Origin of the sequence: uncultured Rothia sp. (genome assembly GCF_963544205.1) — a bacterium.
Lineage (GTDB): Bacteria > Actinomycetota > Actinomycetes > Actinomycetales > Micrococcaceae > Rothia.
Map to the genome: position 1 here is coordinate 1 of NZ_CAUUDY010000010.1, position 57,408 is coordinate 57,408.

At 60.7% G+C, this 57,408-nt stretch carries 49 protein-coding genes and 2 tRNA genes; 36 read left to right on the top strand and 15 right to left on the bottom strand.

Annotation, left to right across the window (positions count from 1 at the left end):
• The first annotated feature begins 278 nt into the window (after window positions 1-278).
• The 3 genes from RWZ58_RS06110 to RWZ58_RS06120 all read left to right on the top strand — a co-directional run bounded on the left by RWZ58_RS06110 (window position 279) and on the right by RWZ58_RS06120 (window position 1,881).
• The gene (locus RWZ58_RS06110) at window positions 279-731 is read left to right on the top strand and encodes a hypothetical protein (RefSeq protein WP_314658018.1); all 453 of its coding nucleotides are present in this window, start codon (window positions 279-281) and stop codon (window positions 729-731) included.
• A gap of 82 nt (window positions 732-813) precedes the next feature.
• Window positions 814-1,254, top strand: a complete 441-nt coding sequence (locus RWZ58_RS06115; protein ID WP_298698948.1) for a hypothetical protein — start codon at window positions 814-816, stop codon at window positions 1,252-1,254.
• A gap of 171 nt (window positions 1,255-1,425) precedes the next feature.
• The gene (locus RWZ58_RS06120) at window positions 1,426-1,881 is read left to right on the top strand and encodes a hypothetical protein (protein WP_314658020.1); all 456 of its coding nucleotides are present in this window, start codon (window positions 1,426-1,428) and stop codon (window positions 1,879-1,881) included.
• 143 nt (window positions 1,882-2,024) lie between these two features.
• Here the strand turns inward: RWZ58_RS06120 and RWZ58_RS06125 are convergent.
• Window positions 2,025-2,112: transfer RNA gene (locus RWZ58_RS06125), tRNA-Ser, on the bottom strand.
• Between the two features lie 125 nt (window positions 2,113-2,237).
• Between RWZ58_RS06125 and RWZ58_RS06130 the strand changes: the two genes are divergently transcribed.
• From RWZ58_RS06130 to RWZ58_RS06140, 3 genes are all read left to right on the top strand, one after another.
• Window positions 2,238-3,248 (top strand): NAD(P)H-quinone oxidoreductase, encoded by a 1,011-nt coding sequence (locus tag RWZ58_RS06130; protein WP_049353994.1) that lies wholly within the window; start codon window positions 2,238-2,240, stop codon window positions 3,246-3,248.
• Between the two features lie 208 nt (window positions 3,249-3,456).
• The gene (locus tag RWZ58_RS06135) at window positions 3,457-3,996 is read left to right on the top strand and encodes a dehydrogenase (RefSeq protein ID WP_314658021.1); all 540 of its coding nucleotides are present in this window, start codon (window positions 3,457-3,459) and stop codon (window positions 3,994-3,996) included.
• Between the two features lie 311 nt (window positions 3,997-4,307).
• Window positions 4,308-5,183, top strand: a complete 876-nt coding sequence (locus RWZ58_RS06140) for a CoA ester lyase (RefSeq protein ID WP_314658022.1) — start codon at window positions 4,308-4,310, stop codon at window positions 5,181-5,183.
• Between the two features lie 112 nt (window positions 5,184-5,295).
• Here RWZ58_RS06140 and RWZ58_RS06145 read toward each other — a convergent pair whose 3' ends face one another.
• Entirely contained in the window at window positions 5,296-5,562 is a 267-nt protein-coding gene (locus RWZ58_RS06145; RefSeq protein WP_314658023.1) for a hypothetical protein, read from the bottom strand.
• A 106-nt stretch (window positions 5,563-5,668) separates the two neighbouring features.
• A tRNA-Thr gene (locus RWZ58_RS06150) sits at window positions 5,669-5,743 on the bottom strand.
• A gap of 290 nt (window positions 5,744-6,033) precedes the next feature.
• Between RWZ58_RS06150 and RWZ58_RS06155 the strand changes: the two genes are divergently transcribed.
• Window positions 6,034-6,804, top strand: a complete 771-nt coding sequence (locus RWZ58_RS06155) for a thioredoxin domain-containing protein (RefSeq protein WP_314658024.1) — start codon at window positions 6,034-6,036, stop codon at window positions 6,802-6,804.
• Window positions 6,804-7,592: a fused MFS/spermidine synthase gene (locus tag RWZ58_RS06160; protein ID WP_314658025.1), complete on the top strand. Its 789-nt coding sequence runs from the start codon at window positions 6,804-6,806 to the stop codon at window positions 7,590-7,592. The genes RWZ58_RS06155 and RWZ58_RS06160 overlap by 1 nt, the downstream gene beginning before the upstream one ends.
• 106 nt (window positions 7,593-7,698) lie before the next feature.
• On the opposite strand, the gene RWZ58_RS06165 is transcribed toward RWZ58_RS06160, so the two are convergent.
• Together RWZ58_RS06165 and RWZ58_RS06170 are read right to left on the bottom strand one after the other, a co-directional pair.
• Window positions 7,699-8,673: an EamA family transporter gene (locus tag RWZ58_RS06165; protein WP_314658026.1), complete on the bottom strand. Its 975-nt coding sequence runs from the start codon at window positions 8,671-8,673 to the stop codon at window positions 7,699-7,701.
• 161 nt (window positions 8,674-8,834) lie between these two features.
• The gene (locus tag RWZ58_RS06170; RefSeq protein ID WP_314658027.1) at window positions 8,835-9,896 is read right to left on the bottom strand and encodes an EamA family transporter; all 1,062 of its coding nucleotides are present in this window, start codon (window positions 9,894-9,896) and stop codon (window positions 8,835-8,837) included.
• Window positions 9,897-10,167: 271 nt separating this feature from the next.
• Here RWZ58_RS06170 and RWZ58_RS06175 point away from each other — a divergent pair, with 271 nt between their 5' ends.
• Window positions 10,168-11,049 carry a di- and tripeptidase gene (locus tag RWZ58_RS06175; RefSeq protein ID WP_314658028.1) on the top strand — a complete coding sequence of 294 codons (882 nt, stop codon included), beginning with the start codon at window positions 10,168-10,170 and terminating at the stop codon, window positions 11,047-11,049.
• Window positions 11,050-11,151: 102 nt separating this feature from the next.
• On the opposite strand, the gene purB is transcribed toward RWZ58_RS06175, so the two are convergent.
• Complete coding sequence (gene purB, locus RWZ58_RS06180; protein WP_294642218.1) at window positions 11,152-12,585, bottom strand: adenylosuccinate lyase; 1,434 nt, start codon at window positions 12,583-12,585, stop codon at window positions 11,152-11,154.
• Between the two features lie 291 nt (window positions 12,586-12,876).
• Here purB and RWZ58_RS06185 point away from each other — a divergent pair, with 291 nt between their 5' ends.
• The 6 genes from RWZ58_RS06185 (at window position 12,877) to RWZ58_RS06210 (ending at window position 21,280) form a co-directional block, all read left to right on the top strand.
• Complete coding sequence (locus tag RWZ58_RS06185) at window positions 12,877-13,470, top strand: ABC transporter substrate-binding protein (protein ID WP_314658029.1); 594 nt, start codon at window positions 12,877-12,879, stop codon at window positions 13,468-13,470.
• A gap of 19 nt (window positions 13,471-13,489) precedes the next feature.
• Window positions 13,490-15,793 carry an extensin gene (locus RWZ58_RS06190; protein WP_314658030.1) on the top strand — a complete coding sequence of 768 codons (2,304 nt, stop codon included), beginning with the start codon at window positions 13,490-13,492 and terminating at the stop codon, window positions 15,791-15,793.
• 232 nt (window positions 15,794-16,025) lie between these two features.
• Complete coding sequence (locus tag RWZ58_RS06195) at window positions 16,026-17,153, top strand: histidinol-phosphate transaminase (RefSeq protein WP_314658031.1); 1,128 nt, start codon at window positions 16,026-16,028, stop codon at window positions 17,151-17,153.
• A gap of 402 nt (window positions 17,154-17,555) precedes the next feature.
• Window positions 17,556-18,722, top strand: a complete 1,167-nt coding sequence (locus RWZ58_RS06200) for a thiamine pyrophosphate-dependent enzyme (protein ID WP_314658032.1) — start codon at window positions 17,556-17,558, stop codon at window positions 18,720-18,722.
• Between the two features lie 2 nt (window positions 18,723-18,724).
• Window positions 18,725-19,711 carry a transketolase C-terminal domain-containing protein gene (locus RWZ58_RS06205; protein ID WP_314658033.1) on the top strand — a complete coding sequence of 329 codons (987 nt, stop codon included), beginning with the start codon at window positions 18,725-18,727 and terminating at the stop codon, window positions 19,709-19,711.
• 99 nt (window positions 19,712-19,810) lie between these two features.
• Window positions 19,811-21,280, top strand: a complete 1,470-nt coding sequence (locus RWZ58_RS06210; RefSeq protein ID WP_314658034.1) for a dihydrolipoamide acetyltransferase family protein — start codon at window positions 19,811-19,813, stop codon at window positions 21,278-21,280.
• A gap of 159 nt (window positions 21,281-21,439) precedes the next feature.
• Here RWZ58_RS06210 and RWZ58_RS06215 read toward each other — a convergent pair whose 3' ends face one another.
• Together RWZ58_RS06215 and RWZ58_RS06220 are read right to left on the bottom strand one after the other, a co-directional pair.
• Complete coding sequence (locus tag RWZ58_RS06215; protein ID WP_314658035.1) at window positions 21,440-22,543, bottom strand: hypothetical protein; 1,104 nt, start codon at window positions 22,541-22,543, stop codon at window positions 21,440-21,442.
• Between the two features lie 33 nt (window positions 22,544-22,576).
• Complete coding sequence (locus RWZ58_RS06220; RefSeq protein WP_314658036.1) at window positions 22,577-23,239, bottom strand: sugar O-acetyltransferase; 663 nt, start codon at window positions 23,237-23,239, stop codon at window positions 22,577-22,579.
• A 296-nt stretch (window positions 23,240-23,535) separates the two neighbouring features.
• Between RWZ58_RS06220 and RWZ58_RS06225 the strand changes: the two genes are divergently transcribed.
• From RWZ58_RS06225 to RWZ58_RS06240, 4 genes are all read left to right on the top strand, one after another.
• Window positions 23,536-25,314: a long-chain-fatty-acid--CoA ligase gene (locus RWZ58_RS06225; protein ID WP_314658037.1), complete on the top strand. Its 1,779-nt coding sequence runs from the start codon at window positions 23,536-23,538 to the stop codon at window positions 25,312-25,314.
• A 317-nt stretch (window positions 25,315-25,631) separates the two neighbouring features.
• Window positions 25,632-26,516 (top strand): MetQ/NlpA family ABC transporter substrate-binding protein, encoded by an 885-nt coding sequence (locus RWZ58_RS06230; RefSeq protein ID WP_314658038.1) that lies wholly within the window; start codon window positions 25,632-25,634, stop codon window positions 26,514-26,516.
• 145 nt (window positions 26,517-26,661) lie between these two features.
• Window positions 26,662-27,717, top strand: coding sequence for a methionine ABC transporter ATP-binding protein (locus tag RWZ58_RS06235; RefSeq protein WP_070846715.1), 1,056 nt, complete (start codon window positions 26,662-26,664; stop codon window positions 27,715-27,717).
• Window positions 27,718-28,413, top strand: coding sequence for a methionine ABC transporter permease (locus tag RWZ58_RS06240; protein WP_070832128.1), 696 nt, complete (start codon window positions 27,718-27,720; stop codon window positions 28,411-28,413).
• A 108-nt stretch (window positions 28,414-28,521) separates the two neighbouring features.
• Here the strand turns inward: RWZ58_RS06240 and RWZ58_RS06245 are convergent, their stop codons facing one another.
• From RWZ58_RS06245 to RWZ58_RS06255, 3 genes are all read right to left on the bottom strand, one after another.
• Window positions 28,522-29,286 (bottom strand): HAD family phosphatase, encoded by a 765-nt coding sequence (locus tag RWZ58_RS06245; protein WP_303950564.1) that lies wholly within the window; start codon window positions 29,284-29,286, stop codon window positions 28,522-28,524.
• Between the two features lie 186 nt (window positions 29,287-29,472).
• The gene (locus RWZ58_RS06250; protein ID WP_314658039.1) at window positions 29,473-30,894 is read right to left on the bottom strand and encodes an ABC transporter permease; all 1,422 of its coding nucleotides are present in this window, start codon (window positions 30,892-30,894) and stop codon (window positions 29,473-29,475) included.
• The gene (locus RWZ58_RS06255; RefSeq protein ID WP_314658040.1) at window positions 30,894-31,880 is read right to left on the bottom strand and encodes an ABC transporter ATP-binding protein; all 987 of its coding nucleotides are present in this window, start codon (window positions 31,878-31,880) and stop codon (window positions 30,894-30,896) included. Before RWZ58_RS06255 ends, RWZ58_RS06250 begins: the two co-directional genes overlap by 1 nt.
• A 283-nt stretch (window positions 31,881-32,163) precedes the next feature.
• On the opposite strand from RWZ58_RS06255, the gene RWZ58_RS06260 reads away from it, so the two are divergent.
• The 8 genes from RWZ58_RS06260 to RWZ58_RS06295 all read left to right on the top strand — a co-directional run bounded on the left by RWZ58_RS06260 (window position 32,164) and on the right by RWZ58_RS06295 (window position 43,152).
• Window positions 32,164-33,453: a histidine phosphatase family protein gene (locus RWZ58_RS06260; RefSeq protein ID WP_049340887.1), complete on the top strand. Its 1,290-nt coding sequence runs from the start codon at window positions 32,164-32,166 to the stop codon at window positions 33,451-33,453.
• Window positions 33,443-33,907, top strand: coding sequence for a VanZ family protein (locus RWZ58_RS06265; protein WP_049346126.1), 465 nt, complete (start codon window positions 33,443-33,445; stop codon window positions 33,905-33,907). The genes RWZ58_RS06260 and RWZ58_RS06265 overlap by 11 nt, the downstream gene beginning before the upstream one ends.
• A gap of 431 nt (window positions 33,908-34,338) precedes the next feature.
• On the top strand, window positions 34,339-35,130 hold the full coding sequence (locus tag RWZ58_RS06270) for a DeoR/GlpR family DNA-binding transcription regulator (RefSeq protein ID WP_049353963.1): 792 nt from the start codon (window positions 34,339-34,341) through the stop codon (window positions 35,128-35,130).
• Complete coding sequence (locus RWZ58_RS06275) at window positions 35,130-36,080, top strand: 1-phosphofructokinase family hexose kinase (protein ID WP_005508167.1); 951 nt, start codon at window positions 35,130-35,132, stop codon at window positions 36,078-36,080. Before RWZ58_RS06270 ends, RWZ58_RS06275 begins: the two co-directional genes overlap by 1 nt.
• Window positions 36,081-36,275: 195 nt before the next feature.
• Window positions 36,276-38,285, top strand: coding sequence for a fructose-specific PTS transporter subunit EIIC (locus RWZ58_RS06280; protein ID WP_314658041.1), 2,010 nt, complete (start codon window positions 36,276-36,278; stop codon window positions 38,283-38,285).
• Window positions 38,286-38,384: 99 nt separating this feature from the next.
• Complete coding sequence (ptsP, locus tag RWZ58_RS06285) at window positions 38,385-40,079, top strand: phosphoenolpyruvate--protein phosphotransferase (RefSeq protein ID WP_049357321.1); 1,695 nt, start codon at window positions 38,385-38,387, stop codon at window positions 40,077-40,079.
• Between the two features lie 234 nt (window positions 40,080-40,313).
• The gene (locus RWZ58_RS06290; RefSeq protein ID WP_005504506.1) at window positions 40,314-40,592 is read left to right on the top strand and encodes an HPr family phosphocarrier protein; all 279 of its coding nucleotides are present in this window, start codon (window positions 40,314-40,316) and stop codon (window positions 40,590-40,592) included.
• A gap of 415 nt (window positions 40,593-41,007) precedes the next feature.
• Entirely contained in the window at window positions 41,008-43,152 is a 2,145-nt protein-coding gene (locus RWZ58_RS06295; protein WP_314658042.1) for a threonine/serine exporter family protein, read from the top strand.
• 139 nt (window positions 43,153-43,291) lie between these two features.
• Here RWZ58_RS06295 and RWZ58_RS06300 read toward each other — a convergent pair whose 3' ends face one another.
• The gene (locus RWZ58_RS06300) at window positions 43,292-43,963 is read right to left on the bottom strand and encodes a uracil-DNA glycosylase (RefSeq protein WP_070832103.1); all 672 of its coding nucleotides are present in this window, start codon (window positions 43,961-43,963) and stop codon (window positions 43,292-43,294) included.
• 153 nt (window positions 43,964-44,116) lie between these two features.
• Here RWZ58_RS06300 and RWZ58_RS06305 point away from each other — a divergent pair, with 153 nt between their 5' ends.
• The 4 genes from RWZ58_RS06305 (at window position 44,117) to rlmC (ending at window position 49,006) form a co-directional block, all read left to right on the top strand.
• Window positions 44,117-44,410: a DUF3263 domain-containing protein gene (locus RWZ58_RS06305; RefSeq protein WP_070832100.1), complete on the top strand. Its 294-nt coding sequence runs from the start codon at window positions 44,117-44,119 to the stop codon at window positions 44,408-44,410.
• 272 nt (window positions 44,411-44,682) lie between these two features.
• Window positions 44,683-45,255 (top strand): LytR C-terminal domain-containing protein, encoded by a 573-nt coding sequence (locus RWZ58_RS06310; RefSeq protein ID WP_314658043.1) that lies wholly within the window; start codon window positions 44,683-44,685, stop codon window positions 45,253-45,255.
• Between the two features lie 350 nt (window positions 45,256-45,605).
• Window positions 45,606-47,228: a chaperonin GroEL gene (gene groL, locus RWZ58_RS06315; RefSeq protein WP_070633686.1), complete on the top strand. Its 1,623-nt coding sequence runs from the start codon at window positions 45,606-45,608 to the stop codon at window positions 47,226-47,228.
• Between the two features lie 644 nt (window positions 47,229-47,872).
• The gene (gene rlmC, locus RWZ58_RS06320; protein WP_314658044.1) at window positions 47,873-49,006 is read left to right on the top strand and encodes a 23S rRNA (uracil(747)-C(5))-methyltransferase RlmC; all 1,134 of its coding nucleotides are present in this window, start codon (window positions 47,873-47,875) and stop codon (window positions 49,004-49,006) included.
• A 100-nt stretch (window positions 49,007-49,106) separates the two neighbouring features.
• Here the strand turns inward: rlmC and RWZ58_RS06325 are convergent, their stop codons facing one another.
• Complete coding sequence (locus RWZ58_RS06325) at window positions 49,107-49,619, bottom strand: mycothiol transferase (RefSeq protein WP_314658045.1); 513 nt, start codon at window positions 49,617-49,619, stop codon at window positions 49,107-49,109.
• Window positions 49,620-49,799: 180 nt separating this feature from the next.
• Here RWZ58_RS06325 and RWZ58_RS06330 point away from each other — a divergent pair, with 180 nt between their 5' ends.
• The 4 genes from RWZ58_RS06330 (at window position 49,800) to RWZ58_RS06345 (ending at window position 54,137) form a co-directional block, all read left to right on the top strand.
• Window positions 49,800-51,209, top strand: a complete 1,410-nt coding sequence (locus tag RWZ58_RS06330; RefSeq protein WP_314658046.1) for an FAD-dependent oxidoreductase — start codon at window positions 49,800-49,802, stop codon at window positions 51,207-51,209.
• 304 nt (window positions 51,210-51,513) lie between these two features.
• Complete coding sequence (locus tag RWZ58_RS06335) at window positions 51,514-52,206, top strand: isochorismatase family protein (protein ID WP_314658047.1); 693 nt, start codon at window positions 51,514-51,516, stop codon at window positions 52,204-52,206.
• Window positions 52,203-52,970 carry an SDR family oxidoreductase gene (locus tag RWZ58_RS06340; RefSeq protein WP_314658048.1) on the top strand — a complete coding sequence of 256 codons (768 nt, stop codon included), beginning with the start codon at window positions 52,203-52,205 and terminating at the stop codon, window positions 52,968-52,970. Before RWZ58_RS06335 ends, RWZ58_RS06340 begins: the two co-directional genes overlap by 4 nt.
• Window positions 52,971-53,033: 63 nt before the next feature.
• Window positions 53,034-54,137, top strand: coding sequence for an isochorismate synthase (locus RWZ58_RS06345; RefSeq protein WP_314658049.1), 1,104 nt, complete (start codon window positions 53,034-53,036; stop codon window positions 54,135-54,137).
• Between the two features lie 133 nt (window positions 54,138-54,270).
• On the opposite strand, the gene RWZ58_RS06350 is transcribed toward RWZ58_RS06345, so the two are convergent.
• Window positions 54,271-55,257 (bottom strand): 4'-phosphopantetheinyl transferase superfamily protein, encoded by a 987-nt coding sequence (locus RWZ58_RS06350; protein WP_314658050.1) that lies wholly within the window; start codon window positions 55,255-55,257, stop codon window positions 54,271-54,273.
• 170 nt (window positions 55,258-55,427) lie between these two features.
• Here RWZ58_RS06350 and RWZ58_RS06355 point away from each other — a divergent pair, with 170 nt between their 5' ends.
• Entirely contained in the window at window positions 55,428-56,831 is a 1,404-nt protein-coding gene (locus tag RWZ58_RS06355; RefSeq protein WP_314658051.1) for an RNase H family protein, read from the top strand.
• 235 nt (window positions 56,832-57,066) lie between these two features.
• On the opposite strand, the gene RWZ58_RS06360 is transcribed toward RWZ58_RS06355, so the two are convergent.
• Entirely contained in the window at window positions 57,067-57,357 is a 291-nt protein-coding gene (locus RWZ58_RS06360; protein ID WP_005504526.1) for a WXG100 family type VII secretion target, read from the bottom strand.
• Between the last annotated feature and the right edge of the window lie 51 nt (window positions 57,358-57,408).

A 57,408-nucleotide genomic window follows, 5' to 3' on the forward strand; every position in this document is an offset into this window, starting at 1 on the left:
GGTCAGACGATAGCCACATCCCTTCTCAAACATTTGCGCTGCCTGCTCCCGAAGCGAACGATCATGTCTTAATCCCAGATTTATAGACATGAAAAGCCTCCCGTTTCCTGGACTTTATTTTTGATGTCCAAGAAACGGGAGGCAGTTCAATGGTGAGGTGCGGGGCTTTGCTGTATGTATGCCGTGTGTTTCCTGGATTGAGCCCGACATGCTTGTTTCCCTGATGGGGAGAGTCTAGGGTGAAGTTAACACCCCTCGCGTGTGGAATGTGAAAGGTCGTGGATGCGATGTCGCAGCTGCCCCAAAACAATGAAGCCTTCGATTACAACCCCGAATACGCCAAGCTATACCAGGAAGATAACAACGAGCAGTCTAACCCGGATACTTCTGACGAACAGCTACTACCCGCCAATGAGTCTCCGGGTGATTTTTCAGATCAAGCGGCGGGTAAAAGGGCAGCGAACTTCTCCCTACTTTTTGGCTTCCTCAGCCCGCTGTCTTTCGTTCTAGGGTGCTGGTCTCTTGTCCGAGGTCTTGAAGAAAGTGCTCCGCAGATAGCTCTCCTTGCCCCAATCCTGAACATCCTGGGTATCTGGCAGGGGTTCGTGGCACGCCGGTACGGTACGCGTGCCAGCGGTGGCCTGATTCTCAACGGGCTGGGGCTATGCATTTTCATTGGTATCGCCGCCCTCATCCTGCTGATTGTGAACGCCTTGTCAGGCATCAACTAACGACGCCGGCTCGATAGTGAGCCCAGATGCTCTCCCGAGTCGATAGACACGTAACACCCGGTATTGAAAGGTTGTGGATGCGATGTCGCAGCTACCCCAAAACAATGAAGCCTTCGATAACACCCCTGAATACGCCAAGATCTACCAGGCGAACAACAGCGTGCAACCCAGTGCTGACGATAGGGACGAATGGCAGCAACCTGCGAGCGAGCAACCTTCCGACGCGCAGAGGACACAAGCCGGTGAAAAGGCCGCTAACTCCTCCCTGATGTTCGGCTTCCTCGGACTGATGGCTCTCTTCCTAGGAATTGGTTGCCTTGCCAATGGCCTTGCAGCTGGTATAGTCATAGCCTTTGTTGCGTCATTCCTGAGCATCTTAGGTATCTGGAAAGCGTTCGGGGCAAGAGAGTACGGTGTCCCCGCCACCGGAGGTCTAATCCTCGGCATAGCAGGGATCATCATTGACCTTGCTATCATCGCCCTCATCTTATTGATTCTGCAGGCTTTGTCAGGCATCAACTAACGACGCCTCCGGCAACCCGAATTGGTGTACGCAAGAGCCCCGCTCCTCGCGTTGAGGAACGGGGTTTTGCTATATATGCCGTATATCTCGTGGATTGGTCCTGGCAGGCTTGTTCCCGCGGTGGGGAAGGTTTAGGGTGGGTTTAGCATCTGTGTCGGTACGTGAAAGGTTGTGGATGCGATGTCGCAGTTACCCCAAAATAATGAAGCCTTCGATAACAACCCCGAATACGCCAAGCTCCACCGGGGAAATAACAACGGGCAGCCCAACCATGGCGCCCCGGGTAACCAGCCACTACCTACGCGTCAGTTTTACCCGAGCTACCCGAGGAATATCGTCGGACCCACAGGCATCCTGGAAGAGGGACGCAAGTTGGCTCAACGGTCACTAACCTTTGGCATCATCAGCATGGTGCTTATCCTCGTAACGTTCTGGGTGCCCTACAGCCTTCTCGGATCTTTTATTCTGAGCATCCTGGGAATCATGTCTGCGCGAGATGCGGAACGTCGCGGTGCACCGGCAAAAGCGGGGCGTATCCTCTGCTGGATTGGTGTGATTCTGCCCATCGCCCTGTCAGTCCTGGCGGCTATTACCCTGCTGGTGCTTGTTTTCACCTTGAAGGGATAGCGTCGTAACCGGCTTAGGAAGTTTGGAGTGCCGAGAGCCGAATTTGTGGTCTTTCGTATTTGATATGCAAAGAGCCCCGTTCCTCATGTTGAGGAACGGGGCTCTTTGCACTCCACACATGAGGCGGAGCAGAAGCTATAACGCGGATGGTAAGGGATTTGAACCCTTGAGACGGGGTTACCGCCTACTGGTTTTCAAGACCAGCTCCTTCGGCCGCTCGGACAACCATCCATGCACTCCAGAGACCGGCATTTTATGGCAATACCGTGCCGCAGGGCACTAAGAGATTATCGCACGTTGTATGCTTTCTGTAAATCGCGCACCGACGATGGTGCTTCCAGCAATGAGGAGGACTCATGAGAGCAATTATCGAGAATAGTCACGGTGGACCTGAGGCTCTGACAATCACCAAAGTACCCGCCCCCGTGCCCCGCTCCCATGAAGTTCTCATCCGTGTTCACGCCGCCGGAATCAACCGCGCCGACGCTCTGCAGCGCCGCGGATTCTACCCGCCGCCCGCCGGTGCGAGCGCTATCTACGGCCTCGAAGTAGCCGGCGTTATCGAGGCGGTCGGTGAGGGTGCCTCTGTGGAGAACCGTGGCACTTCCGTTATGGCGCTGCTCGCCGGAGGCGGCTACGCCGACTACGTGACCGTGCCGGTCGACCACGTGCTACCCGTGCCGGAACAGTTGAGCTTTGTCGAGGCCGCTGCCATTCCCGAGGTCGCGGCAACTGTCTACTCGAACCTGGTGCTCACCTGCGGTATGAGTATGAACCCCGCCGAAAACCTCAAGGAAGACGGCGAACCCGCGGTGGTCCTCGTACACGGTGGTACCGGCGGTATTGGTGTGCACGCCATCCAGTTGGCGCTCGCCGCCGGTACTCGCGTGTTTGCGACCGTCAGCACCGAGGAAAAAGCCGAATATGTGCGCTCACTAGGTGCGGAACCCATTATCTATACCGAACATTCGTTCCGTGAAGTCCTGCTGGCTGAAACTGGCGGACGCGGCGCCGACTACATCCTCGATGTCGTGGGTGGAAAGTACCTGGACGACAACCTGCACACTCTCGCCGACGGTGGCCACCTGTGCATTATTGGTCTGATGGGAGGCGCCAAGGCAGAAGCGAACCTGGGCTACATGCTCTCCCGTCGCCTGTCGGTGCACGCCACGAGCCTACGCACCCGCTCCGACCGGCAGAAGGCTGAGATTCTGCGCGGTGTGCGCGAGAACGTGCTACCGCTGATTGAATCCGGCAGGATCGGTGTGGGGCTCGACCGTGTCTTCGATATGGAGGAGGCAGCTGCCGCCCACGAGTACTTCGACTCGGGTCAGCATCGCGGCAAGATTGTGCTGCGCATGCTGTAGGGGTGGTGCCCCCGCGTTACTGCGCTGGAGCGGTGCGCGGGGTGACCTCTATGTGCAATATATGCTGAACTATCTGCTGACATCTCGTCACTAAAAGAGATTTAGGGTAACCTAAGTATAGGGAGGTTTGCGGGTCGCCGCAGAGCCCAACACGGGCAGCCTCCACTGACCAACAAACACGGCACACACACCACGCAGAGGAGGGCATATGGGGCTCAAAAGCTACCTGCAATCGCGCCGCGACGACGCCGAACTAGGTAAAGGTATCTGGCGCCGATCCCACGACCGGTTCATCCGCGGCATTGACCGCTTCCACCAGGTCCTCGAACGCCTGGCGGCAACCGACTCGTCCGCCCCTATGATTGAGCTCATCGTGCCGGACGCAAACACGCTCGCAGACCTGATTCCGCGCGTGCGCGCAGTCGCTATGGAGGCGCACCGCCTCGCCCCCAGCGACGGCGATATTCCCGCCTCCCCGTTCGGCACCTACTCGGATTTGAACCGTGCCCTCTCCAAGGCGGGTAACGCGGTGGCTCTCTGCGCTGAGGCGCTCGCCATGGCACGTTGCTTCGGCGAATGCGCTACTGGATGCGACCGCCAGGTGAGCGTACACCGCCGCGTTGAGGCCGTGGTGCAGCACATTGAGGATGCAGAGCGTCTGATTCAGCGTGCCCAGAAGGAAGCCGCCGGCGAGCTGACCTTTGATGACGGAATCCCCGTGGGACGCACCGAACTCGTCGAAGCCTAACACCAATCGCGTGACCCGCCCGCAGCACCCAAACCGGACGTTGCGGGCAGGCTCATTTAAACCGCCCACCGTGCCGCGTCCGCCAGATGAACACGGCCAATCTGAACGGTGCCGAGAGGGCGGGTTAGTTTGATGTGCACCTCAACAGGCGATACGCTTAAAGAAGGGGTGTAGGACACTTCTTATGCGGTTCCGTCACAATGGAGGTGACGACACAATGCGATGGTACGCGCGGAAGAACCGCAGGCTTTTTCCTGCCCCTCTACGGCACAACCTAATGCACCAATAATTCACGGAAGAAGTCACACACCATGTTTGAATTCCACCGCAACGAGCGCGCACGCCAGCTGCGCCCCAGCCTCTCTCGTTCCTGGCTCCTCGTGCGCGCCAACTCCACTGAAGAAGTTTTTGAAGAGGCCTTCGAATCTGAGGCTGACTCCATCATCATCGACCTTGAAGACGGCTGCCCGCCCGAAGAGAAGGACGCAGCCCGCGAACAGGTCGTCCGCATGCTCAACTCCGGCGTGGTCGCATGGGTGCGAATCAACGCCATCACCACCGAACACTGGTGGAAGGACGTCAAGGCCCTCAAGAACGTGAAGGGCCTGCGAGGCGTCATGCTCGCCACCGCAGAGCACGCCACCGACATCGACCGCACCGCAGCCGAGCTGCCCGCCGGTACCCCCATCATCGCGCTGATTGAGTCTGCACTCGGCGTGCACCACTCCGTCGAAATTGCCCGCGCAATCGGCACCTTCCGCCTCGCATTCGGCGCAGGCGACTACCGCCGCGACACCGGCTCCTCCGCAACCCCCATGGCGCTCGCCTACGTGCGTTCGCAGCTGGTCATCGCCTCCACCCTGGGTGGTCTGCCCGGCCCCATCGACGGCCCGACCCTCGGCGCGTACGGCGGCGACCTCTCCAAGGCGTGCGGCTTCGCAAACGACCACGGCATGACCGGTAAGATTACCCTGGACATCCGCCAGACCGAGACCATCAACGCGGCATTCTCTCCGAGCGAGGTTGAAATCGAAGAAGCACACCAGATGCTCGACGTGCCCCTCGACGGCCCCCGCGACGGCTCCTACCTGCCGCGTTACCTGCGTGCAAAGAAGGTCAAGGAACTCGCCAAGGTCTACGGACTGTGGGGCAAGACCGACAGCGACTTCCAGCGCGCATCCAAGTAAGGCGCTGGTCTAAAGTACACGCGTAAAAAGCCGCGCATCCGAACCCCGAACGGGGAACCGGATGCGCGGCTTTTGTATGCTCTAAAACCTCTGGCGCGCTACAACTTAGATGCTAGTTGCGGGGTGACTTACCGCCCGTCAACGCATGAGCACACACATACGAAGTTACCAAAGAAATCACAATCGGCACCAAGAACGAGGTGTCATCCTCATACACGGAACGGTAGAAGAACCACACCGCCAGGGAAATCACCAACGCCAGCACGTACACCAGCGCAAAACGCATCGTGGCGCTCATCGGACGGGAAGAACCCGCAGCGGCACGACCACCCTGCGCACGATTCTGCAAACGCTGAGTATTTGAGGAGTGAGAAGACACGAGAATCTCCTAAAAATCGACGGTGACATCTCTCAAGACAATGACATCTCTCAGATGCTAAAAACCGCCGCAACACACCGGAAACCGGCACGCGTTACGGCGGATGTGGAGCCCCCAGTGGGATTCGAACCCACGACCTTTTCTTTACGAGGGAAATGCTCTACCCCTGAGCTATAGAGGCACATATGCTGTCATCCGTAGCCGCCCGAAAGCAGTCGACGAACAGTGCATACCCCGCAATAGTACCAAAAAGGCGGGGGAGAGGCTAATTACTTTCAGCACCGAGACCACAGGCGCAAGTGGGCGCCAGGGATCCTATGGCGTGCACTGCATTCACCCCACAAACCCGCCCGCAGATAGGGAATGTTCAGGGCAGAGGCATACAATAAACCCTGTAACCACGGCGGCTGACAGCACCTCACAGTGCACATCAACCACAAACCAGCCCGCCACCCGTAGAGAGGAACCACCATGACTTCACCCCTCAACCGCCGCACCCTGCTGCTGGGCGTAGTACCCGCCGCCGCACTGGGCCTGAGCGCATGCGGTTCCAGCTCCTCCCAGCCCTCCGCATCGGCATCTGCAAGCGGTTCGGCGAGCGCATCCGCAAGCACCGCCGCTACCTCGGCAAGCGCCTCCGCGAGCGCTTCGGCATCCGCTGACCCCTCGGCTTCGGCTACTGCTTCGGCAACCGCCGATGACGGCTACGTCGGTTACCGCCTCAACCGCGAAGTACCCGGCGCAGGCACTGCAACCCTGTACACCGACTACCAGTGCCCCTACTGCGCCAAGGCAGAACCCAAGTTTGAAGAAGCCGCCAAGAAGCTCGACGGCGTGCTGAACGTGACCGTGCGCCACATGCCGCTGAACATGCACGCCAACGCCGTGCCCGCCGCACTTGCCGTAGAGGCCGCCGAGGCGCAGGGCAAGCATCTTGAAATGGCGAACAAGCTCTTCGCTACCCAGAACGACTGGAAGAACATCAAGGAACGCGATAAGCTGCGCACCCTCTACAACGACTACGCCAAGGAACTGGGCCTGAACGTCGAAGAATTCGATAAGGTCCTGCTCGCCTCCGACACCGTCAAGCCCATTCAGCGCGACTACGAGCACGCCGTGAAGATCGGTGTGAAGGGCACCCCCACCTTCGTCGTGAACGACAAGGTCGTTGAGGGCCTGGATTCGTCCTCCTCGGTGGATGATCTGGTCAGCACCTTCAAGCGTGAAGCCGGCGTGAAGTAGTGGCGCACATTCAGCTCTCCGGCGGTCAGCGCGCCGAAATCCACCCCGACGGGTTCAGCGACCACGGCTACGTCCTCGAAATCGGTGGCGCCGAGCAGTCCCACGTGGATGTGCAGAACCCCGACTACGTGTTCTACGAGTACCTGCGCCGCATCGCGAACACGGTGGATGCGCTCGCACCCGCCGGCGAACCCGTCACCGCCGCGCACCTGGGCGCCGGTGCGCTCACCCTCGTGCGCTATATTCAAGCGACCCGCCCCGGCTCCCGCCAGGTTGCCGTGGATATTGAGCCCGAGCTCATGGGCTTCGTGACGGACCGCCTGCCGCTACCCGCCGGAACCGACTGCCGGTTGGTGGTAGGGGATGCCCGCGAACAGCTGGCGAACCTGCCCGAACGGCTGGGCGTGGACGGCTTCGATGCGATCATCCTCGACATCTTCACCGGCATGGACGCACCCGCCCACCTGGCAAACCGCGACTTCTACCGCGAACTCAAGGATGCCCTGAGCGAGCGCGGCATGGTCGCCATCAACGTGGGTGACGACGCGGGCCTGCCCTTCTTCCAGCTGCAGGCAACCGCCATGCTGGAAGTCTTCGACCACGTGTGGTGCCTGTGCGAAAGCTCCATGCTCAGCGGGCAGAATGAGGGCAACCTCGTGCTGGTTGGTACCGCCCGCGAGCTGGATGAGGACACCCAGGACTGGCTGTACGCGATGGGCCCGCATCCGGCGGAGGTGCTCACCACCGATGAGCTGCGCGACCTGCTGGAAGAGCTGGCTGAGAGCTAAATCTGACATGCAAAATCGTTGAGGCGGGTACCGACCGGGTACCCGCCTCAACGGTTTTCTGTATGGGTTTTCTGCCGGTCTGGATGCGCCGGCGGAATTTTGGTTTTTACTCGGGTAGCGGCATGGGAACGGGGTCCTTGCCGTTATCCTTCTGCTTGGGGGAACCGCCCTTCGTGGTGGTCAGCGTAATACCCACACTCGCGGTCATCAGCAGGAAAATCGCCACCCAACGAATCGGGCCGGTCTCCTGATTCAGTAGCGCCCAACCGGCAATCGCCGCAATGGCGGGCTCCAAACTCATCAGCACACTAAATACGCGTTCCGGCAGGTTGCGCAGAGCCATCAGCTCCGCGCTATAGGGAATCACCGAAGCGAACAAGGCAGTACCAAAAATCATGAGGAGTAGCATCGGATCCTGCGCCGCATTCCAAATCGGCTGAGGCGCCGGAACAACCGCCGCCACCGGGGCGATAAACGCAGCACCAACGAGCATCGCCACCGCCAGGCCGCTCGCACCCGGAACCAAGGCACCCACCTTTGCGCTAGAGCGGATATACAACGCCCAGAACACGCCAGCAATCAGGGCGAACGTCAGACCCAGGTAATCGGTATCCTTACCGACCGCCGCCTCATAACCGAGCACCAACATGCCCGCCAGGGCGCAGAGCACCCACACCGCGTCACGGAGCCTGCGGGTCAGCATAGACGCCAAAGCCAGCGGGCCCAAGAACTCCACCGCCACCGCCAAACCAATAGGGATGCGGTCAATAGCGCAATAGAAGAAGCCGTTCATCAGACCGAAAGTCATACCGAAAATAACGACGGCACGCCACTGCTCCTTCGACCAAGACAGCGCACCCGGTGGCATGTCGCCGCCGCGGCGGGCACGCCAACGGGCAGCCAACCACACGGCGCCACCGACCACGATAGAGGCAATGGCCAGGCGGCTGACGCTAATAACCAGCGCACCAAACAGCGGGAAAAGAGTGACCGCGAAGGCGGCACCGAACTGCAATGAGGAGCAAGACATCAGCACAAACATGATGCCCAGCGCTGGGCGTTGGTGGGTGGTATGCGACAAGGTTCTCCTCCCAGTGCCTCATGATGAGGCGGTGTTTCGTGATGTGCTTGCGTGTTGTGCTACGCGGCCACAAAGAAAAAGCACCCCGGGCAACACGAGATACTATCCTACTCGTGACCCGGGGATGCTAGAAACAGTTGACGCGGCTAAAGCTCAGTCGTCTAGAGGCCTTTCGCCTCACGGTCAGCCTTAATCTGCTGAGCCGACGGGAGCGTAATGGAGCTGGTCGCCATCTGCGCAATATCCACGCCGTGGGCATCCACCGCACCGGGCAGGTAACGATCGGGATCCTCCATAGTGCCCTCCTCCTGTGCCTTCTTCTGCGCACGGGCGTGAGAAATTGAAATGCCGATACTCGCAGCCACCAGCAGAGCAATAGCAGCCCAACGAACCAGGCCGGTCGCCTCACCAAGCACCACAATACCCACAGCCGCCGCAATCGCAGGCTCCAGGGACAACACCACGCTATAAATATGCGCGGGCAGCAGGCGCAGGGAAGAAACCTCACCCAGCGCCGGCAGGGCAGAAGCCAACAGACCCATCAGGCAGCCAATAGCCAGCAGGTTCACATCCTGAGTGACCTTCAACAGGTTATTGCCGCTCAGAATAAACGGGAACGGCAGAACCAGCAGGGTCGAAACAGCGTTACCCATAACCATGCCACCCATACCCGGGATCAGCGCGCCCACCTTCTCCGTCGCCAGGATGTAGGCGGCACGAGAAATAGCGGTCAGCACCGCAAAGAACACACCCACCAGGGCGAAATCCTCCGGCTTAGCCTGCGACTCAGCAGTCAGAATCGCCATGCCCGTAAAGGACAGCGCAATCCACACCAGGTCCAGCTTGCGGCGCGACATAACCGTCGCCAGCACCAGCGGACCCATAAACTCAATGGCCACCGCAATCGCCAGCGGAACCTGCTCAATCGCCACATAGAAGAACGCATTCGCACCCGTCAGCGCAATACCCATGACAATGACCGTCAGCCACTGTTGGCGGGTCCACGAACGAATCTGCGGGCGGAAAAACGCCCACATCAAAATGGTGGAGGTCAGCAGGCGCAGAGTGACCACGCCCCAGGGGCCCAAATCGCCCATGAGCTGCTTGGCAAGAGCCGCACCGAACTGCGCCGAAATAATCGCGCCGGTCGCGTACGCAACACCCAGCCCCTGAGTCGTCAGGGGAGAACGCGCAGCATCGGGCGTATGGGTGGAAGAAGTCATAGCAATCCTTATAGTCCAGAAGAGGTATTAGCCGCTATCTGTCATCAGGCGCGACCCGGAATCGTCGTGAAACAGGTCACGCACTATGCAAACAATGAATAGTGTGTAATCTAGGACAATTTTACGCGCTTTAAAAATGGGCGCAAATAATGACCAAAACACCCTAACCAACCGCACACCACCCGCACGCCCTCGGAGAAATTTCACTCCCAAACCCCACCACAACCCCCATATTCAGGAAATATTCACCCAGCCGTGATTTACTGAGAGCATGCTTGACCCGAAGAAGTCTCTATTCGATGAAGACGGCAACCCCCGTCCCGCGCTAACCACCACCCTCGACAACGTACTGCGCATGCAACGACCGCTCGCGCTGTCCATCGTCAAAAAACTCCGTGAAGCGCACCCCGACGAAACCCCCGAACAAATCCACAAGCGCCTCGACCGCACCTACCTGCGCGACATCACCGCCATCGGCGGCGTCACCGGCGCATCCGCATTCGTACCCGGCGTAGGCACCGTCACCTCCATGAGCCTGTCCGCGCTCGCAGTCGGCGGCTACCTCGAACGCACCGCCCTCTACGCCCAGGCAGTCGCAGAACTGCACGGCGTGCACGTACACGACGCCGAAACCGCCCGCTCCATGGTCATGGCAATCATGCTCGGTGACGAAGGCTCCCAGCTCATGAACACCGTGCTCCTGCAGACCGGTAAGGCAAGCGGCGTCTCCAACAAGTGGGGCATGCTGCTCGGCAACTCCTCCGGCGGCAAGATGTTCAGCGTCGAGCGCACCATCCGCAATATGTTCATCCGCCGATTCCTGACCCGCCAGACCGGTGCACTGCTCGGCCGCGCCCTGCCCTTCGGCGTCGGCGCAGTCGTGGGCGGCGGCGCGAATCTGAGCCTCGGCAAGGACGTTGTTCGTAACACCCGCCGTGCCTTCGGCGACGCACCCGCCTACTTCCCCGCAGAGCTCATGATTACCCCGCGCGCACCGCGCGTACAGGGCGGCGAAGGTCCGGAAAGCTCCTCCGGCGTGGCTGGCGCCCTCCTCAAGGGCGTCAAGGACGCAGGAAAGGCGGCAGGCAAGGTCTTCACCCGTGGCAAGGGCAACGACACCGAAACCGGCCACCGCCGCATGCTCGGCCGCTAAACCCGCTGGCTGGCAAACAGAGCAAAGACCCAACACACTAAAGACCCCGGCTCCCCAAACACAGGGAACCGGGGTCTTTAGTTTTTAATCCTTTGCTACGGACTAAGCGTTCTTCGCGTGATCGAGCAGCTGAGCCGCAATACCGTTATAGGTGTGCGGAGTCAGAGCCGACAGACGCGCCTCAGCCTCGGGGGAGAGACCCAGAGTAGCCACGAACTCCTTCAGACGAGCTGCATCCACGCGGTGACCGCGAGTCAGCTCCTTCAGACGCTCGTACGGGTTCTCCATGCCGGGAACACCCGCGATAGCCTCAGCGCGCATCACCATCTGAATTGCCTCAGCCAGGACCTCCCAGTTGGAATCCAGATCAGCGGAAATCACGTCGGTCGCGATATCCAGACGCTGCAAGCCCTTCACCACGTTAGAGATAGCCAGAACCGAGTGACCAAACGCCACACCAATATTGCGCTGCGCCGACGAGTCAGTCAGGTCACGCTGCCAACGAGAAGTCACCAGAGTCGAACCCAGCGAATCCAGCAGAGCGTTGGACAGCTCCAGGTTAGCCTCCGCATTCTCAAAACGAATCGGGTTCACCTTGTGCGGCATAGTCGACGAACCGGTCGCACCAGCCACCGGAATCTGACGGAAGAAACCAATCGAAATGTAGCTCCACACATCGGTGCAGAGGTTGTGCAGCACGCGGTTGAAGTGCGCGATATCCGAGTACAGCTCGGCCTGCCAGTCGTGCGACTCAATCTGAGTGGTCAGCGGGTTCCAAGTCAGACCCAGGTGCTCCACAAAACCACGAGAAATCTTCTGCCAATCAGCGCTCGGCACCGAGGCGTAGTGCGCGGCGTAAGTACCGGTCGCACCATTAATCTTGCCGAGGAACTCGGTCGCCTTCACGTGCTTGACCTGGCGCTTCAGGCGATAGGCGAGCACGCCCATCTCCTTGCCCAGGGTGGAGGGGGTCGCCGGCTGGCCGTGAGTGCGGCACAGCATCGGCACGTCGCGGCCGTCCTCAGCCAGCTTCAGCAGAACATCAATCAGCTCCTCCGCAGCGGGGATCCACACGTTCTCAACGGCGTCCTTGATACCCAGCGCGTAGGAGAGGTTGTTAATGTCTTCAGAAGTGCAGCCGAAGTGAACCAGCGGCACCAGGTGACTCAGGCCCAGGCCCTCCAGGCGGCGACCAATGTAGTACTCGACCGCCTTCACGTCGTGAACGGTGACAGCCTCAATCTCAGCCAGCTCCGCCACAGAATCAGCGTTGAAATCGGTAACGATGGCGCGCAGGCCCTTCTTCTGCTCCTCGCTCAGCGGGGACAGACCCGGCAGCACCTCGTGCTCGCACAGGTAAATGAACCACTCAACCTCAACGTGGATGCGGTCGCGGTTCAGAGCCGCCTCAGAGAGGTAGTTGGTCAGGGGCGCGGTCACGGATGCGTAGCGTCCGTCCAGGGGGCCCAGCGCAAGTTCGCCGGTGCCCAGGTCAATACGGCCAGAAGGCAAGAAGGTGTTATTGGTGTGAGACATAGCTCTATTTTTGCATGAATTCGCTGAAAAAAAGAGGCGGGAAGAGCATGTGGACGTGACGGGCGGCTTGGTTAGTTACAGAAATATGACAAAACGAGGGGACGCGGAGGGGGAATTTTTTGGGTTTTGAGGACGCAAAACGTGCGAATTTTTCGAAACAAGCCTGAGTTATCCACAGGTTGGCGCACTCCACCTGCACGGTCACCGCGGCAGATTTAGCCTAAAACAAACCCAAACACAGGACAGAAATAGGCGCACAAACAACCAGCCCAACCACCGAAAGGACGCTCCGTGACCACGATCGTCGACACCGCACCACCACCCGTACCCCAGCTGCCCCGAATCGAACCGACCGATATCCTCCGCGCAGCAGGACACATGGGCATCGGCACCGCCGCCGGCCACGCCCTCGCCGAGCAACTCATGGCAGCCGCCGCGCTCGCCCGCGCCAAAGGCGCAGAACTCTCCCACCGGATGCGCACCGAAGCCCAAGAAATCCGCACCGCACACCAACGCGCCAACGAACTCAACGGCGACCACTGGGCATCCGAAGCCGGACGCGCCTACCGGCGACAACTTGAAGAACACCGCGAAAAAATCCGCAACCAAGCCGAACAAGCCGAAAGCGCCGCCGCCATGATTGCCGCCGCCGGCGAAGAACTCGCCAACGACCTCACCACCAAAGCGCAGGCAATCGAAGCCGCCGCCTCCGCCGTAGATAACCTACTCGGCAAGCTCGCAGACGGTGCCGCCGACATCCTCGAAAAACTCAACCCCGGCGAAATTATCGCCAAATCAGGCGTGCAAAAAGCCCAGTCAGCGCTCGATTCGCTCATGCACGTGAACCTGCCCGACGGGCTGAGCTCCCTCATCCGAACCCAATAATCTCACCCTAGGAGACACCATGATTACCGGACCCACCGTTGCGCCCATCGGTGACCTCGCCGACTCCGCAGGGCCCACCGCAGGCACCATCAGCGTTGAGCTCGAAGAAATGCCCGCCATTGCCGACGGCCTCGATGTCGTCAGCCGCACCTGCGCCGACCGCACCATGCCCATTCTCGGCATCGCCACTGAAACTCGTCTCTTCCTCGGAATCAACGGACGCGCCCAGCAGGCTGCCGCCCTCTGCACCGGCCTCGCCACAGACCTCGGTATGAGTGCCGCAAAGTTCGGCGCAACCGCAGCCGCCGTCCGTGTAGCTCACAGCTCCTACCTGCAGGTTGAAAACACCGTCGCAGGCTGGTTCGAATCCATGGGCATCGCAAAGGACGGCAAACTACCCGACGGACGCAGCACCCGAGACCACTTCCGCGGACTCATTGCTGGAGAACCCGGCGAAGCTAACTACCTCTTGAAGCTCACCATTCCCGAGCTTGGGTACTTCTCGGCCTATTGGGTATTGCCTCATTCACCTGTAGTGGCAGCCATTATCTTCGGCTTCACTGCCTACATGGATGCCAAATGGAATCCCGAAATTGCTCGTCAGCGAGCATTTGACCGCCTTGCAAGCATGTTTGGCATTCCGCGCGGACTTCTTGCTCGAAAAGCCATAAGACTTGGCGTGTTCAAACTTGCTGGAGGCAGCCTCATCAAGGCTACCGGGTATAAAGCTCATAACGTACGTACTACCTCAGCTGATGAGTACGGCATAGCGGCGCATCGTGGCGAGAAAAGCCAGCTCTCTGTGGGCGCCAGCTCGGATCGCCTGCAGGCGGCTGCTAAGGCACAGGATCAGGAATTTGAGCGTTCTCAGCAGGACCCGACTAAGGGTGAACGCGGTGCCGTACTTGTCACCGTTATGTACGAAGCAGGACACGAAGGCGACCCTGCCTATGCCCTATATGTGGTGAGTATCCCGGGTACCAACTTTGCGTCCTGGGGCGGTTCTCCCATGGACCCGGCAGGTGCCGTGCGTGAAACCTTGGGTACAGATACTACGAGGAACTCTGCCTACCAGATGGTTTTGCAGGCTCTACGTGATGCTGGAGCACCTCAGGGCGCTCGTGTGTACATGGAGGGTTTCAGCCAGGGTGCCATGATTGCCTACAACATGGCTAATAGTCTCGAGGTTGCCAAGGAAATTAACATCGTGGGCATCTATGCTCAAGGTACTCCGCTACGAGGCTTGCCTGCCAAACGCCGTGGCTTCGCCGTGGACTATGTAGAAGGCGAAGGTGATATTGTTCCGGATAGTGCACTGAGGGATGAGGGAGGCTGGCGTCCTGACGACCGTGATACAGCAATCACCGTCCAGAACCCCGTACATGATGGTGGAAAATACCGAGAAGCCCTAGAACGCGAGGGGCATAGTAACGCGGTGTTTGGTGGCATGCGTGCGGCAATGGACGGCAAAGAGTATGTGCTGGGAGAGCAGAAGGTTACCTCGGGCTCCGCCATGCCAGACGGGTACAGCTCGGTTGAACGAAAGGGCGTAACGACCGAACGCCTAGGATTCTACCTTGCCCAAGCCTACAAATCGGGGGTCAAGATTGACGAGAAGGGCATAGATGAAGCGATTATTCAAGGAACGGACGGTAAGGTTAGGGGCCTTCAGGACGCCAAAGATAAGGGGGAAAAAATCAAACAAGGGGCTAAAGACGCATGGGAGGCAGGCAAGCCACGCCTCCCTCACTCCGAACCGAAGCCTGCATGGCCCGAAATGCCAGTGCCGCAGATGCCCAAGGTGCCCCTCCTGCAGGGATACAACCCGCAGCATCTGCCGCCCGCCATCAATATGCCGAGCGACCTGAGCCGCCCCGAGCCTGCCCCCATCAAGATGCCCGGGGACCTGAGTCGTCCGGAGCCTGGGCCCATCAAGATGCCCGATCGAATCGAGGCAGAGGGGCAGCTACCCCCTGCAGGTCTGATTCCGCCGGACATTCTGCCCAAACCTGCAGATCTGCATACGCACATCGAAAAGGCTGTTACTCAGCCATTCATCGAGCAATTGCAGCTCCCTAGTGTGGGTTCTGCTCTCAAGAATCCTCCAATCTTCCAATCCGGACAGGGCGGAGATTACGACGGCGGTGAGTCGCTCATCCCCACTCTGCCGGACCTGAAACCTGCGCCCATGCTCCCGCCCAAGAGCATTGACCCGGGATTCCTCGCACCAACTCCGCCCGAGAATATCGATCCCGGGTTCCGCGCACCAGGCCCTCCCGAGGACCTGACTCCCCTCGAGGAGCGTGAACCCCTGATGGTCTAAAAGCCCAATCTCAAGAACCAATCTTGACGGCTCGGTGGAGGGTGGAGGGGACGAGTAGAGTAGAGAAGAGAAGAGGGGCGCCGCCGGTCCAATACCCGGCGGCGCCCCTCCATCTATGCGTACAGCGCTCGCGGCTAGTCTCTGCTACCTGCACAGGTACAGCTTGCTCGCGACCTGCTCTCCAGGTGAGAAGCGTTAGCCTCCGAGCCGCCCGCAGGCACATACTGGAAGCATGAGCCAGTCAGCTGAACACGCCAACATCCCGGTCCGCCCCGTCTTCAACACCCTGCCCAGCTACGCGGCAGGCAAGCCGCCCGCACCCGTTGAAGGCCTCACCCAGTACAAGCTCTCCTCCAACGAGAACCCGCTGGGCCCCGTACCCGAGGTTGCGCGCGTCCTCGCAGAATTTGCGACCGCGCACCGCTACCCCGACCCGCTCTCCACCGCCCTGCGACAGAAGCTCTCCGCACGACTGGGTGTGGACGCTGACGACATCGTCACCGGTGCCGGTAGTCTCGGCGCGCTCAACCAGATTCTCAAAACCTTCGCCGGCGTAAACGCCGACGGCGTTCAGGACGAAGTCATCTACGCCTGGCGTTCCTTCGAGGCGTACCCGATCCTTGTCGGCATCATGGGCGCTCGCAGCGTGCAGGTGCCGAACCTGCCCGACGGCTCGCACGACCTGGACGCCATGGCCGCCGCCATCACCGAGCGCACCCGCCTGATTCTGGTCTGCACCCCCAACAACCCGACCGGCCCCGCCGTCACCGAGACCCAGATTCGTGCGTTCCTGGCGAAGGTGCCCTCCCACATTCCCGTGGTGATTGATGAGGCGTACTTCGAATTCTGCGCTGCCTCCACCGTGCAGGAGGGTGAAGAGCCTCCGCTGAACGGCCTGGATATCTACTGTGACTACGAGAACGTCATCATTCTGCGCACCTTCTCCAAGGCGCAGGGCCTGGCGGGTCTACGCGTGGGCTACTCGATTTCGCATCCGCAGATTACGCAGCACCTGCGCGTGGCGGCGACCCCGTTCGCGGTGACGGCGCTGGCGGAGGCGGCGGCTATCGCCTCCATCGAGCATGAGGATGCGGTGATGGAGCGCGTGAGCCACCTGGTCTCTGAGCGTGAGCGTGTGACCGCCCGCCTGCGCGAGCTGGGCTACGAGTTCCCGAGCACTTACGCAAACTTTGTGTGGCTACCCCTGGGGGAGCGCACGGGTGAGTTCGTGCAGCTGATGGCTGAGCATGCACTGTCGGTGCGTGCGTTTGGTACCGAGGGTGTTCGCGTGAGTATTGGCGAGGTGGAGGCGAACGACCGTTTCCTCTCCCTCTGCGAGGTCTTCGCGAAGGGCCTCTAGGGTCTCTCATAGAGGAGTGCGGGTACCCACCCGGCTCTAATTGAACAATGTACTATTTTCCCTAGTCGAGGTTCGTTTGGGCTCTTCAAATGGTTCTCGCGTGAGAAAAATGGCGGCTCGAAAAAGCGCTTAATGGCTAAACTAAACCTCCCATATATTCCTGTAAAAGAATATACGGGAGGTTTAATTTAATGATGTTCAAATAGTGAATGACAGGGCACAATACACTGCGTTATCAGCGTAACTGCCGCGAGATAAAGCCGAAAAGAGTAGACTGGTAACTATATATGCCCAGACCCTCACAGGCCTACCGGAACACCTCAAACCCTGCACCATCAGGTGAACGTTGAGACTAAAACCCAAGCCGCTGAGGGCCAAGCCCTCGTCATGTGTGGAGGTTAGATGCACGAGAACGACAAGTACCCGGGAGTGCCCGAACGCATCCAGCTCATGGATGAAAACGGCACCGTACACGAACACCCCACCTACAGCCGGTACATCGAAGACGTCAACGCAGACACCCTGCGCGAGGCATACCGCCTCATGTACACCACCCGCCGATTCGACGACGAGGCAACCGCCCTGCAGCGCCAGGGCCAGCTCGCCCTCTGGGTGCCCAGCCGAGGCCAGGAAGCCGCACAGATCGGCTCCGCACTCGCATACGCACCCAACGACTACATCTTCCCCTCCTACCGTGAGCACGCCGTCGCCCTGGCGCGCGGCGTGGACTTCCGCGACCTGATTACGATTTTCCGCGGCTCCACCACCCACGGCTGGGACATGAAGGCGCACAACTTCCACACCTACACCAAGGTGCTTGCCGCTCAGACTCTGCACGCCGTCGGCTACGCCATGGGCCTGAACTTCGACGCCGACATCGAAGCTGAAACCGGCACCCGCCCCACCGGCCAGGGTCAGGCAACCGACCCCGCCGAAGACAAGCAGAAGCCCGCCGTGGCGGTCTACTTCGGTGACGGCTCCTCCACCGAGGGTGACGCACACGAGTCCATGGTTTTTGCCGCCTCCTATAACGCGCCGGTGCTTTTCTTCGTGCAGAACAACCGCTGGGCTATCTCCGTACCCTTCGAGGTGCAGTCCCGCGTGCCGGTGTCCACCCGCGCGGCAGGCTACGGCTTTGAAGGTATCCGCGTGGATGGCAACGACGTTCTTGCCGTGCTTGCCGCAACCCGCTACGCCATGGAAAAGATTCGTGCCGGTGAAGGTCCCGTGCTGATTGAGGCTGAGACTTACCGCCTCGGCCCGCATACCACCGCGGATGACCCCACCAAGTACCGCACCGACGCCGACCTTGAAGGTCCGCTGCACCGCGACCCCATGATTCGCCTCGAGAAGCACCTGCGCGATAACGGTTATGCTGACGACGCCTTCTTCGAAGAGGTTGCAGAATCCGCTCAGCAGGTCGCAAACGGCGTGCGTGAGGCAGTGCTGAACTCCGAGGTTGCCGACTTTGAGCATTTCTTCGACCGCGTCTACGCGCAGGAACACCAGCAGGTGGAAGACGACCGCGAGTTCTACCGCACCTACATTGCAGGCTTTGAGGAGGAGTAAGCATGAGCGAGAAAATTGAACGTTTGACCCTCGCCAAGGCCATCACCCGAGGCCTGGAAGACGCTATGGAAGCCGACCGCACCGTCGTCATGCTCGGTGAGGATATCGGCAAGCTCGGCGGCGTGTACCGTGTGACCGAGGGCCTGCAGGCGCGCTTCGGCAACCGCCGCGTTATGGATGCGCCTCTGGGCGAGTCCGGTATTATCGGCACCTCGATCGGTATGGCGCTGCGCGGCTACCGCCCCGTGCCGGAGATTCAGTTCGACGGCTTCGTGTTCCCCGCGTACAACCAGATCACGAGCCAGCTGGCGAAGATCCACAACCGTACCGATAAGCAGTACACGGTGCCGGTGACCATTCGTATTCCGTACGGTGGCGTGATTGGTTCGGTGGAGCACCACTCCGAGTCCCCGGAGGCACTGTTCGCCCACACTGCGGGCCTGCGTATTGTGACTCCCTCGACTCCGCACGAGGCGTACTGGATGACCCGCAAGGCGATTGAGTGCCCGGACCCGGTCATTATTTTTGAGCCGAAGCGCCGCTACTGGCTCAAGGGCGAAGTGGACTTTAGCGATACTTCCTTTGACCCGTTCAGCGCCCAGGTGGTGCGTGATGGTACGGACGCGACCATCGTTGCGTACGGCCCGCTGGTGCCGGTTGCTCTGGCTGCCGCAGAGGCCGCGGTTGAGGATGGTCGTTCGATTGAGGTCATTGACCTGCGCTCGATTTCGCCGCTGGATGTGCCGACTGTTGCCGCTTCGGTAGCGAAGACCGGCCGCCTGATTATTGCTCACGAGGCGCCGACCTTCGGTGGCATGGGCGGCGAGCTGGCGGCGGCTGTTACGGAGCGTTGCTTCTACAGCCTGCAGGCGCCGGTGATTCGCGTGGGCGGCTACTACATGCCGTACCCGGTTTCTCGCGTTGAAGAAGAGTACGTGCCCGATATTGACCGTATTCTTGAGGCGGTTGACCGCGCTTTTGACTACTAGGCATGCCCTGATTTGACGTATCAGCGTGTTGCGCTATGGCGGGTTGCAAGCCCGCACAGAATATTCCGTATAGGGTATATACCCTAGTGAGAGGTAAAAATGTCCCAGATTTTCCCGCTCCCTGACGTGGGTGAAGGCCTGACCGAAGCAGAAATCCTCAGCTGGAAGGTAGCCGTCGGCACCGAGGTCGCCATCAACGACGTGCTGGTCGAGATTGAGACCGCGAAGAGCGTCGTGGAACTGCCCTCGCCCTTCGCAGGCACCGTTGAGGCACTGCTCGTTGCCGAAGGTGAAACTGTTGAGGTGGGTACCCCGATTATCAGTATCTCCGGCGGTGACAACGCACCCGCAGCACCGGCTGCACCTGCCGCGGCAGAGACTGAATCCGGAACCGCGCTGGTCGGCTCCGGCCCCAAGGCGGATGCGGTGAAGCGTCGCGCCCGTAAGCGTCCCGCCTCCGCAAATCAGCCTGCACAAGCTCCCGCGGCACCGGCTGTTCAGGCACCGGTGGCGCATACTCCTGCCGACCCGGTGAACCGCAACCAGGGCCTGCTGAGCGAGTTGGCTGAGCGTGCCTCCCGCTTTGTGGAGAACAGCCCGCTGAACTCGATGGTGCAGCGCCTGTCGCACGAACCCGCGGCTGCGGCGCCGGCACCGACCCTGCCGCCCGAGCAGGTTCCGCACCGCCCGACCCTCGCGCCGCCTCCGGTGCGCCTTGCCGCAAAGGAGCTGGGTGTTGACCTGGCGAACGTGACTGCTACCGGTGCGCGTGGCCAGGTGACCAAGCAGGACCTCATGAACTATGTGGCGCACCTGAGCGATGTGCAGCATAGCGGCGCCCGCCAGCCGTTCTGGCAGCCCGCAGTCACCCCCGGTGACCGCATTGAGCGCATTCCGGTGCGTGGTGTGCGTAAGGCAACCGCGAAGGCGATGGTTTCTTCGGCGTTTAGCGCCCCGCACGTGTCCATCTTCGTGGACGTTGATGCCTCCCGCACCATGGAGTTCGTGAAGCGCCTGAAGAAGTCTCGCCACTTTGAGGGCGTGAAGGTCACCCCGCTGCTCGTGCTTGCCGCCGCGGTAATTTGGGCTGCTGAGCGTAACCCGCAGGTCAATGCGACCTGGACCGACAGCGAAATCCAGATTAAGCACTTCATGAACCTGGGTATTGCTGCGGCGACCCCGCGCGGCCTGATGGTTCCGAACATTAAGGACGCTCAGGAGCTGTCCCTGCGTGAGCTGGCTGTTGCGCTGAATAACCTGACCACCCGCGCCCGTGAGGGTAAGACTCAGCCTGCTGAGATGGCGAACGGCACCCTGACCATTACGAACATTGGTTCGCTGGGTATTGATACGGGTACCCCGATTATCAACCCGGGTGAGGTTGCGATTGTTGCCTTCGGTACGATTAAGCAGAAGCCGTGGGTGGTTGACGGTGAGGTTATTCCTCGCTGGGTGACGACCCTGGGCGGCTCGTTCGATCACCGCGTGGTGGATGGTGACCTGTCGGCTCGTTTTATGGCTGATGTGGCTGCGATTCTTGAAGAGCCTGCACTGCTGCTGGACCACTAGGCGGCATGTTTCGGCTGGTCAGCGTTTTATCGCTGGGTAGCTGAAGCTGCTTAGGATACAGATTTAGATAGAGAAAACCTCCGGCACCTTGTCACAAGGTGCCGGAGGTTTTCTCTATGGTTTTATTCCTATCGCAACGAGGCGCAGGTGCTGAGAAGCCTAGGCGTCCTCGCGTGCCACCTGGTCGTTCGGATACTTGTCTACGCGGCGGTGGTACAGGCGTCCGCACAGGCCGCCGAGGATAGCGCCGAGGAAGCTCAACGCCAGAACCAGCAGAACCGCCAGCAGACCGTTCGCGAAGTCACCCGCAATCAGCTTCTGCAGGGACAGGGACGCAACACCGTTCTGGAACAGCTGAGGCGCCAGGAAGGTCGCCAGGGATCCGAGGATGAGCGCCATAATCTGCCAGAGCCACACGGCGATGCCCTGCTTTGCGCCGGCGAATCGTGCCATACGGCCCGCCGCGTAACCGCCCACCAGGTAGGCAAAGAAGATGAGCACACTCAACGCCACCGCGACCGGCACTGCGTTTGATGTGCCGCTGAAGAGGCGGGAGACCACCGAGGCGTACTCGATGGACTCGCTCTGACCGGTCAGGGTCAGCCACGACTGGATAGCCCACAGGCCACCGTCCATGAGGGAGATGGTAATCAGCCAACCGAGCAGGCCGGGCAGCAGGTGCATGCGGGAGTAGCGGCTCTTCTGCATGGACAGCGCGGTTGCGGCGGTGAGGATGGGTTCTGCACCCGCCGCACCGGCATCACCGGCGGGAGTGGGGATGACGAAGTGGTCATCATCCGCCGGATTAGCCTGCTGGGCACTGGGTGCCGCATGGGCGTTGCTGGGTGCGGGCACCTCGTAGCTTGCCGCAGCGGTAGGAGCGGTAGAAGCATTACCGCGTACGTTGTCCGCGCTGGGAGCTGCAGGCTTGTCGAGCCAGCTGAGGTTGTCGGTAGCAGGTTCACCCAAGTCAGCACCGGAGTCTGCACTTTGAGCGGCGCTGTTTGCGGAGAGGAGCGGCTGGGTTGCGGGAGCCGCCTCGGTGAGGGGACGGGTCGCATCCTGCGAGGACTGCGCAGAGGACTGAGCCGAAGAGACCGACTCACGCGCCTTTTCGTGGGCGCGGCGTGCGGCGTTCAGCTCCTCATCGGTCAGAACCACGGTGGGGTCGTCGGAGGAGAATGCCGCCTCCCACAGGTCACTTTCGGTGGGAGTGGACGCCGCGGTCGGGCGCTGCTGCGGGGTGTTGTTCTGTGCGTTCATTAAATCCTTTGGATTCTAGTCCTGGGTGCTGATTTAGCGGTTGCGGTCAGCGTAGAAGGCGCGTGCTTCTTCCAGGGCTTCTGCGGAGTAGGTGTGCGGGTACGCCGGGCGTTCGTTCTCGTCCAGGGTGCGAACCACGCGGCCGGGGTTGCCGACGACCAGGGAGTTAGCCGGGACGTCCTTGGTGACGACGGTGCCCGCACCGATCACGGAGTTCTTGCCGATGGTCACGCCGCCCAGGATGATGGCGCCGCCGCCAATCCAGACGTTGTCTTCAACCGTGATGGGCTTGCCACCTTCCCAGTATGCGGCGCGGTCGACGGGGTTGAGCGGGTGGGTGGGGGTGAGGAACTGTACGTTGTTGCCGACGAGCACGGTGGAGCCGATGCGGATCGGGCAGACGTCCAGGAATACGCAGCCGAAGTTGAAGAAGGAGCCGTCACCAATGTAGGTGTTCACGCCGTAGTCGAAGCGTGCGCCGGGGCGGATGTGCGAGTGCTCGCCCAGGTGGCCGAGGTGTTCACGGTAGACGTGCATTGCCTGTGCCTGCTCGCCGCGTGCGTAGTGTTCTTCGGCGAGGATGGTTGCAGCGTGGATGCGCTTGTACTGCGCGGAGCATTCGGCGTCGGGCATGTAGGCGGCGCCGGAGACCATGCGGTTGAAGATGTCGCCGTTGGGGCGCTGCGGGGTGTGCATTAGTGGGCTCCTCCCAGAAGGTAAGCGAGTGCGATGATGGCCATTCCGAACAGGATGACGACTCCTCCGGCGATTGCGAATCGTTTGGAAATTTCGCGGAGGAGCTTCTTGAACTGTTCGTCAGTGATGTCTTGCTGTCGTTTACTCATGCTTTAAGTATCCCAGAGTTGCGGGGTTCTGCCTTAGTGTTTCGGTGTTTATTGCGGTATCTGGGGCGGGTGTACCGTGTGATTTTCAGCGTGGAAAGAAACGGTGCTGAGTTGAAGCCTGCGGGTGCGGGAAGGCACAATCATTGCATGACTGAGGCTCAGAAGAACACGAACCTGCAGGATGCGGCGGCTCCTGCATCCCCCGCTGGCGCATCCGCTGGTGTAGCTGCTGGTGCGCATCCGTTGGCGCATCGCCCCTGGTTGAAGAACTATACGCCGTGGACTGCTCGCGATATTGAGCTGCCTGAAACCTCGCTGAGCCACCTCATTGACGAGGCGGTTCGCACCGTACCGCATAAGGTTGCGCTGGAGTTCTTTGGCGCGACCACGACCTACGCTGAGCTGGGCGACCAGATTGAGCGTGCGGCGGAGGGCCTGCGTGTGGCGGGTGTGCAGGCGGGTGACCGTGTGGCGCTGATTCTGCCGAACTGTCCTCAGCATATTGCGGCGTTTTACGCGATTCTGCGTTTGGGCGCGATTGTGGTGGAGCATAACCCGCTGTATACGGGCGCGGAGTTGCGCCATATGTTTGAGGATCACGGCGCGAAGGTCGCGATTGTGTGGGATAAGATCGCTTCGCATATTACGGGTCTTCCGGCTGATATCCGCCCGAACCATATTTATTCGGTGAACATGATTTCGGCGATGCCTGCGCTGATGCGTACCGCGCTGAAGTTGCCGTTGAAGAGTGCGCGTGCTTCGCGTGAGAAGCTGACGGGTCCCGCTCCGGGTACGGTGCCGTGGTCGCATCTGCTGAAGAGCGACCGTATTGATCCTGCGCATCGCCGCCCGACCGCGCACGATATTGCGTTGCTGCAGCACACCTCTGGCACGACCGGTCTGCCGAAGGGTGTGATGCTCACGCACCGCAACCTGGAGTCTAATGGCCGCATGGGTGAGGCGTGGATTAACCCGGGTGATGACGAGGTGATTTACTCGGTTCTGCCGCTGTTCCACGCGTACGGTATGACCCTGGGTGTGACGATTGCGTCGCTGTGCCGTGCCCGCTTGGTGCTGTTCCCGACCGTGGACATGGACCTGATTTTGAAGGCGATGAAGAAGACCCGCCCGACTATTCTGCCTGCGGTTCCGCCGGTGTACCGCCGCCTGCTGGATGAGGCGAAGAAGCGCGGTATGTCCCTGGAAGGTATCCGTTACGCGGTGTCCGGTGCGATGAACCTGCCGCCTGAGCTGGTTGCCGAGTGGGAGGAAGCCTCCGGCGGTTTCATGGTGGAGGGCTACGGTCTGACCGAGTGTGCCCCGCTGGTGTCCTGCAACCCTCTGAATGACACTCGTCGTGCCGGTTTTATTGGTGTTCCGTTCCCCTCCACCGATATTCGCGTGGTGGACCCGGAGACCGGCGAGGACGTGCCCGAGGGCGAAGAGGGCGAGCTGTGGGTGAAGGGCCCGCAGCGTTTTGCCGGCTACTGGAAGCGTGAAGACGAGACCGCGAAGACCATCACCCCCGAGGGTTGGCTGCGTACCGGCGATATTGTGCGCCTGGACGAGGACTACTTCATCCAGATCGTTGACCGCATCAAGGAGGTCATCATCACCGGTGGCTTCAACGTCTCCCCGACGGAGGTTGAGGTCGCCCTCAAACAGCACGACATGGTCGCGGATGCGGCGGTGGTCGGTATTCCGCTGCCCGCCGGTGGCGAGATGGTGGTCGCCGCTGTGGTTCCCGCCCCGGGCCGCGTGGTGCAGGAACACACCCTGCGTGAGCACTGCTACTCGAAGGTGACCCGCTACAAGGTTCCGCGCCGCATCGTGGTGGTGGATGACCTGCCCCGTTCGATGCTGGGTAAGGTTCTGCGCCGTAAGGTGCGTGAGCAGCTGATTGCTTCGGGTGAGTTCGATCAGTAGGCGCTAGCGGCTCGCTGATTGCCCGTTTTATGAACGCCGGCTTGGGTTTTTGTACCCTTGCCGGCGTTTTGTGTGTGCCTGAATACACCGGCAATGACATCGTCAATGACGCTTTGTGACCTGGAAATAATCACCGCATGACGAATTATGACAAAATATGACGACCTTGACGTTCTATGTCTCATGAATAGCTCTTAACTTCCACACCCGCCCCCGCGCGTGCTGTAATTGTCCCATCATCATTCCCATCGGACGTGCTAATACCAACGTCAGCACCCGGCGGAACGCATCATCATTCAACAGAAAGATTCATAGCCGTGAAGAAGTTTGCTGCTGCACTCGCAGTTGTCCCCATGGTCATTGGCCTGGCAGCCTGCGGTTCCACCAACTCCTCCTCTTCCTCCTCTTCCGCATCCAAGAAGGTCACCATCGGTGTGGTTGGCTCCGAGAAGTTCAACAAGACCCTGAAGGAAGAAGCTAAGAAGCAGGGTATCGACATTGAGTACAAGGAATTCAGCGCTTACACCGAGCCGAACCCCGCACTGGACGCCGGTGACATCGACATGAACCGCTTCCAGCACATCGCGTACCTGTCTAACTACAACGTGAGCGCTAAAAAGGACCTGCAGATTGTCGGCCCGACCGTCATCTACCCGATGGCTCTATTCTCCAAGAAGCACTCCAAGCTGGCTGACATCCCCCAGGGCGGCGAGATCGTTATCCCGAACGACACCGTGAACGAGGCACGCGCGCTGAAGCTGCTGAAGACCAACGGTCTGGTTACCTTCAAGAACGCTGACGTTGACGCACCCACCATCGACGACGTTGACACCGCTAACTCCAAGGTGAAGGTCACCCCCGTCGACGCAACCCAGACCGTGGTTGGCATGGAGTCCGCTGACGGCGCAGTCGTCAACAACGACTTCCTCAAGGATGCAGGCCTGAAGCCCGCAGACGCACTGGCTCAGGACGACCCCAAGACCGACCCCTCGGCAATCAAGTACGTGAACCTCTTCGTTGCTCAGAAGGACAAGGCTGACGACGAGACCTACAAGAAGATTGTTGAACTCTTCCACTCCAAGGCCGTCATGGACGTCGTTCAGGAAGAGACCCGCGGCACCGCTGTTGAGGTCAACGTGAGCACCGACGAGCTGCGTCAGTCCCTGGCTAACGAAGAAGCCAAGCTGCGCGCCAAGAAGTAATCTTCTCAATACACGCCTCCTCTAGGCACACGCAAAGGCGGTAAGTCTAAGAACCCGATGCGGGTCACGATAGGCTTACCGTCCTTTGCGTAACGGCGTTAAGGCCCTTTAGCGCCCCAACCACGACATTTACGGATACATATTTATGAGTGAACTGGCACAGAGCTTCGGCGATAGCACCTCGCCCATGGTGGTTCTGGACGGAGTCTCCAAGGTCTTCGGCAACGGCCCCAAGGCAGTAGTTGCTGTCGACAACGTCTCCCTCACCATTAACCGTGGTGAAATCTTTGCAATTATCGGCTACTCCGGCGCCGGTAAGTCCACCCTGGTCCGCCTCATTAACGGCCTGGAAACCACCACCAGCGGCACCCTGACCGTTGGCGGCTTCGAAATTTCCGGCAAGCGCGACTCCGAACTGCGCGAAGCACGCACCAACATCGGTATGATCTTCCAGCAGTTCAACCTGATGAACTCCCGCACCGTGCTCGGTAACGTCGAGTTCCCCCTGAAGATTGCCGGCTGGTCTAAGAAGGACCGCCGCGCCCGCGCCCTGGAAATGCTCGAGTTCGTGGGTCTTGCCGACCGTGCAGGCCACTACCCGAACCAGCTTTCGGGCGGTCAGAAGCAGCGTGTGGGTATTGCCCGTGCGCTCGCGACCAACCCCGCACTGCTGCTGGCGGACGAGTCCACCAGCGCGCTGGATCCGGAAACCACTCATGAAGTGCTTGCGCTCCTTAAGCGTGTGAACCGTGAACTGGGTGTGACCGTCGTGGTGATTACCCACGAGATGGACGTGGTCTCCAGCATCGCTGACCGTGTGGCAGTCATGGAGTCCGGTCGTGTGGTGGAGCAGGGCAACGTCTACGACGTCTTCTCCAACCCGCAGACCGATGTGGCGAAGCTGTTCGTGGCAACCACCGTCAAGCTTGCCCCCACCGGCAAGGAGGCGGCTGAGCTGCGCGCTAACCACAAGGGTTACCTCATCAACGTTGAAATCGTGGAGGGTAACCAGGAGCTCGGTAAGGTGCTGTCCTACCTGGGTGCCCGTAACGTCCGCTTCAACATTGTGGGCGGCGGTATTGAGACCCTGCAGGGCAAGGCGTACGGTACCCTCACCCTTGAACTTCTCGGCGAAATCACCAGCATTGATGCCGCTGTTGCTGAACTGAAGACCGTTGCTCGCGTGCAGGAGGTGCGCTAAATGTTTGCTACTACTCTTCCGCTGGCTGCGTCTAAGACTGACTGGTCTGAGTTCCTGCCCGAGAAGCTGCTCCCGGCTATCGGCGATACGTTCTACATGGTGTCTATCACCATGCTGTGTGCCGGTCTGGTTGGCCTGATTGTGGGTGCTCTGCTGTACACCACCCGTGCAGGTAATATTTTCCAGAACCGTTTCGTGTACACGATCCTGAACATTCTGGTGAACGTGATTCGCCCGATTCCGTTCATTATCCTGATTGCGGCGCTGGGCCCGCTGACGAGCGCCGTGGTGGGTACCCGCCTGGGCGTGAACGCTGCGGTTTTCGCGATGAGCTTCGGTGCTGCGTTCGCAATTGCCCGTATCGTGGAGCAGAACATGGTCTCCATTGACCCGGGTGTGATTGAGGCGGCCCGCGCGATGGGCGCTTCGAAGCTGACCATCCTGTTCACCGTGATGATTCCCGAGGCACTTGGCCCGCTAATCCTGGGTTACACCTTCCTCGTTATCGGCGTGGTGGATATGTCCGCTATGGCCGGTTACGTGGGTGCCGGTGGTCTGGGTAAGATCGCGATTGTGGACGGCTACCAGCGCTTCAACGATGAGATCACCTGGGCTGTTGTGGCGATTATTATCGTCCTGGTTCAGCTGGTTCAGTTCATCGGTAACGCACTGGCGAAGAAGGTTATGCGCCGATAAACTCGTACCGCTTAGGTACAAGCTGATAAAGCATAGAAGACCCCCGGTCTGCTCTTCAGGAGCGGGCCGGGGGTCTTTCTTCATACCGGGGGAGGGGGCGCTAATTACTTAGCCCTGCGCCGCCTCAGACTGCTGTGCCGCCTCAAGCTTGGCGATCCAGGTGCGTGCCGCCTCCCAGAGCTGCGGGTCCTTGAACGAATCGAAGCGTCCAAAACCGGTCGGTGCCTTTGCCGGGTCGGTGCCTTCCGGAGTGTAAATCATGACCTTCGTACCGGCGTCACGTGCCGCCTGCGCGCCCGCGGGGGAGTCCTCGAACGCCAGCGCCTCGTGACCTTCAAAGCCGAGGCGGCGTGCCGCCTCCAGGTACATGTCCGGGGCGGGCTTACCGGTGGGAACGTCGTTGCTACTGACCCAGGTGCGCACCAGCGGGGCATAACCGTAGCTTTCCATTTTCAGGGTCAGAATCTTCGCGGTAGAGTTCGACGCCACCGCAACGGGCATGTGCTCGCTCAGGAAGCCCAGGAACTCCTGCGCACCCTCAATCAGGTCCACGCCGGAGCTGATGACCTCGTGCTCGGTGGCGAGCAGGTCCTTCATCACGCGCTCATGGTGCTCGGCGTATTCTGCGGAGGCGGTGTCCGGCTTCTGGCCGTTCTGCGCCTCGTAAGAGAGCAGTGCAAGCTCCTCGGCGACGTCGGCTGCCGCCAGGCCGGTGAGGCGGTGCTCCACCTCCTCGGTGAAGGGAACAGACCAGCGGGCGAAAAGCTCACGCTGCACATCGTTCCAGACGGTCTCGGAATCGAGGAGGATGCCGTCGCAGTCGAAGATTGCGCAGCGGGGGAACCAATCGGAGGGTACTGTGTGTTCAAACATAATGTCAGTCTCTCACAGGGCTTTAGGCTATGGAAGCGGTGGCCCGGTGCGTGAGAAAACATGCAGGGTGTAAGCCGGGTGAGGGCACAAACGCACGCACTATAAGCACGCGGCACATAAGTAGGCATAAAGAAACCCTCCCGCTGCATCCTGAGAGAATGCAACGGGAGGGTAAAGCGCGACAGCTTAGAGCGCAGATACCGGCTTGTGGGTCACCTGACGCATAAACGGAATGGTCGCCAGCAGACCCGCGTAGACCAGCACCAGACCCAGCGCAATAGCGCCGAAGGTCAGACCGAACATCTTCGCCAGAACCTCACCGGGAAGACCCTGAGCCGCAATCAAAGCCGTCAGCGGCAGACCCAGCAGTGCAGAAATCACGCTGATGAGCACCAGCGGGCCAAAGACCACGGTAAGACGCGAAGCCTGCAGCAGCCTCGTGGGGGTACCCATCATATTCAGCGAAGAATACAGCGAACCGCGCTCGTAAATCGCGGCGCTCTGGTTCAACACTGCGGAGAGAGTGACCAGCAGGTACGAGAAGAACAGCATGAGCAGCATGCCTTGGAACATGTCCTGCATGATGGTCATGAAGGGGCCGGCGGCGGGACCGGCTTGCTTCGCGTCTTTGCTCATCTCACCCGCGAGAATCAGGATGGGGCCGAAGAAGGTCACCAAGAAGGTCGACAGTGCCACACCCGAAACCTGACGCCACGCCCCACGCGGGGATTCCAGCACCGCACGGTAACCCAGCAGAACCGACGCCTTCTGGGTCATACGCACACGAATCTTTGCGTACGCCCACACCAGGAAGGTGCCAATCAGGTCGATAGCAACCATCATCAGCAAACCCGGCAGAGCAATGAAGATCGCCAGGTTCTTCATGGCGCTATCGGCACCGCCGTCCTGGAAGGGCGAGAACATCTTGAAGCCCGTGGAGGTCGACGCCAGAATCATCACGGCAATGACCAGAACAACACCGATACCGAGGGCAATGTAACCTGCGGAGCCAGCCTTCGCGCGGGTACGCACACCCAGCGGGCTGATGCTGACCTTCGCCAGACCGAAGAGCGAGCTTAGAGCCGCCAGGACCATACAGCCCAGGAAGCAGTAGAAAATTATGTTCACCGGCAGGAGCATATTCTGAGCACCCAGCGGAACGTTCATGAAGTGCATGGCACCGAACGGGAAAATCAGCACCAGGTAGAGCAACAAACCGATGATGAAGCCCACGAGGGAGTACACCAGCGCGTCCGCAACCGACAGACCCACAATCAGGGTCGTGGAGGCACCAATCAGACGCAGGGACGCAAGGCGCTCGTCACGGCGGCGGGCACTCAAACGAGCAGCCGAAGCGCCCAGGGTAAAGAGCGGAACAACCAGCACCAGAGCGGCAACCCACGCCAAACCCATGTAGAGCTTCTGAATGCCCATCAGGTTCACCAGTTCGTGGTCAACGTTGGCGGCGTGGTTAAGCCAGGTGCTCAGCGCCTGAACGCCGCCGGCAACCGTCAAAAACAGTGCCGAGGAGGCGGCAAAAGCCAGCACGGGAAGAATCGCCTGCGAACTCCATAGGGTTCGCTTGGCGAGTAGAGCATAGATTTGCATTATGCACCTGCCTGAGACTGAGCGCCCGGATTCTGAACGCCGAGGTTCTGAGCACCGGGGTTCTGAGCGGGAACGCCGCCCTGGTTATTGCGCTGATCGCTCACAATCTGACCGTCCTGCAGGTACACCACGCGGGAGCACGCTGCCGCCACGTTCGGGTCGTGAGTAACCACCAGCAGAGTCTTACCCTGCTGCGGAATCATGGTCAGCAGCAGAGCCATCACCTCACGCGCGGTCTTCGAATCCAGCGCGCCGGTCGGCTCATCCGCGAAAGTCACGGGGGCACCGTTCACCTGGGAACGGGCAATCGCCACACGCTGAGCCTGACCACCGGACATCTCACCCATACGGCGGTCCAACATCTGCCCCAAACCCAGACGGTTCAGCAGATCAGCCGAAATGGAACGCGCCTGCTGGCGGGGAACACCGGCAATCATCGCGGCGAGGGAAACGTTCTCCTCCGCGGTCAGCTCGGGAACCAGCAGACCCTGCTGGAACACGAAACCAAACGAGTTAGCGCGCAGGGAGGTGCGCTCACGCTCGCTGAGGGACTCCACCGCCACCTGACCGGTCGGGCCATTGAACAGCACAGAACCGGCATCGAGCTTGATAATGCCCGAGAGCGCATGCAACAGGGTGGTCTTACCGGAACCGGAAGGACCCATAATCGCCACGGACTCGCCGGGGAAAATATCCAGGCTCACGTTACGTAGCACCGGGTTATTGCCGTAAGACTTGTGCAGGTTACGGGCAGAAATAATTGCACCGCGCGCGAAGGGCGCCTGCTGCATCTGCTGAGGTGCCTGAGCCGGGTAGCCCTGCGGCTGACCCTGATAGTAGCCCTGCTGGCCGGGCTGACCCTGCTGAACGGAATACTGACCGGCAGGCTGCGCCGCCTGCGGAGGGGTCATTGAATACGGGTTCTGAGCCTGGAACTGCGGGTTCTGGGTTTGAGGATGGTTCTGGGATTGAGGATTCTGCGTCATGACAACCTTCATTGGGTATGAACTAACGGAAGTACACTTCTATCATCTCAGCTTCTCGGCGGCTCACCCCTCCGTCTGAGGGCTGAAAAATATGGGAAAACCCTGAAAAAATTCGCCCGACCGGGCGCTCAACCACCCCACTGCTCATACCGCGGTATGAGTGCGCCTCAGTAGAAGGGATAAGCCGCGCACCCCTTGAACTGCACTGAGGCTTTGAACTGCACTGAGGCTTTGAACTGCACCGAGGCCTTGAACTGCGCGGGGGCAATGCCATACTAGAAGGATGACCGACGCACAGAACACCCCCATCATCACTCCGGTAGCCGACCCCGAGGCAGGAACCCGCATCATCTTCCTGCGCCACGGCCAGACCGACTGGAACATCGACCACCGCTTCCAGGGCGGCACCGACATCCCCCTCAACGACACCGGCAGAGAGCAGGTCCGCACCGCCATCGGCGCCCTGAAGCAGGCAGCAGCTGAGGGCACCACCGTGGACGCTATCGTCTCCTCGCCCCTTTCCCGCGCCGTAGAAAGCGCCGAAATCGTAGCCGAAGGCCTGGGCGTACCCTACCGCGGTGCCGTTGACGGCTTCCAGGAACGTTCCTTTGGCGACTTGGAAGGGCAGATCGCTACCCGCGAGCTGATCCTCGCCTCCCGCCAGTCCAACAATGCTTTCAATGTGGAACCGAAGAAGGACTTCCTCGCCCGCTCCCTCGCGGCGCTGAACCGCGTCCGCCGCGAATACGAGGGTCAGACCGTTGTGGTCGCCGCGCACGGCATGCTGATTGCCATGACCATGACCGCCCTGGTCGCTGAACGCCATCCCGAACTGCTCAACGAGGACGGCATCTACCCGATCCCCGTGAACGCTTCCCTCACCGAGGTGCCCCTGCAGTACCTGGACGATGCCATCGACCGCCTGGTCGTGCAGCATCTGGAACCTGAGCTGGGCCCCGAGGAAGTACCGGCGGGCGCCGAGAACACGACCCTCACCCTGATTCGCCACGGCCAGACCGACTGGAACAAGGCGAACCTGATGCAGGGCATCACCGACATTCCGCTCAATGACACCGGTCGCGAGCAGGCACGCACCACCGGCAAGAAGCTCGCCGACATGGGTCTGGAGTTCACCGTGCTAGTGTCCTCGCCGCTGTCCCGCGCCCACGAGACCGCGCAGCTGGTCGGTGAGCACTTCGACCTGCAGGTGCACAAGACCTACCCCGAGCTGGTGGAACGCGCCTACGGTGCCGGTGAGGGCCTGGACATTCCCGCCCCCGAACGCCGCGCCCCCGAACGCTACTACCCGAACGTGGAATCCGAACGCGACGTGTACATTCGTGCGGTGCGCACCCTGCGCAATATCGTGCGTGAACTCTCCGAAGAGCCGGGCGACCAGAAGATTATTGCCGTCAGCCACGGCAGCTTCATTCGCCGCGCCCTCTCCGCCGCAGCCGGTGAAGAGTGGACCGTGACCGTGCCGAACGCCGAACCGCTCACGATTGACGTACCGGGCCTGTTCGCGTGGGATTCGACCAAGCAGTTCGACGAGGTGGGTCGCCTTGTCTGGTAAAGAATGGTCTGGCGCTCGCGTATGGCGGCTGATTCTCTGGCCGGTCACGGCGCTGTACTGCGCGGTGGTGGCGAGTATCGTGTTCGCCCCCGTGCACGTGGACGATAACGAGATGGGAGGCCGCCTGGCGCAGCTGCTGGATACCGGCCACGCCGAGGGGTGGCTGCCTGCGTTCATCACCTATTCGAGCATTGAGCAGCTTTCGAACGTCATCATGTTCATTCCGGGCGGTTTTCTTTTCGCCCTGCTACTCAAACCGAAGGCTCGCCCGCACGTGCTGTACTCGGGATTTTTGGTCAGCGCCTGCATTGAGACGATCCAGAGTTTCATGCCTGATCGTACCGGCGATCCGGTGGATGTGCTGATGAACGGTTCGGGTGCCCTGCTGGGTGCGGCGGGTGCTTTGGGCGTGCATCGTTGGCGTCGCGTGCGTCGCGAACGCAAGGGCAAGTAAACGAGCACCCAAATAAGCGCGCATTAATTGCACATGTTCTGCTGGTGGAGGCGCTGGTTTCGAGGGTTCTCGCTGAGGATTTTCGGAGCCGGCGCCTCCACTTTTTACCCTGTGAGGGCGCCGTGTAGGTGTTGGACACTGTGGGGATGGTGGGGGAGCGGGAAAACCCAACAGTTCATTAGGTCAAACAGACATAAACAGGCAGTGACCTCCGATATAGTGTGGTTTCTGTAGGGAACATTCGGGTAATATTCCGGTAAATACAGCGTTTTATATTGACTTACCCACAAAAACCCACATAAAATCAAGTATTACCCTAAAGCGTTCTGTCGGTTCGCTGAAACCATGTCTCTCACGGTCCTGAAAGCCGAGCAGAATGCAGAAAAGAACGCACAGATTTCCTCCCACTAGCCCAAAGGAACACCAGATTTATGTTCGCAGAAGAACGCCGTGCCGAAATTGCAAAGCTTGTTGCCTCCGCACGTCGTGTCAACGGTGCTGACCTTGCGCGCCGTTACGATGTGACCATGGAGACCGTGCGTCGTGACCTCGCCGCACTGGAAGAGGCAGGTAAGCTCCGCCGTGTCCACGGTGGTGCTGTCACCATTGAGCAGTCCACCTCCCTGGAGTCCTCCATCTCCTCCCGACAGGGCATGAACACCCCCGAAAAGCGCCGCATCGCCACCAAGGCATACCAGATGCTGCGCGACTCCGAGGCGGGCTCCATCGTCCTGGACGCAGGCTCCACCATCGAAATTCTCGCCGACCACATCGGCGCTGAGAACTTCAGCCTCAAGACCGGCAATGACCGCATCGTCATCACCCATGCACTGCACATTGCAGTCAAGCTCGCCGAAGCCGAAGGCGTCACCCTCGAGCTGGTCGGTGGCCAGCTGCGCAAGATGACCTGGGCTGCTGTTGGTGCACGCGCCGCAGAGCACTTCGGCACCATGCGCCCCGACATTGCGTTCATCGGTGCCAATGGCATTGAAGCGCATTTCGGCATCTCCACCCCCGGCATGAACGAAGCCATTGTCAAGACCGCGATCTGCAAGTCTGCTCGTCGCGTGGTCTTGCTCTGTGACTCTGCGAAGTTCGGTCAGGAATCTCTGGTCCGCTTCGCTGGATTCGAGGATATTGACACCCTCATTACCGATCGCGAGCCCGAAGGTGCCCTCCGTCAGGCACTTGAGGCCGCAAACGTTGAGATTGTGATTGCCTAATGATTATTACTCTGACTGCAAACCCCAGCCTGGACCGCACCATTGAACTGGGTGCGCCTTTGGCTCACGGTGCCGTGCAGCGTGCTGTCGGTGCCGTACAGGATCCCGGCGGCAAGGGCGTGAATATTTCGCGTGCCCTGCAGGTTTCCGGTGTGCCGACCCTCGCCATTGTGCCCGGTGAAGCAACCGACCCGGTGCTGACCGCACTGCAGGCTGTGGACGTCGAGTTCGCTAACCTGCCCACCGGCGAGCCGATTCGTTCGAACATCACCGTGGTTGACCCGGACGGCACCACCACCAAGCTGAACGCCCCCGGCACCGTTTTTGATGCTGAACTACGTCAGAAGCTGGACGAGCTGGTGGTTGAGCGTTCCAAGGGTGCCGACTGGGTGGTTTTGGCTGGTTCGCTGCCTCCGGGTCTGGAACCGACCTACTACTCCGAGCTGGTGGCGGCACTGCGCGCCTCCGGCTACGAGGGCAAGATTGCTATTGATACCTCTGAGGCGCCGCTGATTGCGACCGTCGCCGGTGAGCACAAGCCCACCCTGATTAAGCCCAACTCGGAGGAGCTGGCTCAGCTGACCGGTAGCGATAACTGGGAGGAGCTGGAGGCTAGCCCCGAGCTGACCGCTCGCACCGCCCAGAAGTTGCTCGGCGACGGTATCGAGTACGTGCTTGCCACCCTCGGTGGCGGCGGCGCGGTGCTGGTCACTGAGCAGGGTATCTGGCACGCTGTGCACGAGCCGATTCAGGTTCGTAGCACTGTGGGTGCTGGTGATTCCTCGCTGTCTGGTTTCTTGATCGCTCACACTCGTGGTGAGGATGCCCCCGGTTGCTTGGTTCAGGCGGTTGCTCACGGTTCGGCTGCTGCTGCTCTGCCGGGTACTCGTATGCCTTCGCTGGAGCAGACTACTCCTGAGAAGGTTACTGTTCGTCAGCTACAGCTTTAGGCTGGGCTGTTTGCGCACCTCCAGCTTTTATTCCCAATGGGGAATATAAGCTGGGGTGCTGTGCATATACGCCCACACGCATATACGCACACTGCACACACTCACACAGGTTGCACACACTTTGAACTCATATAGGGGAGAAACCTGGCACCCGCCGCACATCTTCCCGCCCCAACACATACCTGAGGAGGGAATATGTCTGATCTGATCACCGCAGATCTCGTCCTGTTGGACGAGAACCTCGGCGAGACCCGATTTGACGTAATTGCCAAGCTCGCCCAGGCAGTCGTAAATGCCGGACGCGCTACCGACTTCGAGCAGCTCTACGCGGCTGCCGAAGCACGTGAATCCAAGACCGACACCGGTATCCCCGGCGGTATTGCGATTCCTCACTGCCGTAGCGCTGCCGTGACCGAGCCGACCCTGGCAATGGCACGCCCTAACCCGGCAGTTTCCTTCGGTGCTAAGGACGGCCCCGCCGACCTGATTTTCTTCATTGCTGCACCCGATGGCGCTGACCAGGCTCACCTGAAGCTGCTGTCCACTCTGGCACGCTCCCTGATGAAGAAGAGCTTCACCGCGTCCCTGCGTGAGGCATCCTCGGCTGAAGAGATTGTTGAGCTGGTCAACGGCGCGCTCGGTGTGGGTGAGAAGAAGGCAGAGGCTAAGCCTGCTGAGGCTGCGCCCGCTGCTGCACCCGCCGCCTCCGCTCAGGAAGCACCCGCTACTTCCGCTCCGGTGAAGAAGATTGTTGCTGTGACCGCATGCCCCACCGGCATTGCTCACACCTACATGGCCGCTGACGCCCTCAAGTACGCTGCTGAAGAGCTCGGCTACGACCTGAAGGTTGAGACCCAGGGTTCCTCGGGTAACGAGAAGCTGACCCAGGCTGATATTGATGCCGCAGACGCCGTGATTTTCGCGGTGTCGGTGAACGTGCGTGAGCGTAACCGCTTCGCGGGCAAGCCCTTCGTCGAGTCCCCCGTCAAGCGCGGTATTGACGAGCCGAAGGAAATGATCGCGGAGGCTCTGGCTGAGGCTGAGAACCCGAACGGTGCGCGCGTTGCCGCTGCTGCATCCAGCGCTGAGGACAGCGCGGGCGCTACCGAAGGCGCTTGGGGCTCCCGCATCTACAAGGCTGTGATGACCGGTATCTCCTACATGATTCCGTTCGTTGCCGCCGGCGGTATTCTGGTCGCCCTGGGCTTCGTTTTCGAGGCAATTACCATGCCGAACCTTGGCGATGTGAACACCAAGGCGATTCTCGAATCGGCAACCCTGTTCAACCTCGGTGATGTGCACTGGACCCTGTACCTGGGTGCTGTTCTGCAGACCATTGGTGGTTTCGGTCTGAGCCTGATGGTTCCGGCTCTTGCCGCGTACATTGCGTACGGTTTGGCTCAGCGTCCCGGTATTGCTCCGGGCTTCATCGCCGGTTCGGTGGCTCTTGCGGTGAACGCGGGCTTCCTCGGCGGTATCGTTGGCGGTATTCTCGCCGGTCTGATTGCGTACGCTCTGGGTACCTTGAAGCTGCCCCGCTGGCTCGGTTCTATGATGCCCGTGGTCGTTACTCCGCTGGTGACTTCGCTGGTTGCCGGTCTGCTCATGTACCTGCTGCTCGGTGCGCCCCTGGCTTGGGTTATGACCACCCTGCAGGATTGGCTGACCTCCATGTCTGGCGGTTCTGCCCTGGTGCTGGGTCTGATCCTGGGCGCCATGATGGCTTCTGACCTGGGTGGTCCCATCAACAAGGCTGCTTACCTCTTCGCAACCGCTGGCCTGTCTTCGGGCGCGACCGTGAACCAGGAGATCATGGCTGCCGTCATTATCTCCGGTATGGTTCCGCCGCTGGCTATGGCTCTGGCAACCACCCTGCGCCCCAAGCTGTTCAACGAGAACGAGCGTGAGAACGGTAAGGCTGCGTGGCTGCTGGGTGCATCCTTCATCTCTGAGGGTGCTATTCCCTTCGCTTCGGCTGATCCGGCTCGTGTGATTCCTTCGACCATTGTTGGTGGTGCTCTTGCTGGCGCTATTTCGATGAGCGCTCATGTGGCTTCCCCGGCTCCGCACGGTGGTATTTGGATTATCGGTCTGGCACAGAACCCCCTGATGTTCCTGGTGGCTGTTGTTGCCGGTACCGTTGTTTCGGCACTCGTGTACGTGGTGCTGAAGTCTGTGGGTGCCCGCTCTAAGGCATCCGCATAAAGGCCGTATAACCTCACCTTCATTTGATCGTCTGTTTGCAGGCGTGAGCGTGAAAAAACACGTTACACTGTAGACAAACCACAGATAGGACATGAATTTATGACTACCTACAAGGGCGTCGGCGTATACGCCGGCCGCGTTATTGGCCCCGTTCTTCAGATGCCTAAGCCCATCGAGGAACCCAAGGACGGTCTGCGTCTGAACGGCGAGACCGCTGAGGCTGCAGCACAGCGCATCAAGGACGCATCGGTCCGCGTCAAGGAAGACCTGCTCGCTCGCGCAGAGAACGCAGGCCGCGACGGCAAGGCTGTTCTGAAGTCCACCTCTCAGATGGCTACCGACCGTGCACTCATCAAGAGCGCTATCAAGCTGGTTGAGACTCAGGAGATGGCTCCCGAGCGCGCAATCTGGGAGGCTGCAACCTCCTTCGCTGACCAGATGGCTGCTCTGGGCGGCTACATGGCTGAGCGTGTGACCGACATCCACGACGTGCGTGCCCGCATCGTTGCTGAGCTGACCGGTCAGCAGGCTCCCGGCATCCCGGTTTCTGATGAGCCGTTCATCCTGGCTGCTATTGACCTGGCACCGGCTGATACCGCGACCCTGGACCCCGAGAAGGTTATCGCCCTGATTACCTCTGACGGTGGCCCCCAGGCACACACCGCTATTCTGGCTCGCGGCCTGGGCCTGCCCGCTATTGTGGCGGCTAAGGGCGTGACCGACATTGCTGACGGCACCATCGTGTACATTGACTCCAACGAGGGCATCGTTGACACTGAGCCCACCGACGCTGACCGCGAGGCGGCTATCAAGTATGCAAACCGCAAGCCTGTCGCTGACTTCGACGGCAAGGGCGTGCTGGCTGATGGCACCCGCGTTGAGCTGTACGCAAACGTTGGTGACGGCAAGTCCGCTGAGAAGGCTGCAAGCCTGAAGGCTGAGGGTGTTGGCCTGCTTCGCACCGAGTTCGGCTTCCTGGGCCACGACGCTGAGCCTTCCATTGAGACTCAGGCTAAGACCTACAAGTCCGTGTTTGACGCATTCCCCGGCAAGCACATCGTAGTTCGTACCCTGGACGCTGGCGCTGACAAGCCCCTGCCGTTCCTGAACGTGAACCCCGAAGAGAACCCCGCACTGGGTGTTCGCGGTTTCCGTACTGACTGGACCGTTCCGGGCGTTCTGACCCGCCAGCTGGAGGCTATTAAGCTTGCGTCTGAGGATTCCGACGCGGACATCTGGGTTATGGCTCCGATGATTTCGACCACCTCCGAGGCTCGCAACTTCGCGAACATGCTCAAGGAGATTGGCCTGCCCGTTCACGGTGTGATGGTTGAGACCCCCGCAGCTGTGATGAACGCTGAGGCTATCCTGGGTGAGGTTGACTTCGTGTCCATCGGCACCAACGACCTGACCCAGTACACCATGGCGGCTGACCGTCTGCTGGGCGACCTGGCGCACCTGAACAACCCCTGGCAGCCCGCAGTGCTGAAGATGATCAAGATGACCGTTGAGGGTGCTCAGCGCGCATCGGTCACCGCGGGTAAGAAGAAGTACGTGAGCGTCTGTGGTGAGGCTGCTGCTGACCCGGCTCTGGCTGTTGTTCTGATTGGTCTGGGCGTTGACACCCTGTCCATGAACGCTGGCGCTATTCCCGCTGTGGCTGCGGTTCTGAAGTCCGTGACCAAGGAGAAGGCACAGCAGATTGCAGCTATCGCTCTGCAGCAGATTTCTTCTGCTGAGGCGAAGGAGAGCGCACGCAAGGCTCTGCCGATTCTGGACGAGCTGGGCCTCTAAGCCTTAAAACGATTCCGGGTTCTGCCTGCCGCCCCTTGGCGGGGTGTGCTAGGCGGTGCCCGGGTCCATAAAAATGTCGGGTGCAGAGTTTTATTTCTGCATCCGGCATTTTTGTACTTGTTAGCGTATGGCTGAACGGTACAATTTATAGAGTAAGGGCGGGTCCTGAAGCGCCCCGTTCATTTAGAATAGGTACTGATATATTTTCGGTTCCTTGATCAAAGGAGAAACATAATGGCAGAGCGCGAAGCCACTATTGCAAGCCGTGTTGGCCTGCACGCACGTCCGGCAGCTATCTTCGCTGAGGCAGCTGGCGACCTCCCCGTCGAGGTCACCATCGCAGCTAAGGGCGAGCCCGCAGATGAGGCTATGGACGCTGCATCGATTCTGTCCCTGATGTCCCTGGGTGCAAAGCACGGCGACGTTGTTGTCCTGCGCGCTGAGGGCGAAGGTGCTGAAGAGGCTCTGGACTCGCTGGTTAAGATCCTCGAGACCGACCACGACGCTGAGTAATTGACTTTCGCCTCTGAGGTGGCCCCGAGCGGTGCGCTTCAGATGCTGTGAAGGCTACAGCCTTAAAGCGTGAATATCCCGTCACTTCGGTGGCGGGATATTTTTTTATTATGAATAATTCATTTTTTATTGAGTTGTAAGTGGGGCATGGGGAATATTTCTCTGCTAAATCTTAATGTATATATAACCTTTATTTTCCCTCGGAAATAGCTCCAAAAATATATCCCCAAATATCTTCTGTACAGTAGCGCCCCGGATTTCTCTACATATCGATGAAGATATTTGGTGTTGGTTACGCAGTGCGCTTTTTGCGTGCAAAACCACCGGTCAGAAAAGTGATATTTCTGCGTCCCAGTGCTACCGCAGAATCGTGCCCTTGTTAGACTAAAAAGGCACTGTCTATCTGGGAGGGACATTGGCAGAATCGAGGAACACCCCCGCGGAATCCAAACCGCGGGAAGCTTCGCATGCAGGCGAGGCAAATACTGCCGCAACGGAAGGAAGCGAGCAGAACACCACCGCGGGCTACATTGCCGGTAAACGCGGTTTTCCCCTGGTTTCGCTAGATCAGGTCACCGACGAGAAATTGCGCCGCGTGCTGGCTCAGCAGACCGCCTCCACGAAGAGCTCGGAGGGTACCGTCGCTGCTGAAGCTGTCAGCGAGGTACTGCAGGAAGCCGCAGCGGATATGGGCATCACCTCGCAGGAGGTAGAGCCCGCCAGCGATCCCGAGCCGATCCCTAACGGCCACGGTGCGCGCACCGTCATTGACCCCTCCCTCGTGCCTGATGACGACCTGGATGCGTACCGTGAGGACTCTAACCCCGTCACATCCAGCAACCTGGTAACTGAGGCGGCGCTGACTCGCCCCTCCCAGCCGGTGCCCATGACCGGCATGATCCCGCAGGTGCCCAACTCCCACGCAGCCCGACGCTACGGTGCGGAGCCTACCGCCGTGCCGAAGACCGGGCCCGTCTCGATGCCCACGACTACCGTTCCGCTGGTCAATGGAGGCTCTCGCGGCCTATTTGGACGCGGTAGCGGCGGCCGCTGGGGTTCGCGTCGCCTCCGCTCTTTTGTGCGCACTGAGGAGGCGGCACCCGCCGCCCCGCGCGGTGCCCAGCGTATTGCTCAGCGCCAGTTTGTGCCGATGATTCGTACTGAGGAGCATGAGCGTCGTGAGGCGTTCCGCCGCGAGAAGGAGTACGCTCGCGATACGCTGAACTTCACCCTGCGTCTGGCGGAGGCGATGTTCCACTACGGAGCGGACGCTATGGACGTGGACTCGGCGATTATTGCGGTCTCTTCGGCGTACGGGCTGGACTCGGTGGAAGTCGATATTACGAACCAGTCGGTGACCATCAACTACACCTCGGACCCCGATATTTACATGGAGTCCCGCATTGCTAAAGGCAATACGAACGCTGACGAGCGCTTCACGCACACCCTGGTGCGTGTGGTGCGTTCCTCCACTGAAAACTATGAGGCGCTCTCTGAGGTCTACGGCCTGATTTATAAGATCACGCGTGGCGGCATGACCCTGGAAATGGCCGATGTGAAGCTGAACCAGATTACGCACCGCCCCAAGCCGTTCCCGCCTCTGGTGGTGTGGCTGGCGAACCTGGCGTGTGCTGGAACCCTGACGGCGGCGCTGGGCGCGAGCTTTGCGACGGCGTTGAGCGCGGCGATTATCTTTATTCCCGTGTACCTGCTGATTCAGTGGTTGAGTTCGATTGGTATTCCGGCGTTCTTCCGCATGGCGGCTAGTGCGGGTCTGATGACCTTCTTGGCGATTTGGCTGGGCGGTGAAGGGTCGATTCTTTCGGTGCTTCAGCGCCAGGGTGAGCCGATTTCTGCGCCTCTGGTGGTGGCGGCGGGCATGATTATGTTCTTGCCGACTCCGCGTCTGGTGGGTGCTGTGCAGGATGCGATTAATGGCTTCCCGGTGACGGCTGCGGGTCGTTTTGTGTCTACGGGTATGAGCTTCTTGGGCCTGGTGGTTGGTATTGCGACCGCGGTGAGCGCGATTAATATTTTCAACGGCCCGACCCTGGATATTGAGCAGCTGCGTTTTGAGCCGACGACCCCGTTGGTGGCGTCGTTCTTCTTCTTGGTGGCGATTGCGACCTTTGCGATTACCTTGCAAACGAAGCTGGTGAAGGTCGGCTGGCTGATGCTGATTACGGGCTGTGGCCTGGCTGCGTATTACAGCTATGAGCTGCTTGCTGGCCCGAGTACCGGTCGCGGCCCGACGGCGTGTGCGGCGGTTGTGATTGGTGCGTTGAGCACGTATTTTGCGTACCGTCTGCATGTGCCTCAGGCGATTTTCTCGATTCCTGCGATTACGTTCTTGCTGCCGGGTCTGTCGTTCTTCCGCGGCATGTATCTGCTGACGGTTGAGACGGACGTGATTCTGGGTATGCAGAATATGATTACGGCGGTTTCGATTGTGGTGGCGATGGCGTCGGGTGTTGCGTTGGGTAATTACACGATGCAGTATGCGCTGCAGCATTTTACGACTCCGCGGAATGTGGAGCCGGTAGAGACTGCAGATTCTTAGCCTTATTTTCAAGGGTATATAGCCAATATTGCATATAATGGGCGCATGAAAGGGGCGGTAGCTTGCGAGTTGACCTCGCAAGCTACCGCCCCTTCGCTATGCCCTTGTGCTGGGTCTTGCGTAGGCTCTCGTACTGTGCCTAGCGCACCGTCCAGTCCACCGGTTCAGCACCCTGCTGCACCAGCAGAGAATTCACGGTCGAGAACGGGCGCGAACCAAAGAAACCACGATGCGCAGACAGCGGCGAAGGATGCGCCGACTCCACGCTCGGGTACGGTTGCAGCATGGGTGCGCACTTGCGTGCATCCGCACCCCACAGCAGGCCAACCAGCGGCTGATTGCGCGCAACCAGGGCACGGATAGCGCACTCGGTGATTTCCTCCCAGCCCTTGCCGCGATGCGAGCCGGCATCCGACTCGCGCACGGTCAGAACTCTGTTGAGCAGCATGACGCCCTCATCTGCCCAGCAGGACAGGTCGCCGTGATTAGCCGGAGCGATACCCAGGTCGTCCTCAAGTTCCTTGTAAATATTGTTCAGCGAACGAGGCAGTGGCATACCGCGGTGCACCGAGAACGACAGGCCCATCGCATTACCGGGGGTGGGGTAGGGGTCCTGACCAATAATGAGGACCTTCACCTGGCTCATCGGGCGGCGGAACGCATTAAAAATATCGGCGGCAGGCGGGAACGTGCGGTAACCCGCCGCGTGCTCCTCACGCAGGAAAGCGCCCATGGCGTGAATCTGCTCTTCGACCGGGGCGAGGGCTGCCGCCCAATCCTCGCTCATAATGCTGCTGAGGGGCTGGTTCATGAATCTCCTCGGGGAATTTCCTGGGGGCTGATGCGGCTCCGGCGGTCACGGTGCCGGGCGCGCTACGGTTACTTCTCTTCTAGACTAGGGGATGACGAATACGCACGCTAGGAGACGCCAGCCGCGGCAGGTAAACCATAGACAGGAGGCAACGTGCTAGAACAAGAACGCGCTGAAAGCGCTGAGACCCAGGCGAAGGCTCAGACAGAGACCCAGCCGGAAGCGGAGCAGCAGCCCGGCGGTCTGACCCCGGTCGAGCGGCGCATCCTTGAGGTGGAACGCCGCCGCTTCAAACACCAGGGCTCCAAGGAGAAGGCAATTATTGCCGCAGGGTTCACCCCGATTGCCTACTATCAGCGCCTGAATGTGATGCTGGACGACGAGCGGGTGCGCGCCGCAGCACCGCAGATTATCGACGTCCTGCGTGCCCGCCGAGACGCTGACTAGCGCAAGAGTGAGGGGCGTGCTGAACGCCGCCCTGGAGCCTCCCTGTTGCTTTCCTATCGCACCGCACATCGCAGGTTCAGGTAGAGATTGAACACTGTGCGGCGTCCGTCTCTTTCACAGCCGGTTGCGGGGCGTTCGCGTTGGTTCCCGCTAATTGAGACGGTACTCTAGGTACTAGAACACCAAGACCGCACCTTCATCTGCCGCGCCCGCGCACCATGCAGGACGGCGCGGTACCAGCCGGTAAACAGAGACCCGTGAAATGAGGATAAATGAGCTACCCCCGCGATGAATTTGACGAGGTAGACGAGAACACCGCCCGCCGCGGAACCTACCGCGCGGTCAACGTCGACCCGGCAAAGAGCCCCAAGGGTGCTATCCCCCTGGTCGCCGCCGGTGTGGTTGGCCTGCTGATTGGCGGTGCAATGTACGTGTACGCGCCGCGCACCGCCTCCCCGCAGTACTCGGCGTCCACCGCGAAGAGCAGCTCTGCTCCCGCAAGCGCGTCGGCGTCTTCTGCGCCGGCTACCGCCTCCGCTTTGGCGAGCCCCACGAAGACTGGCCTGGCTGAGTCTATTTCGGTGGCGGTCTACAATGCGTCTGCTCCGGCGGGTAGTGCCTCCAGCGCGGCGGCTCTGCTGACTGGCTACACCATCAGCGAGACCGCGAACTACACCGGGGCGGCACCTGCAACCAGCGTGGTCTACTACGCTGAGGGCTACCAGTCGCAGGCGCAGAGCATCGCCTCGAAGCTGGATATTTCGCAGGTACGCCAGGCGACCGCCAACGTTGAGATGGGCAACCACGAGGTGATTGTGGTTCTGGCGTCGGATTACACCGGCTAAAACCCAGTCCGCGTCGCTTCTGTAATTACAAGTTTTCTTTCAACCCCACCCGTGCAATTCCAATCGTGCACCGGGTGGGGTTGATGCTTTTAACGCCCATTTTGGCGGGGTTGCTGACCGCAGATTAAGCACTGGGCGATTAACCCTTCAACCTTGGGCTTAAACGTTTGCTCCACGCCGGTGCGGGTGCCACAATTGATGTAGCATTCGGGCGTTCTGCGCCCTACTCTGCCCACACCCCTGTCACGGTTGTCGTCACGGGTGCGCGGGGGAGGGGTAGCGACCCGATTTTAGACGTACTGCATCCCAGCGGGATGCAGGAGAATATCCTATCGTTCAGGAGGACACTTATGGCAAAGCTCATTGCTTTTGACGAAGAGGCACGCCGCGGCCTGGAGCGCGGTCTGAACACCCTCGCCGATGCAGTGAAGGTGACCCTCGGCCCCCGCGGCCGCAACGTTGTGCTGGAGAAGGCGTGGGGCGCCCCCACCATCACCAACGACGGTGTCTCGATCGCGAAGGAAATCGAGCTGGAGGATCCGTACGAGAAGATTGGTGCGGAGCTCGTCAAGGAAGTTGCCAAGAAGACTGACGACATTGCTGGTGACGGTACCACTACCGCTACCGTTCTGGCTCAGGCACTGGTCCGCGAGGGCCTGCGCAACGTGGCTGCTGGCGCTGACCCGCTGAGCCTCAAGCGTGGCATTGAGAAGGCTGTTGAGGCTGTGACCGAGGCTCTGCTCTCCTCCGCGAAGGAAGTTGAGACCGAGGAAGAGATCGCTGCAACCGCTTCGATTTCCGCTGGCGACGCTGAAATCGGCAAGCTCATTGCTGAGGCAATGGAGAAGGTCGGCAAGGAAGGCGTCATCACCGTTGAGGACTCCAACACTTTCGGTCTGCACCTGGAGCTGACCGAGGGTATGCGCTTCGACAAGGGCTTCCTGTCCGGTTACTTCGTGACTGACCCGGAGCGTCAGGAAGCAGTCCTGGAGGACCCCTACATCCTGGTTGTGAACCAGAAGATTTCGAACGTTAAGGACCTCGTCCCCGTCCTGGAGAAGGTCATGCAGTCCGGCAAGCCGCTGCTGATCGTTGCTGAGGACGTTGAGGGTGAGGCTCTGGCTCTGCTGGTGCTGAACAAGATGCGCGGCTCCATCAAGTCTGTGGCTGTGAAGGCTCCGGGCTTCGGTGACCGCCGTAAGGCTCAGATGGCTGATATCGCTATCCTGACCGGTGGCCAGGTCATTACCGAAGAGGTTGGCCTGTCCCTGGACGCAGCAACCCTGGACATGCTCGGTTCTGCTCGCAAGGTCGTTGTGACCAAGGACGAGACCACCATCATCGAGGGTGCAGGCGATGCAGCAGCTATCGAGGGCCGCGTGGCTCAGATTCGCGCAGAGATCGCTAACTCTGACTCCGACTACGACCGTGAGAAGCTGCAGGAGCGCCTGGCTAAGCTCGCCGGTGGTGTGGCTGTGCTGAAGGCTGGTGCTGCAACCGAAGTTGAGCTGAAGGAACGCAAGCACCGCATTGAGGATGCTGTGCGTAACGCTAAGGCTGCTGTTGAGGAGGGTATCGTCCCCGGTGGTGGCGTTGCCCTGATTCAGGCCGGCGTGAAGGTCTTCGACAAGCTGGAGCTGACCGGTGACGAGGCTACCGGCGCGAACATTGTGCGCGTGGCTATTGACGCACCGCTGAAGCAGATTGCTTCTAACGCTGGCCTGGAGCCGGGCGTTGTGGTTGACCGCGTCCGTTCCCTGCCTGCTGGTACCGGCCTGAACGCTGCGACCGGCGAGTACGAGGACCTGATGGCTGCCGGTATTGCTGACCCGGTGAAGGTGACCCGTTCGGCTCTGCAGAACGCTGCGTCGATTGCCGGTCTGTTCCTGACCACTGAGGCTGTTGTTGCGAACAAGCCGGAGCCCGCTGGCGCGGCTGCTCCCGGTGCAGACGCAATGGGCGGAATGATGTAATAACTTTTTGTCCCTGATGGGGCAAAAAGTTATGGAATCCGTGGCGCGCAAAGCGTGACACGGTGGTGACCTAACGCTGGTACTCAAACCGGCGCAGGTCCACGCATCCGTATGAGGCGGGGGCGGCTACCCACGTTGGGTGGCCGCCCCCGCTTTTTCTGTTCCAATTTAGCGGTATCTCAGATAGGCGTTTGCGAGGCGAGGAGGGGGCAAGCGATATGCTGAGAACATGAGCTCTAACACCACGTCTTCCTCTCATCTCTCGCAGGCCCCGGACTGCACCAACCGGAGCGTGAAGAGCATCGGCTCGCGGGGCTCGATTCTGAGCATCGGGTCGGTGAACTCGTTCTGCAGTATTGGCTCCGTGAACTCGGTGTTTTCGATTGGCTCGGTATGCTCGGTTGGATCCATTGGCTCTGTCTTTTCTGCCGGAGCCGTTGCCTCGTGCCTGGGCTTTCTTGGCGTGCTGTCGGTTTTTTCAGGGCTCTCCGTGCTTTCGGTGGGGTCGTATCGGTCGGTGCTGAAAGTAAATCGTCGCCCCGGGACCCCCGGGACTCGGCCATCGGGTCCTTCGCGCTCCTAAGCGCTCGTGTGTGACAGGCCGGCGGCGTGCCGACTCGTGGAGGCGGTAAAATGGTGCCCCTATGGAATGTGCCTATTTTCGTGAAGACCTCTGCTCCTCCTGCCCCAGCATTGAGACCGCCTACACCGCGCAGGTGCAGGCGAAGCAGGAGCACGCCCGCGCCCTGCTTGCCGCGTACCCGCAGCTGCAGTGGCTGGATCCGGTGACCAGTGCGGAGGGGGGCTTCCGCAACAAGGCGAAGCTCGTGGTGGGTGGTTCGGCGAAGAACCCGACCCTCGGCATCGTGGATTACCGTACGGGCGCGTCCACTGATCTTGGCGAATGCCCGCTCTATATGGAGCCGATTCAGGCGGCTATTCCGGTGCTGCGTGAGCTGATTCAGCGCGCAGATTTGACGCCCTATGACATTCCGAATCGTCGCGGCGAGCTGAAGAATATTCTGGTGACTGCTTCGGCGGCGGGCGAGCTGATGGTGCGTTTCGTGTTGCGTTCGAAGAAGCTTCTGGTGCCGATTCGCCGCCAAATGGACTGGCTGAATGAGCGGCTGCCGAACCTGGCGGTGCTGTCGGTGAACCTGCTGCGTGAGCCGGTGGCGCGCGTTGAGGGTGATGAGGAGATTATTCTTTCGGAGCGTCAGACCCTGCCGATGCAGGTGAATGATCTGACCCTGCATCTGCGCCCGCAGAGCTTCTTCCAGACGAACACGAAGGTCGCTGAGGCAATGTATGCGCAGGGCCGCGAGTGGGTGCGTGAGGTGGCTCCGCGCTCGCTGTGGGACCTGTACTGTGGCGTGGGCGGTTTTGCCCTGCACGCCGCTTCGGTGATGGACGGCGGCTCAGTGACGGGCATTGAGATTAGTGCGGAGGCGGTCGCCTCGGCACAGCGTACGGTCGCTGAGTACGGTTTGAAGGGCGTGAACTTTTCGGCGCAGGATGCGCCGGAGTTCGCGGTGTCTTCGGGTGCGGTGCCGCAGATGCTGGTGGTGAATCCGCCACGTCGCGGTATTGGTGAGAGCCTGTGCGCGTGGATTGAGGGTTCGGGTATTGACCGCGTGGTGTATTCGAGCTGTAACGCGGTGACTCTGGCGAAGGACCTGGAGCGTATGCCCTCGTATGCGCCGGTGCAGGGCCGCGTGTTGGACATGTTCCCGCATACGGACCACTATGAGGTCATGGTGCTGCTGCAGAGGCAGTAGCGGCTTCTATACGTATGAGCGGTGGCGCCTCGGAAATAATCAGCCGAGGCGCCACCGCTCTTTCATGTCTAGTGTTGGGGCGCGGTTGAGCTCTCCGCTTCTAGCCCTGCGCGGCGAGGATACCCGCCGCGTACGCCGCCTGACCCACGTGCTGCGCCGCGTCGTCAATCATGCTGACCAGACGCACGCCGCGAGTCACCGGCGGAGTCCACGAACGGTCAATCACCTCGTCCAGGTCCGAATCGCTCAGCGTCTCCGCGTAGTCCGCGAGCGCCTCGCCGGTTGCCACAAGGTACTCCACCAGAAGCGCGGAATCCTCCACCACGATGGAGCGTGCCTGCTCGGCGGTATGGCCGTAGCCCATGGTGTCGCCGAGCTCGCCCAGATTGAAACGCTCCCTGAAGCCCTGAGTCTCCCAGACCTGCGGCTGACCGTTCAGAGCGGAAAGCTGCATGTCCATCTGCCGCCCGGCGTGCCAGAGCAACCAGGCGATAGAGTTCGGGTGCCCGCCCGGATGCGCGTTCAAAGCCTCCGCTGACAGCCCCTTGACGGCCACGGCGGCTTCGATGCCGGGGCGGCTGGCGGCGTCACGCAGAATGTCGTGGGTTTTCATGGAATCCTCCTGAAGATGCTGGCTCCTCGCAGGGAGCCGGGTAGTTTCAGTCTACGCCCGCGTGTTCGCTGCCTTGAAAGAGCCGGTTTGAAAGAAAAATGTGGCGCTCGGGAATAATACTCATTTCTTCCCGTTGAACCCTGCGAAGACATCATCATCTAAATTCCACAGGAGAACACTATGACCACCCCCGCTCAGCTGCACTTTGACATGGTTGTCATCGGTTTCGGTAAGGGCGGCAAGACCCTCGCCGGCGCATACGCGAAGACCGGCAAGAACGTTGCCCTCATCGAACAGTCCACCGGCATGTACGGCGGCACCTGCATCAACATTGGTTGCGTGCCCACTAAGGCGCTGGTGCACCGCGCCGACGAGTTCCGCGCCAGCGGCGAGCGCAGCCTTGAAGAAGCAAACGCTGCCTACGAGTCCGCCGTGGTGTTCCGTGACAAGCTGACCGGCATGATGCGCGCCAAGAACCGCGAGATCCTGCTGTCCAACGAGACCGCTAAGCTCATTGACGGTCACGCACGCTTCATCTCCGACACCGAGGTTGAGGTCACCGCGGGCGAGGACACCCTGCGCGTTACCGCCGACTACTTCATCGTCAACACCGGCGCCGTGTCGGTCATCCCGCCGATTGAGGGCGTCCGCGAGTCCGAGCGTGTGCTTACCTCCACCGAGCTACAGAAGCTCACCCCGCGCCCCAAGCGCCTGGGTATTATCGGTGGCGGCCCCATCGGTGTTGAGTTCGCCGGTATTTTCTCTTCCTACGGTACCGAGGTGACCATTCTGGACGGCGCGCCCGCCCTCTTCGGTCGCTACGATGAGGATGTTGCCCAGGTTGCCCGCGAGATCATCGCCGACCAGGACATTACCGCTCATACCGGCGTGCGCGTGCAGTCCTTCAAGGACGGCGCCGATTCCGTGACCGTGACCTACCTCGACTCCGAGGGCGCCGCTCAGGAGCTGGAGGCGGACTACGTGATGGTCGCGACCGGCCGCAAGCCCGCCACCGAGGGCCTGGGCCTGGAGAACACCAGCATCGAAACCAACGACCGCGGCGCAATTGTCGTGGATGAGCACCTGCGCAGCACCGTGCCGAACATTTTCGCGCTCGGTGACGTGAACGGTGGCCCGCAGTTCACCTACATCTCGATGGATGACTACCGCGTGGTGCTTTCCCAGCTGGTCGGTGATGGTTCCCGCTCCACCAAGGACCGTAAGGCTGTGGCTTCGACTATTTACATGAACCCGCCGCTGTCTTCGGTTGGTATGACCGAGCGTGAGGCAATTGAGGCTGGCCACAAGGTGAAGGTCGCTTCGAAGCCGGTTGCCGCGGTTGCCGCGATGCCGCGCGCGAAGACCCAGGAGAACCCGCGCGGCATCATGAAGTTCGTGATTGATGCGCAGACCGACCAGATTCTGGGTGCCCAGCTGCTGGTAATCGAGTCCATGGAGGTTATTAACCTAGTGGCGCTGGCGATGCGCCACGGCATTACCGCTTCGCAGCTGCGCGATGAAATCTACACTCACCCCTCGATTACTGAGGGTCTGAATGAGGTTCTTGCCGTCGCGGTGCCCGTGAACTAGTTGAACTAGAAATGCGCCCGAATCCGCGGTGCGTGTAGCGTTTCTGCTTGTCCGAGTGCTTCCCTGCCCGTTCCACCCGTTGTGCTGTCAACGGGGGTGCGGGTGGGGAAGCATTTTTGTTAAGGCGCAGATATACCCTTTAGCTAAGCATGCCCTAAGATGGTTATGAGATAAGCGCAAGCTCACTGACCGAGTGGTCGATGCGAGGGGCTCGGAGGAGAGCCCCACTCACCGCTACGCCCACCGCGGTGCGCCACCTGCGCCACGCATACAACCGAAAATCTAGGCACGAACCGGGAGAATCATGGCACTGCCCAAAATTAAGCCCTACACCTACGTCGACCGTGAACACAGCAATCGCGTGAGCTGGCCTGTGGACCCCTCCCGCGCTGTACTGCTCGTGCACGACATGCAGGTACACTTCGTCCAGGCTTTCGAAGGCGCCAACCTGGGTGAGGGTAACGATAACCCGGACGCACAGATTAACATCGCCATTCGGAACCTGCGCCGCCTCATTGACGCCGCCCACGCCGCCGGAATCCCGGTCTACTACACCGCGCAGCCGCCGCGCCAGAACCCCGAAGATCGCCGCCTGCTCATCGACTTCTGGGGCGACGGCCTGCAGAACGATGAGTCCGCCCGCGTGCTCGACGAACTGGCACCCACCGACCGCGACACCGTGCTGACCAAGTGGCGCTACTCTGCGTTCGTGCGCAGCCCCTTCGAGGACCTGCTCAAGGAGTCCGGTCGCGACCAGCTCATTATCGGCGGCGTGTACGCGCACATTGGCTGCCTGACCACCGCCCTGGAGGCGTTCATGCGTGACATTCAGCCGTTCATGGTTGCCGACGCGCTCGCAGACTTCTCGGAGGAGGAGCACCGCATGGCGTGCGAGTACGCTTCGGGTCGTTGCGCCCGCGTGCTGAACACCGCCGATGTGCTCGCAGACCTGCAGGCCGCTGAGAAGGCTGAGTCTGTTGAGGAGGCGCGCGCATGAGCTGGGTCATTGTGACCGGTGCGAACGGCGGTATTGGTGAGGCTACCGTCCACCAGCTGATTAAGAACGGTTATTCGGTATTTGCGGCTGACCTTGCGGAGCAGCCCATTGCCTCCTTCGGCACCTACGGGGACGCCATCTTCCGCTACCGTTCCGTGGATGTGACCAGCGAAGAATCCGTCACCGCCCTCGCCAACGCCGTGGCGGCACTCGATGAACCCATCACCGGCGCGGTGCTCGCCGCGGGTATCGCCCACAGCCAACCGCTGCTGGAAACCAGCTTCGCCACCTGGAAGCGCCTGCACGCGGTCAACTCCGACGGCGTGTTCCTATGCCTGCGCGAATTCGCGCGCATCATGATTGACCAGCAGGAAACCGACCCGACCAACAGCCGCTCCCTGGTGACGGTCGCCTCCAACGCGGCACGTGTGCCCCGCGCGGAGTTTGGCGCCTACGGTGCATCGAAGGCGTCGGCGGCGCGTGTGAGTTCCAGCTTCGGTCTGCAGCTTGCCGCGCACGGTATTCGCGTGAACTCGGTCTGCCCCGGCACCACCCGAACCCCCATGGTGACTGACGCCTGGGAGGGTGAGGACCGCTCCGCCCTGCCGGTTGCAGGTAACCCGCAAACGTTCCGCCTGGGCATTCCGCTGCGCCGTATTGCCGACCCGGCAGATATTGCGGCGGTCAACGCCTTCCTCATCTCGGAGGCGGCCCGCCACATCACCATGCAGGAGATTGTCGCTGACGGCGGCGCGACCCTCTAACGGCACCCCGCGTCCGGCGTTTAGATGCCCGGCGCGAACCCACACACCACTGATAGAAGTACAATGACGAACCTTCCCGACTTTATCTTTGCCACCGGCACCCGCGTTCTGCGTGCATCCGGTGCGATGACCCCTGTCACCTTCGATAATGCCCTGGACGAGGCGAAACGTGCCGGTAGCGCCGTCGTGGGTCTGATTCCTTTTGACCCCGATATGCCCGCCTACCTCTTCGTGCCTGAACGTCTGGAGGAGCAGCAGGTGCCGGTCCCCGAGCAGACTGTGGCGCTTGCCGAGCCGGTATCGGTCACCGGCCGGCAGAACGACCGGTTCCGTGCCGCTGTTGCGACCGCCGTGGAGCGCATGAAGGCGGGTGAGCTGAGCAAGATCGTGCTTTCGCGTGTGCTCACCGCCCGCTACGCACCCGGCGCCCTGGACCTGGAGGCGCTGTACAACAACCTGCGTGCCCAGCAGCGTTCCGCGTTCAACTTTGCGATGCGCCTGCCCGAGGGTGAGCGCGGCATGAGCGGAAGCTACCTGATGGGTGCCTCCCCGGAGCTGGTGTTCCGCACCGAGGGCCGCGCCTTCAAGACCCACCCGCTTGCCGGTAGCGCCCCGCGCATTGCCGAGCCCGGTAGCGCCGAGGACGAGGCGATTCGTGACCGCCTGTTCGCCTCGCCGAAGGACCGCCACGAGCACGCCTACGTCATCAACGATATTGCCGAGCGCCTGGCACCCATCGCCGAGGAGCTGAACGTGCCGCAGGTGCCCTCGCTGCTGCAGACCCCGCAGCTGTGGCACCTGGCGACCCCCATCGACGGCGTGTTGAAGGAGGGACTGACTTGCCTGGACGGTGCCCGCGCGATCCACCCGACCCCCGCGATTTGCGGTGCCCCCACTGAGAAGGCGCTGGAACTGATTCGCCAGCTGGAGTCTTTCGAGCGCCGCTACTTTGGCGGCCTGGTCGGCTACATGGACGCCGAGGGTAACGGCGAGTGGGCGCTGGTGTTGCGTTGCGCCCAGGTCAGCCCGGACGAGGCGGTGCTGTACGCGGGTGCGGGTATTGTGGCTGAGTCCGACCCGGAGCTGGAGCACACGGAGACCGGTACGAAGCTCGGTAGCTTCGGCCGCGCCCTGGGCGTGGATACCCTGGGCGAAGATACCCCTTAGGTTCTGCCACGAACGCCTTGACGAGGCAGAATACAACGACTGAATAAAACGACTGAATACAACGACGGAACGCGCTCGCTGGCATGGCGGGCGCGTTCAGTCGTTGTATGAGTTGGTAGGGGATTGAGCGTGGCTAATCGGTGAGCAGGCGCTTGAGCTCCAGGGGAGTAGCCACGGGCAGAAGCTGAGCCTCAACCTGCGCGGGCTCACCCTCGGTCGGGTTCTCCACAGCCAGGGCGATGAGCATCTTCTGCGCGTGCTCGGGGTTCTCAGTATCGGGTAGCGCTACGGGCACCCACTGCAAGCTAAAGCTACGCTCAATAGCCTCACCGCCCTGAGCCGCGGGTGCGTTAAAGGCCGCGCGGGTCGTCAAGCTGTCCTGAGTCAGTACACGCAGAGCGGTCGGGTCGGGGGTGCTGCCGTCCAGCAGGTCACCCGGGACCTCCTCGTTCATGGCAAGTTCGAGCGCATCCAGCAGGTCATTGGTGAGCTGCACCCGAACCAGGGAGGGTACCACGCTCAGGCCGTGGCCGGTTGCCTTGAGCACCGCCTCCTTAGCGGTCCACAGTGCCAGCGACAGCAGGCGTAGGGCGGAGGCGGGGCGCTCCTGCGCCACCCGCTCATAGAACGTACGTTCTTCATTGGAGAGCGCCAGGCGCGCAAAACCGGAGAACAGGCGCGCATCCAGAGTCTCAACATCCACGCCGAGCACCGCCGAGGGGTTGCGGCTAAAAGCGCCCACGACCAGCGGGTTCACCTGCGACATATTGAAATTCACGCCCGCAATACGCGGCTTGCCGTGCTTCTTGCCGCTGGTGCACAGGGCGCAGGAGCGATCCACCTCAATCTCGGAAGCAGCACTTGAGGGCACATCCAGACGAGCCGCCGCCATGGCACGCATAAGCGCCTGAGTGCTCAGGTAGCTGACCGCCGCCGTGGAGGTCGGCAACTGCGCCGCATGCTGCTGCTCGGCAAGACCCAGGTAGCTCAACCAGCTAAAACGCAGGGAACCGTACATGGTGCGGGTGGGAAGAGCGAAAATCTGCACGCGCTCGCTCGGGCGGGCGGTAGGGCGCTCCGGGCGCTGTGCGCTGGGTGTTTCGGGGGCAGAATAGCTCATAGGTTTAGTGTACCCGCCCGGCATTAGGGCAATTGGCGTTGCGAGGCTGCTTGAGGTTGTCCACAGGCGTGACTGCGCGCTACGCACCCTCGCCGCCGGTGCGGTAAAGTCATCACAGACATCATTACGGACTGCCGCCCGCTAGAGGGGCGGCGCAGAAAGAAGGTACCGTGAACAGCACGCAAGAGATTATCGCCGCCGCAGACGGCTCGGCGCTGGGTAACCCCGGACCGGCGGGCTGGGCATGGTATATCGACGACGACCACTGGGCGAGCGGCGGTTGGGCGCACGGCACCAACAACATGGGTGAGCTCAAGGCTGTTCTGGACCTGTTCGAGGCGACCGCATCCCGCCCGGAGGCGAAGCTGCGCGTGTACTGCGATAGCCAGTACGTCATTAACTCGCTGACCAAGTGGATGCCCGGCTGGAAGAAGAAGGGCTGGAAGAAGTCCGACGGCAAGCCCGTGCTCAACCGCGACCTTCTGGAGGCGCTAGATGCCGCCTTGGCGGGCCGCGACTACGAGTTTATTTGGGTGAAGGGCCACGCGGGCCACGAGCTCAACGAGAAGGCTGATTCTCTGGCGAATGGTGCTGCGCGCGCCTACCAGGAGGGTCGCGAACCCGCGCACGGCCCCGGTTTTGGCGCCCCTGCTGTGCCTGCTGCTGAACCTGTTGAGGCTCCGGCTGTTGAAGAGTCTATTGTGAACGCTCCCGCGGCTGAACCGGCACTCTCCGAGTCTTCCGCGGACGCCCACCTGCCCGTGCAGGAATTCACCGCCGCCGAGATTGAAAACGCCCAGCGCGGCGTTGAGAGCCTGCGCCTGTCCGGTCTGCTGCGCCCCGCCTCCGCGGTGAACGCCCCCGACCCGGAGGCGGTCCGCACCCGCAAGGAGCAGCTGGCGCTCGCGGCAGAACGCGCCGCTGAGCGTGACGCAAAGGCGCTGGCACGCCAGCAGGAAACTGCCGTTCAGCAGGCATCCAGTGCCGCGCAGGCGGAAGAAGAGGATGACCTGACCGGTCTGGAAGAGTTCGCCGGCATGGATCCGAACGATGTTGACCCGGCGGAACTGCTGGGCGAGACGGAAGAACACGCAGAAGAGCAGGTGGCAGAACCCGCTGTAGCACCCGTGGAGGAAGCGCCCGCTCAGCCTGTTGCACCTGTTCAGACTGCTGCGCCTACCCAGCCCGCTGAACCTGCACAGGTGGCACCCGCGCCTGCCGCACCTTCCCTGAACCCCGAAGAAGCCGCCGCCGCAGAACAACTGCTCGAAAGCCGCGGCTCCGTCATGGAGGCGGTGCAGCTGGAATCCATGCTGCACGAGCGTCTGGTGTGGGTGACCGCCACCGGCAAGTCAGTGTCGCGCTCCTCGGTACTGCAGTACCGCGAACGCGCCTTCACCCAGCAGGGTGCCCCGCTCAAGCAGGGCGTGCAGGTGCTGGATTCCTCCAGCGTGCTGGTCATGGCGGCGGTTGCCACCGCGCGTGGCCGCGTGAGCCGTTCGAGCATCTGGCATTACGACGCTGAGCGCGGTCTGTGGCGTCTGCGTTTCCGCCAGGAGACGCCAGCCTCCTAAACCCCCGCCTCCTAAAGTTCAGACTCTTAGGGCACGGGCTTCTGAGCTCTCAAAATTTCCGCGCAATAAAACCCCGCCGCATCCTCACTTTCGAGGATGCGGCGGGGTTTTCTCAATAGATGTTCGCCGCCTTCTGGCGAATCTGGCGGGCGGTGTGCCGTGCGACCGGGACCTTTTAGCTGCCCGGTCTGCCGCCTGCCTGCGGGTGGGGTTTTGGGCTTGCCGCCCTGACCCCTTAGCCGACGAACATGGAGGCGTTAGCCTGCTCGGTGTCTGCGTAGTTTACGCCTGCACGGGTGAGTGCCTCGTTGATCTGGGTGATGGATGCTTCGACCTGGCGCTGGGTTGCATGCCACTGGTCCAGTACGCCCTGGAAGTTCGCGGATGCGGAGCCGGTCCAGGAGCTCTGCAGGTCGTGCAGGGAGGCGGTCATACCGTTGACGTCTGCGGTGATGGATGCGACGTAGGATCGTGCCTGTGCGCTCTTGGCTGCGATGACTTCGGAATCGACATTGAACTGTGCCATGGTTTTTCTCCTTTGAGATTAGGTGAGGTGGGGCGGTTGCCCCGGGTGGCG

What these genes read in the sequence shown, in the direction of transcription:
- RWZ58_RS06170 (WP_314658027.1), bottom strand. Translation starts at nt 9,896, where the DNA reads ATGACTTCTTCCACCCATACGCCCGATGCTGCGCGTTCTCCCCTGACG.
- RWZ58_RS06175 (WP_314658028.1), top strand. Translation starts at nt 10,168, where the DNA reads ATGCTTGACCCGAAGAAGTCTCTATTCGATGAAGACGGCAACCCCCGT.
- RWZ58_RS06140 (WP_314658022.1), top strand. Translation starts at nt 4,308, where the DNA reads ATGTTTGAATTCCACCGCAACGAGCGCGCACGCCAGCTGCGCCCCAGC.
- RWZ58_RS06325 (WP_314658045.1), bottom strand. Translation starts at nt 49,619, where the DNA reads ATGAAAACCCACGACATTCTGCGTGACGCCGCCAGCCGCCCCGGCATC.
- RWZ58_RS06155 (WP_314658024.1), top strand. Translation starts at nt 6,034, where the DNA reads ATGACTTCACCCCTCAACCGCCGCACCCTGCTGCTGGGCGTAGTACCC.
- RWZ58_RS06190 (WP_314658030.1), top strand. Translation starts at nt 13,490, where the DNA reads ATGATTACCGGACCCACCGTTGCGCCCATCGGTGACCTCGCCGACTCC.
- RWZ58_RS06275 (WP_005508167.1), top strand. Translation starts at nt 35,130, where the DNA reads ATGATTATTACTCTGACTGCAAACCCCAGCCTGGACCGCACCATTGAA.
- RWZ58_RS06130 (WP_049353994.1), top strand. Translation starts at nt 2,238, where the DNA reads ATGAGAGCAATTATCGAGAATAGTCACGGTGGACCTGAGGCTCTGACA.
- RWZ58_RS06255 (WP_314658040.1), bottom strand. Translation starts at nt 31,880, where the DNA reads ATGACGCAGAATCCTCAATCCCAGAACCATCCTCAAACCCAGAACCCG.
- RWZ58_RS06245 (WP_303950564.1), bottom strand. Translation starts at nt 29,286, where the DNA reads ATGTTTGAACACACAGTACCCTCCGATTGGTTCCCCCGCTGCGCAATC.
- RWZ58_RS06215 (WP_314658035.1), bottom strand. Translation starts at nt 22,543, where the DNA reads ATGAACGCACAGAACAACACCCCGCAGCAGCGCCCGACCGCGGCGTCC.
- RWZ58_RS06250 (WP_314658039.1), bottom strand. Translation starts at nt 30,894, where the DNA reads ATGCAAATCTATGCTCTACTCGCCAAGCGAACCCTATGGAGTTCGCAG.
- RWZ58_RS06310 (WP_314658043.1), top strand. Translation starts at nt 44,683, where the DNA reads ATGAGCTACCCCCGCGATGAATTTGACGAGGTAGACGAGAACACCGCC.
- RWZ58_RS06280 (WP_314658041.1), top strand. Translation starts at nt 36,276, where the DNA reads ATGTCTGATCTGATCACCGCAGATCTCGTCCTGTTGGACGAGAACCTC.
- RWZ58_RS06340 (WP_314658048.1), top strand. Translation starts at nt 52,203, where the DNA reads ATGAGCTGGGTCATTGTGACCGGTGCGAACGGCGGTATTGGTGAGGCT.
- RWZ58_RS06195 (WP_314658031.1), top strand. Translation starts at nt 16,026, where the DNA reads ATGAGCCAGTCAGCTGAACACGCCAACATCCCGGTCCGCCCCGTCTTC.
- groL (WP_070633686.1), top strand. Translation starts at nt 45,606, where the DNA reads ATGGCAAAGCTCATTGCTTTTGACGAAGAGGCACGCCGCGGCCTGGAG.
- RWZ58_RS06220 (WP_314658036.1), bottom strand. Translation starts at nt 23,239, where the DNA reads ATGCACACCCCGCAGCGCCCCAACGGCGACATCTTCAACCGCATGGTC.
- RWZ58_RS06330 (WP_314658046.1), top strand. Translation starts at nt 49,800, where the DNA reads ATGACCACCCCCGCTCAGCTGCACTTTGACATGGTTGTCATCGGTTTC.
- RWZ58_RS06135 (WP_314658021.1), top strand. Translation starts at nt 3,457, where the DNA reads ATGGGGCTCAAAAGCTACCTGCAATCGCGCCGCGACGACGCCGAACTA.
- RWZ58_RS06300 (WP_070832103.1), bottom strand. Translation starts at nt 43,963, where the DNA reads ATGAACCAGCCCCTCAGCAGCATTATGAGCGAGGATTGGGCGGCAGCC.
- RWZ58_RS06210 (WP_314658034.1), top strand. Translation starts at nt 19,811, where the DNA reads ATGTCCCAGATTTTCCCGCTCCCTGACGTGGGTGAAGGCCTGACCGAA.
- RWZ58_RS06235 (WP_070846715.1), top strand. Translation starts at nt 26,662, where the DNA reads ATGAGTGAACTGGCACAGAGCTTCGGCGATAGCACCTCGCCCATGGTG.
- purB (WP_294642218.1), bottom strand. Translation starts at nt 12,585, where the DNA reads ATGTCTCACACCAATAACACCTTCTTGCCTTCTGGCCGTATTGACCTG.
- RWZ58_RS06270 (WP_049353963.1), top strand. Translation starts at nt 34,339, where the DNA reads ATGTTCGCAGAAGAACGCCGTGCCGAAATTGCAAAGCTTGTTGCCTCC.
- RWZ58_RS06225 (WP_314658037.1), top strand. Translation starts at nt 23,536, where the DNA reads ATGACTGAGGCTCAGAAGAACACGAACCTGCAGGATGCGGCGGCTCCT.
- RWZ58_RS06290 (WP_005504506.1), top strand. Translation starts at nt 40,314, where the DNA reads ATGGCAGAGCGCGAAGCCACTATTGCAAGCCGTGTTGGCCTGCACGCA.
- rlmC (WP_314658044.1), top strand. Translation starts at nt 47,873, where the DNA reads ATGGAATGTGCCTATTTTCGTGAAGACCTCTGCTCCTCCTGCCCCAGC.
- RWZ58_RS06260 (WP_049340887.1), top strand. Translation starts at nt 32,164, where the DNA reads ATGACCGACGCACAGAACACCCCCATCATCACTCCGGTAGCCGACCCC.
- ptsP (WP_049357321.1), top strand. Translation starts at nt 38,385, where the DNA reads ATGACTACCTACAAGGGCGTCGGCGTATACGCCGGCCGCGTTATTGGC.
- RWZ58_RS06200 (WP_314658032.1), top strand. Translation starts at nt 17,556, where the DNA reads ATGCACGAGAACGACAAGTACCCGGGAGTGCCCGAACGCATCCAGCTC.
- RWZ58_RS06335 (WP_314658047.1), top strand. Translation starts at nt 51,514, where the DNA reads ATGGCACTGCCCAAAATTAAGCCCTACACCTACGTCGACCGTGAACAC.
- RWZ58_RS06115 (WP_298698948.1), top strand. Translation starts at nt 814, where the DNA reads ATGTCGCAGCTACCCCAAAACAATGAAGCCTTCGATAACACCCCTGAA.
- RWZ58_RS06240 (WP_070832128.1), top strand. Translation starts at nt 27,718, where the DNA reads ATGTTTGCTACTACTCTTCCGCTGGCTGCGTCTAAGACTGACTGGTCT.
- RWZ58_RS06205 (WP_314658033.1), top strand. Translation starts at nt 18,725, where the DNA reads ATGAGCGAGAAAATTGAACGTTTGACCCTCGCCAAGGCCATCACCCGA.
- RWZ58_RS06345 (WP_314658049.1), top strand. Translation starts at nt 53,034, where the DNA reads ATGACGAACCTTCCCGACTTTATCTTTGCCACCGGCACCCGCGTTCTG.
- RWZ58_RS06350 (WP_314658050.1), bottom strand. Translation starts at nt 55,257, where the DNA reads ATGAGCTATTCTGCCCCCGAAACACCCAGCGCACAGCGCCCGGAGCGC.
- RWZ58_RS06360 (WP_005504526.1), bottom strand. Translation starts at nt 57,357, where the DNA reads ATGGCACAGTTCAATGTCGATTCCGAAGTCATCGCAGCCAAGAGCGCA.